This is a genomic window from Streptomyces glaucus (genome assembly GCF_039533365.1).
GTDB classification, from domain to species: Bacteria; Actinomycetota; Actinomycetes; order Streptomycetales; family Streptomycetaceae; genus Streptomyces; species Streptomyces glaucus.
Genome location: NZ_BAAATK010000036.1, coordinates 1 through 55,744 on the forward strand (window position 1 = coordinate 1; position 55,744 = coordinate 55,744).

Here is a 55,744-nt window from a genome sequence, read left to right on the forward strand (position 1 = left end):
CAAAACGACGACGATGCCCCCCCTCCAGCAGCGCGCCGCGGCCGGCCGTCCTCCATGCCCTGCGGAGGGCTTGACCCACTGTGACCCGCGGCACGGGCCGGAGGGGAGGGATGGCCGGTGTTGTCACCCTGATGGGCGAAACCGGCCCGATGCTCCGTCAGATGTGGCCGATGCCCGCGCCGGCCTCGGCGTTCTCCCCGCGCTTGGTGAGGAACGCGACCAGCACCGCGACGACGGCGACCCCGGCGGCGACCAGCGACGCCAGGCTCATGCCGGAGACGAAGGTGTCGTGCGCGACGTCCGTGATCTTCTCGACGACGGCGTCGGGGGTGCCCGGCGCCACCGGCGCCACGCCGACCTGGACCGCCTCCGAGGCCTGCTGCTCCTGGGCCGGGGTGAGCGGCGGGAGCCCCGCCTCGGTCCAGTTGCCGGCCAGGTCGCTGTCGACCTTGGAGGCCATCACGGCGCCCAGGACGGCCGTGCCGAGGCTGCCGCCGATCTGCATGGCGGCCTGCTGCAGACCGCCGGCGACGCCGGAGAGCTCCATCGGCGCGTTGCCGACGATGACCTCGGTGGCGCCGACCATGACCGGCGCGAGGCCGAGGCCCAGCAGGGCGAACCACAGGGACATCGGGCCGCTGCCGGTGTTCACGTCCAGGGTGGACATCCCGTACATGGCGATCGCGGTGAGCGCCATGCCGCCGGCCAGCGGGATCCGCGGGCCGAGCTTGGTGATCATCGCGCCCGCCAGCGGGGAGCCGACGATCATCATGCCGGTGAGCGGCAGCAGGTGCAGGCCGGCGTCGACCGGGCTCATGCCGTGCACGTTCTGCAGGTAGAAGGTCACGAAGAACAGGCCGCCCATGAAGGCGATGGCCATCAGGACCATCAGCACGACACCCGCGGACAGCGGGACGGAACGGAACAGCGCCAGCGGGATCAGCGGCTCCCGCACCCTCTTCTCCCAGAGGGCGAAGGCGGCGAAGAGGACCACCGACGCGGCGATGAACAGCCAGGTCCTGCCGTCCCCCCAGCCCCACTCGGGCGCCTTGATCAGGGCCCAGACGAGGCAGAACATCGCGCCCGACAGCAGCGCGATGCCGACGACGTCGAAGGAGCGCGGCGCGTTCTCCGCACGGTGGTCCAGCAGGATCCACCCGCCGAGGACGACCGCGAGGACACCGACCGGCACGTTGATGAAGAACACCGACTGCCAGTTGACGTGCTCGACGAGGACACCGCCGAGGATCGGGCCGCCCGCGGTGGAGGCGCCGATGACCATGCCCCAGATGCCGATGGCCATGTTGAGCTTCTCGGCCGGGAAGGTGGCCCGCAGCAGGCCCAGCGCGGCCGGCATCAGCAGCGCGCCGAACAGGCCCTGGAAGACGCGGAAGGTGACGACCAGCCCGATGCTGCTGGACAGGCCGATGGCCCCGGAGGCGGCGGCGAAGCCGATCACGCCGATGAGGAAGGTCTGGCGGTGGCCGAAGCGGTCACCGAGCTTGCCCGCGGTGATCAGGGAGACCGCGAGGGCGAGGAAGTAGGCGTTGGTGATCCACTGCAGCTGGGCCAGGCTGGCCTTCAGGTCGTCACCGATGGCCGGGTTGGCGATGGCCACGATGGTGCCGTCGAGGGCCACCATCATGACCCCCACTGCGACGGTTATGAGGGTGAACCAGGGGTGGCCGCGCAGCCCCTTGCCCGGCGTCGCGTCCGACGGGGTTGCCGGTGCCTTGTCCCCCGACCCCGTCGTGTCGATGGTGGTCTGACTAGTCATGCGTTCGAGGCTAGTGACAGCGACTGACACATGACAAACCAGTTCACAAGCCGGTAACTGGCGCGCCACTCCCTTATAGCCTGAACAGGGAGAACAGTTTCGTCGGGAGAGCCCATGGACACGCTGGAGACCGTGCGCACGGCGCCCCGGCCGGGGCTGCGCGAGCGCAAGAAGCAGCGCACGCGGGACGCGCTGCTGCGGGCCGCCCTCGGGTTGTTCACGGCCAAGGGGTACGAGCGGACCACCGTCGACGAGATCGCCGAGGCCGTCGGCGTCTCCCAGCGCACCTTCTTCCGCTACTTCGCCAGCAAGGAGGAGGCGGCGTTCTTCGTGGCGCGGCTCGCGGAGTCGCATTTCCTGGCCGCCCTGCGCGAGCGCCCGCCCGGCGAGCCGCCGCTGCAGGCGCTGCGCCGCGCCGTCCTGGACAGCTGGGACACCATCGGCGAGGCCATCGAGCAGCTGGTGCCGCTGGAACTCCACATGCGCCTGTACCGGGTGATCGAGTCGACGCCCGCGCTGCTCGCCGCCCATCTGCGGCGCGCGACGGAGCTGGAGGAGGAGATCGCGCGCGTCATCGCCCGCCGGGAGGGGCTGGACGTGGACGCCGACCCGCGGCCGCGCCTGGTGGTGGCCGTCTTCGGCGCGGTCATGCGGGTCACGGAACGGATCTGGTCGGCGGGGGACGACGTCAGCCTCGCGGCGATCCGCGAGCTGGCCGCCTCGCACCTCGATCAGGTGGGGCCGGCGCTGGTCGGGAACTGGCGCGGGAAGTGAGCCCGTCCCGGCCGCCTCGGGCCGCACGGGAGAGGACTGAACCCCGGATCACGCGAACGAAACGTGATCCGCGTCACTTGATTCACGCGAGACCCTTCCGTTCTCCTAGTGTGTCCTTCCAGTGACTTCCTTCGACACCTCCCCTCACCTGAACGTCTGGCGCGCCCTGCTCGCACTGGCCGTGGTGTTCGTGATGCTGGCGACCACCGGCTGGACCGCACTGCGCGCCCAGCGCGAGACGACGGCCCTGGGGGCCTCGCTCAGCGCCTGGGAGCACGGCCGGATCGACGGGCACCGGCTGCCGGACCCGCAGGCGGCGCCCGGCCGGCTGGCCCGCTTCTTCGCCTCCCTCACCGAACGGCAGCGGCTCACGCTGGCCCGCCGCTATCCCCTCGCGGTGGGCAACATGAACGGCGCCCCCGTCGAGCTGCGCTACCGCGCCAACCGCATCGCGCTCGGCCAGGCCCGCGCCGCCGAGCGCGCACGCCTGCACGACAGCCGCCTCACCCCGGACGGGCAGCGGGCGGCGGGCCGCCGGATGCACCGCTTCGAGTCGCTGATGGGGACCGGCCGGCACATCCTCGCCTTCGACCCGGAGGGCTCCGGGCGCGTCGCCGAGGTCTTCGGCGATCTGCGCCGGGCCGAGCGCGTCTCCGTCGTCGTCCCCGGCGTCGACACCGACCTGCTCACCTTCCAGCGCACCCGGCGCAGGTACGCGGCCCCCGTCGGCATGGCCGAGGCCCTGTACGCCGCCGAGCGGGCGGCCCGCCCCTCGACCCGCACGGCCGTGATCGCCTGGGCCGACTACACGGCGCCCAGCGGGCTCGGCGTGGACGCGGCCACCGCGACGCGCGCCGGGAGCGGGGCCGCCCGGCTGAACGCGCTGGTGCGGGCGCTGCCCGGGACGGCGCCGGTCGCGCTGTTCTGCCACAGCTACGGCTCCGTGGTGTGCGGGCTCGCCGCGCCCGCGCTGCCGCGCCGGGTGGCCGACATCGCGGTGGCCGGCAGCCCCGGCATGCGCGTCCGGAACGCCGCCCAACTGCGCACCACCGCCCGCGTGTGGGCGACGCGGGACGCCGACGACTGGGTGCAGGACGTGCCGTATCTGGAGGTCGGCGGGCTGGGCCACGGGGCCGATCCGGTGTCGGCCGCGTTCGGGGCGCGGGTGTTGTCCGCGCGGGGCGCGCGGGGACACAGCGGCTATTTCGAACCGGGCACGGAGAGCCTGCTGAACTTCGCCGAGATCGGCGTTGGCGCGTACCGCTCGGTGGACTGCGCCGGAGAAGACGACGTCTGCGCGGCGGGTTTGTCCGACGCGGGCACGGCCGGACGCGCGTAGAGACGACAGGAACCGCGGTCTGCACGGGGAGGGGACGGAAGGCCTCATGCCGCATACGATGAGCCGCATGGGTGACGTACTGGCCGGATTTCATGCCGCCTGGGAGTTCGAGTCCGACTCCGTGCTCATCCGTTACGAACGGGGGATTCGAACACCGAAGCTGCTCCAGGTGCTGGGGGAACGCCGGATCCCCCTGGAGGCCGTCGCCGGCGTGACGCTCACCCCCGGCCGGCGCGGCACCGTCGTCCTGCGCATGGAGCCGCGGCCCGGCGCCGATCCGCTGATGGAGGCCGCCGCGGGACAGTTGAAGGAGAGCGGCGACCCGTACCGGCTGGTGCTGCCGGCCGAGCGGGACGTGCTCGCGGAGTACTACGCCGAGGAGGTGCGGGCGCGGCTGACCGCCTCGGGGCCCGCCGAGCGGTACCTGGTGGCGGCGCCCGAGGTGCCGCTGCAGTTCAAGGCGTACGACGGGAAGGCGTCCTTCGACGGCCGCACGGTGCGCTTCCGGTGGTTCTGGACGGGCGCGTCGACGGCGAAGTGGAAGGCCGGCGACCAGAGTTTCGCGGTCGCCGGCCTGAGCGGGGTGGAGTGGCGCTCACCCGAGCTGTTCGAGGGGTACCTGCGGCTGCTGCGGCGCGACGCCGCCGAGGCGCAGCCGGCGTCGCCGGACCAGGACCCGGCGGCCGTGGTGTTCGGGCTCGGGTACGGGGCGGTGCACGAGTCGCTGCCGTTCGCGGCGGCGGTGCTGGCGGCGGTGCGGCAGGCCCAGCCGGTGCCCGCGGTGCCGGCGGCGGTGCGCCGCGACCCCGCGGACATCGCCGAGCGGATCCGCCATCTCGGGGAACTGCACCGGGCCGGGCTGGTGACCGACGAGGAGTTCTCCGTGAAAAAGGCGGAGTTGCTGGCGGAGCTCTAGCCGCCCGGCGGCGTCCCCGCCCTCCCGGCTACTCCCGGCCCGCCGAGGTGAACGCCATGTCCGGATAGCGGTCGCCCGCCACCTTCGCCGCGACGGGCTCCAGCAGCGCCAGTTCCTCCTCGGTGAGCACGATGCGGGTGGCCGCCGCGTTCTCCGCCACCCGGCCCGGCTTGCGGGTGCCCGGGATCGGGACGACCGGCAGGCCGTGCACCGCCGCCCGCTGCTGGGCCCAGGCCAGGGCGACCTGGCCGAGGGAGACGCCGCGGGCCTCGGCGACCGTGCGGACCGGGGCGAGCAGGGCCGCGTTGGCCCGGGCGTTCTCCCCGGTGAAGCGGGGCTGCTGGCGGCGGAAGTCACCGTCCGTCAGGTCCTTCTCGGCGTTGACGAAGGAGCCCGTGAGGAAGCCCCGGCCGAGCGGGGAGTACGGGACCAGGGCCACGCCCAGGTCGCGGGCGGCGGGCACGACCTTCGCCTCGATGTCCCGGCTGAACAGCGACCACTCCGACTGCACGGCGGCGATGGGGTGGACGGCGGCCGCGGCCCGGAGCTCGTCCGCGGTGACCTCGCTCAGGCCCAGGTGCTTCACCTTGCCCTCGCGCACCAGTTCGGCCATCGTGCCGACGGTCTCCTCGATCGGCACGGCCACATCGCGCCGGTGCATGTAGTAGAGGTCGATCACGTCGACGTCGAGGCGCTTCAGGCTGGCCTCGACGGCCTGGCGGATGTACGGCGGGTCGTTGCGGATGATGCGCTTCGTCGGGTCGTCCGGCGGGATCGACAGGGCGAACTTGGTGGCGACGACGACCTCGTCGCGGTGCGCCTTGAAGAACGGCGACAGGAACCGCTCGTTCTCCCCCGCCCCGTACGCGTCCGCCGTGTCGTACAGGGTGATGCCGAGTTCCAGCGCCCGTTCCAGGGTCGCCCGGGACTCCCCGGCGTCCGCCGGGCCGTAGGCGAAGCTCATGCCCATGCAGCCCAGGCCCTGGACGCCCACCTCGGGGCCGTCCGTGCCCAGCCGTACCTTCTCGATCCTGCCGTCCGTCATCGGGACCTCTCCGACGCCAGGGCGCGCCCGGCGTCCGCGTAGAAATCGATCTTCCGGTCGAGCACGGCGAGCGTGCCCTGGAGTTCGGCGATCCTGGCCAGGACGTCCTCCCGGGTCGCCTTCAGCAGCGCGAAGCGCTCGCCGTAGGTGTGGTCGCCCGCGCGCACCAGCTCCGCGTACCGGACCATGTCCGCGACCGGCATGCCGGTCAGCCGGAGCTTGCCGACGAGGTCGAGCCAGTCCAGGTCGCGGTTGCGGTAGCGGCGCTGCCCGGTGTGGGAGCGGTCGATGTGCGGCATCAGCCCGATCCGCTCGTACCAGCGCAGGGTGTGCGCCGTCAGACCGGTGAGGGCGGCGACCTCGCTGATGGTGTACCGGTCCTCGCCGTCCGGGCGCCGGTCGCGCGGCCGCGGCCCCGCGCAGGTGTCGGTACTGGCGCTCGTGGTCTCCGTCACCGTCATGGCCTCCACGCTAGGACCTTGGAGTGCGCTCCAAGCAAGCGGAATCGATCGGAAATCGACGCGCCGGAGCGCGGGCGCACCGGTCGGCGCGCGGGCCACGGGTGCCGTACGCCGCGCCGCGCCCGGGGAGGCGCAGGCGGTGCTGAGGCCGCGTCAGGTGATGGTCGGCGCGCTCGCCGGCACGCCCGGTCCCGCCGACCGGCACGTCCGGTCCCGGCCGGCCCTGCGGGAGCGGCCGGCCCGGCCGGACGGGGACTTCGCCGCGTCCGTCGCCGACCGCCCGGGGCGACCCGGAGCGGCCCGGGGCGCCGGTGGCCCGGGACGCCGGAGTACCGGACCGGGCGGGCGACCCGCACGGGCTGATCGGCGGCGTCCTCAGCGCCGCGGCCGGCCCGGACGCCCGGCGCCGGGGACGCGCGCGCGTGCATGGAGGAGTCGCTGCGCCGGCTCCGGGAGCGGGGCGCCGGGTACGTCATGCTCACCGCCTCCGCCGGGACCGAGCCGCCGTACGCGTCGCCGGGCTCCACCCGGGACACCGACCCCTCGGTGCGACTGCGCCGGTGAGCCGCTTAGGCTCACGGGCATGTCCTTGAAGAGCCTCGCGTTGATCGAGAACTGGCCGGTTCCCACCGCCGCGGCGGGTGTCGTACGGGCCGACGGCACGGTCCTCGGCACCCACGGACCGGTCGACCGGCGCTTCCCCCTGGCCTCGGTCACCAAGCCGCTCGCCGCCTACGCGGCGCTCGTCGCGTACGAGGAGGGGGCGGTCGAGCTGGACGAGCCCGCCGGCCCCGACGGGTCGACGGTGCGGCACCTGCTCGCGCACACCTCGGGCCTCGCCTTCGACGAGCACCGGGTGACGGCCCCGCCCGGGGAGCGGCGGCTGTACTCCAACGCCGGATTCGAACAGCTCGGGGAGCACATCGCGAAGGCCACGGACATCCCGTTCGCCGAGTACCTGCGGCAGGCGGTGCTCCAGCCGCTGGGGATGACGTCGACGACGCTCGACGGCTCCCCGGCCAAGGACGGCGTCTCCACCGTCGGGGACCTGCTGCGGTTCGCCGCCGAGGTGCAGGCCCCGCGGCTGCTGGACCCCCGCACGGTCGCCGGGGCGATGACGGTGCAGTACCCGGGGAGGAAGGGCGTGCTGCCGGGCTACGGGCACCAGAACCCCAACGACTGGGGCCTCGGCTTCGAGATCCGCGACGGCAAGTCCCCGCACTGGACCGGGTCCTCGTCCTCGCCGCGCACCTTCGGGCACTTCGGGCAGTCGGGGACGTTCCTGTGGATCGACCCGGACGCCGGCGCGGCGTGCGTGGCGCTGACGGACCGGGCGTTCGGGCCCTGGGCGGTCGAGGCGTGGCCGCCTTTCACGGACGCGGTGCTGGCGGAGCTGCGCTAGCGGCCTCGTGCGCAGCCGGCCGCCCCACGGCGCGCCCCGCGGCCCCGCGGTCCCCGTCCGGCCCGGCCGGGCGGGGACCGCGCGAAAACCCCTCGCGCCTCCTTGTCCCGCCCGGTACGGTCTCGGGCGTGTCCGCCGCGGGGAGCCGAAGAGCTCCGCGCGCGGCCGCACCGGCAGTTCCCTCACCGGAAGCGGGGTTCGTCCATGGCCTGTCGTATCAGTGAACTCGTGCTCGGCTGCCGGGACCCGGAGGCGCTGGCGCGGTTCTGGTGCGAGGTCCTGGACTTCGTGGTGCTCGACCGCGGGGAGGAGGGCTACGTCGAGATCGGCCCGCGCGAAGGGTTCGGCGGTCCGCAGCCGACGATCATCCTCAGCCGCAGGGACGAGCCGGAGCCGGGCAAGCTGCGGCTGCACATCGACGTCAACCCCACCGACCGCGACCAGGACGCCGAGCTCGAGCGCCTCCTGAAGCTCGGGGCGCGCCCGGCCGACATCGGCCAGACCGGCGAGGAGCAGTGGCACGTCCTGGCCGACCCCGAGGGCAACGAGTTCTGCCTGCTCAAGGCCCGCCTCAACCCGCTCTGACGGCTCCGTGTCCCCGGCGCGGCCGAGGCCTGCGCCGGAAGGGGCCGCCCGGCCCCCCTGGCCGCGCCCGGGCGGGGAGGCGTCCCTCTCCCCCGCGACGCCCGGCACGCGCGCCCGCTGCCTCGGGGCGCCGAAGGCGCCCCCCGTTCGCCGCGCGGGGGCGGGAGCGCGGACGCTCCGGTCCGCCGGCGGGGCCTTCCGCCCCGCGCGCCGGCAGCGGACGCCGGCGGCTCCGCGGCGGACGCGGGATGCGCCCGCCGGGCGGGAACCGCGCCTTCGGCCCGGTCCCTAGCCGCTCATCTCCCACACCAGCAGCTCGGTCGGCGTCACCCCCGCCGCCGTCACGTCCCCGGCCCCGGTGATGCGCGCCGCGTCGCCGGGGCCCAGTTCCGCGCCGTCCAGCCGTATGCGGCCGCGCACCACGTGGACGTACACGTACGCCCCGTCCGGGACCGCCGTCCGCTCCCCCGCCGCCAGGCGCCGCACGTGCAGCGTCGCACCGGCCGCGGGGACGGCGTACGGGGTGGAGTCGGCGAGGGCGGGGACGATCTCGTACGACGGCTCGCCGCCCGGTTCCCGGGGGGCCAGCCACATCTGCACGAAGGTCAGGGGCGCGGTCCCGTCGTTGCGTTCGACGTGCCGCACGCCGTCGGCCGCGCTCAGCCGCTGCACGTCCCCGGGGCGCACCACCGTCTCGCGGCCGGTGGAGTCCCGGTGGGTCAGCTCGCCCTCGACGACCCAGGTGACGATCTCGGTGTGGCTGTGCGGGTGCTCGTCGAAGCCGGCGCCCGGCGCCAGGCGCTCCTCGTTGCAGGCGATCAGCGCGCCGAAGCGGAGGTTGTCGGGATCGTAGTGCGGGCCGAAGGAGAAGGCGTGGAACGACTCGATCCCTGCCGCCGGGTCGCCTCCGGGGTAGCGCTCCGCCGCGCGCCGTACGTCCATCACGCGTCCCACCGTAGACCCGGCGGCGCACTCGGCCGTCCCGATAAGGCAGTCTTGTCCCCGTGCCCGAACCAGAAACCCGTACCGTCGAAGCCACAGCACACGGCCTCCATCCGCACTCCGCGACCCTGAGGCGGCTGGAGAAGTCGTCCGGAAGCCTCGCCGCGCAGGCCATCGCGCGGATGGACGAGACGCTGCCGTGGTACCGGGCCATGCCCCCGGAGAACCGTTCCTGGATCGGGCTGGTCGCCCAGGCCGGCATCGCCGCCTTCACCGAGTGGTTCCGGCACCCGGAGGCTCCGCAGGCCATCTCCACCGACGTCTTCGGGACCGCGCCGCGCGAGCTGACCCGGGCCATCACCCTGCGGCAGACCGTCGAGATGGTGCGCACCACCATCGAGGTCATGGAGTCCGCGATCGACGAGGTCGCGGCCCCCGGCGACGAGAGCGTGCTGCGCGAGGCGCTGCTCGTGTACGCCCGTGAGATCGCCTTCGCCACCGCCCAGGTGTACGCCCAGGCCGCCGAGGCACGCGGCGCCTGGGACGCCCGTCTGGAGTCCCTGGTGGTGAACGCCGTGCTCAGCGGCGAGGCCGACGAGGGGGCCGTCTCCCGGGCCGCCGCCCTGGGCTGGAACTCCCCGGAGCACGTGTGCGTGGTGCTCGGCACCGCCCCCGACGGGGACTCCGAGCTGACCGTGGAGGCCATCCGGCGGGCCGCCCGGCACGCCAAGCTCCAGGTGCTGACCGGGGTCCTCGGGGACCGGCTCGTCGTCATCGCGGGCGGCAGCGACAACCCGCTCGCCGTGGCGAAGTCGCTGATCGGGCCGTTCGCGCCGGGACCGGTGGTGGCCGGCCCGGTGGTGCCGGACCTGCTGGCCGCGACCCGGTCCGCGCAGGCCGCCGCGGCGGGGCTCAAGGCGTGTTCCGCCTGGCAGGACGCCCCGCGTCCGGTGCTGGCCGACGACCTGCTGCCGGAGCGCGCGATCGCCGGAGACCCCTCCGCACGCGAGCAGTTGGTGGAGGAGATCTACAGACCGCTGGAGGAGGCCGGGGCCGCCCTGTTGGAGACGCTGAGCGTCTATCTCGAACAGGCGAGCAGTCTCGAAGGCGCCGCCCGGATGCTCTTCGTCCATCCCAACACCGTGCGCTACCGGCTCCGACGTGTGACTGATGTCACCGGATGGTCACCCTCCGATGTACGGTCGGCTTTCACCCTCCGTATCGCGCTGATCCTGGGGCGTCTGGTCGACGGCGATCCTCAGCCCTAGGGTTTTGTCGGGGGCCCACAAAACCCCCTGCTGTTCTTCGTCCCTGTCCTCACGGGCGGGCGTACCCGTCCCCAAGAGAGAGTGTGAGAGTGCTCGTACTCGTCGCTCCCGGCCAAGGCGCCCAGACGCCCGGCTTCCTGACTGAATGGCTCGAACTGCCCGGCGCCGCCGACCGCGTCGCCGCCTGGTCGGACGCCATCGGACTCGACCTCGTCCACTACGGCACACAGGCCGACGCGGACGCGATCCGCGACACCGCCGTGGCCCAGCCGCTGCTCGTCGCCGCGGGGATCCTCTCGGCCGAGGCGCTCGGCGGCACCCCGCCGGGGGCCGTCGCGGGCCACAGCGTCGGCGAGATCACCGCCGCCGCCTTCGCCGGCGTCCTGGACGACACCGCCGCGCTGACCCTCGTACGCCGGCGGGGCCTGGCGATGGCCGAGGCCGCCGCGATCACCGAGACCGGCATGTCGGCGCTGCTCGGCGGCGCCCCCGAGACGACCGTGCCGCACCTGGAGAAGCTGGGCCTGACCCCGGCGAACATGAACGGCGCGGGCCAGATCGTGGCGGCGGGCACGCTGGAGCAGCTCGCCGCGCTGAACGACGACAAGCCCGAGGGCGTCCGCAAGGTCGTCCCGCTGAAGGTCGCCGGCGCCTTCCACACCCACCACATGGCCCCCGCCGTCGAGAAGCTGGCCGAGGCCGCCGCGGAACTCACGCCGGCCGACCCGAAGGTCCCCTACGTCTCCAACAAGGACGGGCAGACCGTCGCGAGCGGCACCGAGGTGCTCCAGCGGCTGGTCGGCCAGGTCGCCAACCCGGTCCGCTGGGACCTGTGCATGGAGACCTTCAAGGAGCTCGGTGTCACCGCGCTGATCGAGGTGTGCCCCGGCGGTACGCTCACCGGTCTGGCCAAGCGTGCGCTGCCCGGCGTCAAGACGCTGGCCCTGAAGACCCCCGCCGACCTCGACGCGGCTCGCGAGCTCATCGCCGAGCACGCCGCCGAGCACAGCGCCTAGAAGGAGCCCACATGGCGAAGATCAAGCCCAGCAAGGGTGCCCCGTACGCGCGCATCCTCGGCGTGGGCGGCTACCGCCCGACCCGGGTCGTGCCGAACGAGGTGATCCTGGAGCGGATCGACTCGTCCGACGAGTGGATCCGCTCGCGTTCCGGCATCGAGACCCGGCACTGGGCGTCGCCGGAGGAGACCGTCGCGGCGATGTCGATCGAGGCGTCCGGCAAGGCCCTCGCGAGCGCCGGGATCGACGCCGGGCAGATCGGCGCCGTGGTCGTCTCGACCGTCTCCCACTTCAGCCAGACCCCGGCCATCGCCACCGAGATCGCCGACAAGCTGGGCACGGACAAGGCCGCCGCCTTCGACATCTCGGCGGGCTGCGCGGGCTTCGGCTACGGCCTCACCCTCGCCAAGGGCATGATCGTCGAGGGTTCGGCGGAGTACGTCCTCGTCATCGGCGTGGAGCGGCTGAGCGACCTCACCGACCTGGAGGACCGGGCCACGGCCTTCCTGTTCGGCGACGGCGCCGGCGCGGTCGTCGTCGGCCCCTCCCAGGAGCCGGCCATCGGCCCGACCGTGTGGGGCTCGGAGGGCGACAAGGCGGAGACCATCAAGCAGACGGTGCCGTGGGACCGGTTCAGGACCGGTGACGTCTCCGAGCTGCCCCTCGACTCCGCGGGGAACGTCAAGTTCCCCGCGATCACGCAGGAGGGCCAGGCGGTGTTCCGCTGGGCCGTGTTCGAGATGGCGAAGGTCGCCCAGCAGGCGCTGGACGCGGCCGGCATCGCCCCGGACGACCTGGACGTCTTCATCCCGCACCAGGCCAACGTGCGGATCATCGACTCGATGGTGAAGACCCTGAAACTGCCGGAGCACGTCACGGTCGCCCGCGACATCCGCACCACCGGCAACACCTCGGCCGCCTCGATCCCGCTCGCGATGGAGCGGCTCCTGGCGACCGGCGAGGCCAAGAGCGGCGACACCGCCCTCGTCATCGGCTTCGGGGCGGGTCTCGTCTACGCAGCGACGGTCGTTACCCTCCCTTAGGCACTCGGTGCCGGATCATGTTTCCGGTGCGGAGTACTCCACCACCTGCCGCCGACGCGGCGGGCGCCACACCCTCTGGATATCTACGAAGGAGCGCCAACATGGCCGCCACTCAGGAAGAGATCGTCGCCGGTCTCGCCGAGATCGTGAACGAGATCGCCGGCATCCCGGTTGAGGACGTCCAGCTGGACAAGTCCTTCACCGACGACCTGGACGTCGACTCGCTGTCCATGGTCGAGGTCGTCGTCGCCGCCGAGGAGCGCTTCGAGGTCAAGATCCCGGACGAGGAGGTCAAGAGCCTCAAGACCGTCGGCGACGCGACCGAGTACATCCTCAAGCACCAGGCCTGATCGGCCGATCCCAGGCTGAGGGCTTACTGCCCCGCCACCCGGCGGTGGCGCCGTACGAATCCTCGTATCCGTTGGAGAGAAATTCCGTGAGCTCGACCAATCGCACCGTGGTCGTCACCGGTATCGGCGCAACCACACCGCTGGGTGGCGACGCAGCCTCTACCTGGGAGGGTCTGATCGCCGGTCGTTCCGGCGTCACGCCCCTCGAGCAGGAGTGGGCCGCCGAGCAGGCGGTCCGCATCGCGGCCCAGATCGCCGTGGAGCCGACCGAGGTCATTCCCCGGCCGCAGGCCCGCCGCCTGGACCGCTCGGCGCAGTTCGCGCTGATCGCGGCCAAGGAGGCCTGGGCCGACGCGGGCTTCGAGGCCAAGGCCGGTGAGGGCGCCGACGTCGACCCGGACCGGCTCGGCGCGGTCATCGCCTCCGGCATCGGCGGCGTGACCACCCTCCTCGACCAGTACGACGTGCTCAAGGAGAAGGGCGTCCGCCGCGTCTCCCCGCACACCGTCCCCATGCTGATGCCGAACAGCCCCTCGGCCAACGTGGGCCTGGCCGTCGGCGCCCGGGCGGGCGTGCACACGCCGGTCTCCGCCTGCGCGTCGGGCGCCGAGGCCATCGGCTACGCCATCGAGATGATCCGCACCGGCCGCGCCGACGTCGTCGTCGCCGGCGGCACGGAGGCGGCGATCCACCCGCTGCCGATCGCCGCGTTCGGCAACATGATGGCGATGTCCAAGAACAACGACGACCCGCAGGGCGCCTCGCGTCCGTACGACGTCGCCCGCGACGGGTTCGTCCTCGGCGAGGGCGCCGGCGTGATCGTCCTGGAGTCCGCCGAGCACGCCGCCCGGCGCGGTGCGCGGGTGTACGCCGAGGCGGTCGGGCAGGGCATCTCCGCCGACAGCCACGACATCGTGCAGCCGGAGCCGGAGGGGCGGGGCATCTCGCACGCCCTGCAGAACCTGCTGGACCGCAACGACCTGGACCCGGCGGAGATCGTGCACGTCAACGCGCACGCGACGTCGACGCCGGCCGGTGACATCGCCGAGCTGAAGGCGCTGCGGAAGGTGTTCGGCGACGACGCCGACCACATCGCGGTGTCCGCGACCAAGTCGATGACCGGGCATCTGCTCGGCGGCGCGGGCGGCGTGGAGTCCGTCGCGACCGTGCTGGCGCTGTACCACCGGCTGGCTCCGCCGACCATCAACATCGAGAACATCGACCCCGAGGCCGAGGCCCACGCCGACGTGGTGCGGGACGAGGCGCGCAAGCTGCCGGTCGAGGGGCGGATCGCCGCCCTGAACGACTCGTTCGGCTTCGGCGGGCACAACGTGGTGCTGGCGTTCCGGACCGTCTGACCGGCGTCCGCACGCAGCCGAAGGGCTCCCACCGGCCGGTGGGAGCCCTTCGCGCGTCCCGGGACGGCGCCCGCCGCGGGCCGGGCCGGTCAGACCACCTGGTGCAGCCAGCGGACCGGGGCGCCCTCGCCGGCGTACCGGAACGGCTCCAGTTCGTCGTCCCAGGGCTTGCCCAGCAGCTTCGACAGTTCCGCCGCCAGGTCCGCCTCCCCGCGCTGGGAGCGCAGCAGGGCGGCGCGCAGGCGGTCCTCGGGGATGAGGATGTCGCCGTGGATGCCGGTGACGGCGTGGAAGATGCCGAGGTCGGGGGTGCAGCTGTAGCGCTCGCCCTCGGCGGTGGCGCAGGGCTCGGCGGTGACCTCGAAGCGCAGGAGCTGCCAGCCGCGCAGGGCGGAGGCCAGTTGGGAGGCGGTGCCGGGCCTGCCCTGCCAGGAGAACTCCGAGCGCCAGGTGCCGGGGGCGGCGGGCTGCCGGATCCAGTCCAGGCTGACGCGCGTGCCGAGCACCCCGGCGACGGCCCACTCGACGTGCGGGCACAGCGCGCGCGGAGCGGAGTGCACGTACAGAACTCCACGTGTCGTCACCGGAACCTCCGGGCAGAGCGGGACATCTCGGAACGGGCGGGCGGCCGTGACCGGGAGGGTCACGTCGATGGCGAGGCTACCGTGCGGCGGGGTGGGGAGTGTGACGTACCGTCGGTCCCGGTACCCGGAAACATCCGCCATTCACCCGGCAGGACGCTTGTGCGGGTGTGAGACGTCGCATCGACGGGTCCGGGAACCCTCGCGCGGTGTCATGGGTTGAGAACGTGGAGGACCCGGCGGGAGATCAGCGAGGGAATGGGCCAGGATGCGGAAACGACGCCACCGTTCACGGGCCGTCCTCGCCGTCCTGGCCGCGGCCGTCCTGGGCGTCGCCGGCTGCGATGCCGGCGGCGGCGCCTCCTCCGGCCCCCGGAAGGACGGGCCGTCCGCGCGCCCCACGCCGGTCTGGGACGCGAGCCCGGCCTCGATCGCCGCCGTCGGCGACTCCATCACGACCGGCTTCGACGCCTGCACGGTCCTGTCGGACTGCCCCGAGGCGTCCTGGGCGACCGGCAGCAGCCCCGAGGTGGACAGTCTCGCCGTGCGGCTGCTGGGCGCGAAGGCGGCCGGGCGGAGCTGGAACTACGCGGTGACCGGGGCGCGCATGGCGGACCTGCCCGGTCAGCTGGCGCGGGCCGCGGCGCACCGGCCGGAGCTGGTGACGGTGCTGGTGGGGGCGAACGACGCCTGCCGGGACACGGTGTCCGCGATGACCCCGGTGGCCGACTTCCGCGCCGACTTCCAGCGGGCGATGAGCACCCTGCGCAAGACCCTGCCCGAGGCCCAGGTGTACGTGGCGAGCGTGCCGAACCTGAAGCGGCTGTGGGCCCAGGGGCGCACCAGCCCGCTGGGCCGGCAGGTGTGGAAGCTGGGCGTCTGCCCGTCGATGCTGGGTGACGCGCAGGCGACGGACGCGGCGGCGACCCTGCGGCGGAACGCGGTGCAGCAGCGGGTGGAGGACTACAACAGGGTCCTGCGGGAGGTCTGCGAGCGGGACCGGCGGTGCCGGTCCGACGGGGGCGCGGTGCACGCGTACCGGTTCGGGCCGAAGCAGCTGAGCCCGTGGGACTGGTTCCACCCCAGCGTGGACGGGCAGGCCCGGCTGGCGGAGATCGCCTACCGGACCGTCACGGCCCGCACGGCGTGACCCGGCGCCCCGGCGGGCGCGTCCCCCGGCGCCGCGCCCGGCGGGCTCCCCACCGCCGCACGGGTGTGCGGCGGGCGCCGCTCCTCGGCGGGCGGCCGGTGCCTGCCGGGCACTAGAGTTTTCGAACATGAGCGAACTCTTCGGCACATTGTCCGACGGCACCCCTGTCCACCGCTGGACGCTGGAGCGGGCGGGCGTCCGGGTGCGCGTCCTGTCGTACGGCGGGATCGTGCAGTCGGTCGAGGTCCCGGACCGGGACGGGCGGCGGGCGGACGTGGTGCTGGGGTTCACGGACCTCGCCGGCTATCTGACCCACCCGGAGCCCTACTTCGGCGCCCTGGTCGGGCGGTACGCCAACCGGATCGCCCGGGGCCGCTTCGCGCTGGACGGGCGGACGTACGCGCTGGCGCGCAACAACGGGCCCAACTCCCTGCACGGCGGCGAGCGCGGCTTCGACAAGCGCGTGTGGGACGTGGCCGAGGTCGAGCACGGCGTGCGCCTCACCCGGGTCAGCCCGGACGGCGAGGAGGGCTTCCCGGGCCGGCTGGAGGTCGCGGCGACGTACACGCTGGACGAGGCGGGGGCGCTGCGGATCGCCTACGAGGCGGTCACCGACGCGCCGACCGTGGTGAACCTCACCAACCACAGCTACTTCGACCTGGGCGGCTCCGGGCACGCCGGCGGGCACGAGCTGCGGCTGGCCGCCTCGCGCCTCACCCCCGTCGACGCGGACCTGATCCCCACGGGGGCGCTCCAGGACGTGTCCGGCACCCGCTTCGACTTCCGCCGGGCCCGCGCGGTCGGCACGGGCTACGACCACAACTTCGTGCTCGACAAGGGCGTGACGGACACGCCCGTGGAGGTCGCCGAGCTGTACGACCCTGCGTCCGGGCGGGTCCTGACCGTGGCGACCACCGAACCCGGCCTCCAGCTCTACACCGCGGACCACGTCGGTGCGCCCTTCGCGCCCGGCGCCGGCGTCGCGCTGGAGACCCAGCACTTCCCCGACTCCCCGAACCGGCCGGAGTTCCCGAGCACGGTGCTGCGGCCGGGCGAGGTGTTCCGGTCCGAGACGGTGTACGGGTTCGGGACCCGCTAGCCCCGTCGCCGCCTTCCCGCCGTCCGCCCGGGTCCCGGGGACGTCCGAGCCCCGGCCCGGGTGTCAGGTCCCGGGCCGGGGCTGCTCGGTGGGAGGGTCGTCCCGGATCAGACGTTAGTCGTCGCGGTGATCCTGCGGCCCGCGATCGAGCGGCCGGCCCGGAGTTCGTACGAACCCTTCACAGAAGGCCACGAGCCGGTCGATTCGTCCCCACTTCGAAGGCGCGGCGCGCCGGCTCGGCGACGGCCGCGGCGATCGGCTCGCCGGGGTCGCGCCGCGGCCCGCAGCGGGCGAGGGCCTCGCCGCCGACGGGCGCGGGCGGCCGGGCGACGACCGGTCCGGCGCCCCGGCCCGGAGACCTTCCGGCCGCGTCGCGAAAGGCCGCCGCGGCCGCCTCCGGGGCCACGCGCCATGGCGTACGGCACTTCCGTCACCGATACTGCGGCACATGCTTCCCGCCGCAACGGAAGGACCCGAACTCCCTTGACATCTCGACGCGTCGGCCCCTGCGTGCTCGGCCTGGCCCTGCTGGCGGCGCTCGCCGCCCCCACGACGGCCGGCGCCGCGCCGGCGGTCCCCTCCCCCACCGTCGAGGAGCAGCGCCTCGACCGGTCCGTGCCCCAGGAGATCCTGCGCCGCTCCGGGTTCGGCACCGCGACCGGGCGGTTCGCCCGCGCCCTCGGCGCGGCCCGCTCCTACGGCGAGGCCCGCCGGGTCGTGGCCCGGGAGGGCTCGGCGCTGTGGCGGCGGGCCGTGGACCGGGCGCAGGGGCGCGGGCCGGCGGGCGGCGACCTGAGCCGGGACGACGACCGGCCGCTGTACTGGGCGCGGCTCGCGATGACCCGTCAGGTGCGCACCTGGCAGCCGGATTTCGGGCTCACCGACGCGCGACGCGCGCGCCTGCTGGACGAGTTGGAGCGGACCTCGCGCGGCCAGACCTCCCTCCGCCACCCGCGCGGCGGGGGCGTCAAGCGGGTCCTGGTCACCGGCTTCGACCCGTTCACGCTGGACCGGGACATCCGCACCTCCAACCCGTCCGGCGCGGCCGCCCTCGCCCTCGACGGCACGGTGGTCGAGACCCCGGACGGCCCGGCGCGGATCGAGGCCGCCGTGTTCCCGGTGCGCTGGCGGGACTTCACCCCGGGCGCCTCCCGGGCGTTCGGCGCCGGGGAGGGGACGGTGGAGCGCACGCTGCGGCCGCACCTGCCGGAGGTGGACCTGTTCACCACCGTCAGCCAGGGGCGGGTCGGCCGCTTCGACGTCGAGCGGACCAACGGGGCCTGGCGGGGCGGCTTCCCCGACAACGAGAACGTCTCCCGCACCGGGGCGATCCCGGTCGCCGGCCCGGCCACGCGGCCGCAGTGGACGACGACCACCCTGCCGTACGCCGCGATCACGGCCGCGGACACCGGGCGGTTCCCCGTGTACGACAACACCGCCGTGACCGAGATACCGGCGGGCGGCACCGAGCCCGTCGTGCGGCCCGACGGCCCCACCCCCGGGTCGACGGCCCGGGCGGGCGGCGGCGGGGACTACCTCTCCAACGAGATCGCCTACCGGGCGACCCTGCTGCGGGACCGGCTCGGCCTGCGCGGGACGCTGCCGGGCGGGCATGTGCACACGCCGGTGCTCCGGTTCGGCGCCGGGAACACCACCGAGGTCACCGACCCGGAGTTCGTCCGCGACCGGCTGGACATCATCGCGCAGGTGCGGGCGATCGTGGCCGTGGCGCTCGGCGCGGCGGAGCGGCCCCGGCGCTGACCGCCGGGGCCGGCCGGGACGGCGGCCCCGGCGGCCGGCCCGCTCACGGCTTGGCGTCCTCGCCCTCCGGCTCGTCGGCGGTGTCCCCGACGCCGTCCTCGCCCAGCAGCTCACGGGCGAGCAGCGTGGCGCCCGCGACCGCGCCCGGCATCAGGAACACCGCGACGAACGGGACCAGGAAGGCCAGGCCCAGCGGTGTGCCGAAGCCCCAGACCAGGGTCTTGCGGGAGCGCAGCAGGGCGAGGCGGTCGCGCAGCTCCACGCCGCGGCGCTGGAGGGCGACGGCGGTGAGCTCCTCGGTGAGGAAGAACCCGGTGACGAAGAAGCCGATCACCGGGACGACCGTCTGGCCGACGACGGGGATGAAACCGCAGGCGAACAGCAGCACGCCCCAGACGGCGGCGCGCAGCACGATCCGCAGGCTGTCGCGGCCCGAGACCCACAGCTCGCGCCAGAGCGGCAGGCCCGACCGGGGTGCGGTGCCGTCCGGGGAGACGTCCTGGTCGACCCGCTCGGAGAGGCCCTCGTAGAAGGGCTGGCCGATCAGCAGGGTGACCGCGGTGAAGGTGAGGACGGCGAGGAGCAGGCCGAGGGCGAACAGGACGGCGGTGAGCAGGCCGCGGAAGAGACCGAGCCAGGGGCTCGGCCAGCCGTCGGCGAACGGGGTCGCCCAGGCGACCAGGTCCTCGCCCCACAGCGCCAGCGCGACCAGCGCCGCCGCGTAGAGAACGAGGGTGATCAGGCCCGGGAGGAGCCCGAAACCGTAGCTCCTGCCGTGCTGGGCCACCCAGCGCTGGCCCTTCAGAAGGTGGCCGAATCCCGCCCCAAGATCGCGCATGGGGGAACTCTAGCGGGGGCGGCGCGGCGCCGTGGACGCCAGGCCCCGTCGCTCCTTCCCGCCACCCGCCCGGGGGGGGCGGGCCCGACGGCGTGCCGGGCTCCGGGCCTCGTACGGGACGCCCCGGGCCCGGGGCCCGGCACGGCGGGGCTAGCCGTCGGCGCCGACCATCCGCCGCAGCGCGTCCCGCAGCGCCACCCGCTCCCCCTCGGACAGCCCGGCCAGCGGCTCGCGCGCGAACCGCAGGGACTCCCGCAGGCTGCGGGCCACCCGGCGGCCCTCCTGGGTCGCCGCCGCGAGTTTCACCCGGCGGTCGGCGGGGTCCGGCCGGCGCTCCACCAGCCCGCGCGCCTCCAGCCGGTCCACGAGGCCGGTGACGTTGGACGGCTCGCACTTCAGCCGCCGCGCCAGCTTCCGCATCGGCAGCGGCTCCAGCGACAGCAGGCTCAGCAGCCGCGCCTGCGCCCCGGTCAGCGCGTGCTCCGCCGCGGCCTTCTCGTAGTCGGCGTGGAAGCGGGCCACGACCTCCCCGACGAGCTCGACGACCTCCAGGGTGAGGGCGTCGGGCCGGCGGGCGGTCTCGTGCGGGGCGGTCATGGGGTCAGGATACCCGGATGTTTGACAAGCTGAAATGTTCAGCGCATGGTTGTTTCAGTAACTTAAGCAACCTGTGGTAATCGCCCCGGCAGCCGGGCGATCGGCTCAGCGGACCCCGAGGAAAGGCGCCCCCATGACCGACTCCCCCTCCCTTCCCGCCGTCAGCCGCGAATGGCACCTGCTCAGCCGCCCGGTCGGCTGGCCGAAGCCGGAGGACTTCGCCCTGGTCGAGGCCCCGGTCCCGGCGCCCGGCGAGGGACAGGTGCTGGTGCGCAACGAGTACCTCTCCGTCGACCCGTACATGCGCGGCCGGATGAGCGCCGCCAGGTCCTACGTCGCCCCCTTCGAGCTGGGCAAGGTCATGCAGGGCGGCGCCGTCGGCGAGGTCGTCGCCTCCAACGCCGAGGGCATCGCCGTCGGCGACCACGTCCTGCACTTCTTCGGCTGGCGCGAGTACGCCGTCGTGGACGCGGAGAACGCCGTGCGGGTCGACCCCGGAGCCGCGCCGCTGTCGGCGTACCTCGGCGTGCTGGGCATGACCGGGCTGACCGCCTACGCCGGGCTGCTGCGCACCGCCGCCTTCAAGGAGGGCGACGCGGTGTTCGTCTCCGGCGCGGCCGGGGCGGTGGGCAGCCAGGTCGGGCAGATCGCCAAGCTGAAGGGCGCCTCGCGGGTCATCGGGTCGGCCGGGTCCGCCGAGAAGGTCCGGCTGCTGCTGGACGAGTACGGCTTCGACGCCGCCTTCAACTACAAGGACGGGCCGGTGGGCGAGCAGCTGCGCGCCGCCGCGCCGGACGGGATCGACGTCTACTTCGACAACGTCGGCGGCGACCACCTGGAGGCCGCGATCGGCTCCCTCAACCGCGGCGGCCGGATCGCCGTCTGCGGCATGATCTCCGTCTACAACGACACCGAGCCCGCCCCCGGCCCGAAGAACCTGGCCCGGCTCATCCAGACCCGCGGCCGCATCGAGGGCTTCCTCGTCGGCGACCACTACGACCTCCAGCCGCGGTTCGTCGAGGAGGTCGGCCCCTGGGTGCGGTCCGGCCGGCTCAAGTACCGCGAGACGGTCGTCGAGGGCATCGAGAACAACCTGGAGGCCTTCCTCGGCGTCCTGCGCGGCGACAACACCGGGAAGATGATCGTCAAGCTCTGACGCCCTTCCGGCGGCCCGCCGGAGGCGGACGCCGCCGCGGCCCGCGCCCCCGCCGGGTCCGCCCCGCTCCGGAGGGCGGAGCCCGCGGGGGTGTGACCGTGACGCCCGCCCGGGCGTGCTCGTTGCGTACGGCGAAGGCCGCGCCCTTGGACGTGGGGCGCGGCCTTCGCCGTACGCGCGGGGCGGCGGCGGTCCATGGCGCGGGAGGCCGCGTTCCGGCCGGGCCGCGCCCCCGGATCCGGCCGTGCGGGCCCCGTGGGAACCCCCGCTCCGGCACGGGTGGCCGGGCCCTTCCCCGCGAGATCCCGCCGGCCCCGCGGCGGGCGCGTCGAAACCGGTTCCCGAAACTCTCGAAACCGTTGTGCGTTCGACCCATTGACACTCCCCGCGCCCCGTCCTTACTGTCACGCCAGCATTTCGAACGTGTGACGAAATTTCGAACGCTGGGATTTCGCACACACGCCGCAGAGCCGACGAAGTCGAAGAAGCCAACGAAGCCGACGAAGCAGCAAGGGGCAACTGCCGTGCGCATCACCGGAATCAGCACACACGTGGTCGGGACGCCGTGGCGCAACCTGACGTACGTCCAGGTGCACACCGACGAGGGAGTCACCGGAGTCGGCGAGACCCGGATGCTGGGGCACACCGACGCCCTCCTGGGCTATCTGAAGGAGGCCGAGGTCAACCACATTCTCGGCTCCGACCCGTTCGCCGTCGAGGACCTCGTGCGCCGCATGAAGTACGGCGACTACGGCCGGGCCGGCGAGATCGTGATGTCCGGCATCGCCGTGATCGAGATGGCCTGCTGGGACATCAAGGGCAAGGCCCTCGGCGTGCCCGTCTGGCAGCTGCTGGGCGGCAAGGTCACCGACAAGGTCAAGGCCTACGCCAACGGCTGGTACACCACCGAGCGCACCCCGGAGGCCTACCACAAGGCCGCCCAGCAGGTCGTGGCGCGCGGGTACCGGGCGCTGAAGATCGACCCCTTCGGCACCGGGCACTTCGAGTTCGACCACGAGCAGACCTGCTACGCCGTCTCCCTCATCGAGGCGGTCCGGGACGCCATCGGCCCCGAGGCCGAGCTGATGCTGGAGATGCACGGCCGGTTCTCGCCCGCGACCGCGGTGCGGCTGGCCAAGGAGATGGCGCCCTTCAAGCCGGCCTGGCTGGAGGAGCCGGTGCCGCCGGAGAACCTGAAGGCGCTGAAGAAGGTCGCCGAGAAGGTGGACCTGCCGGTCGCCACCGGCGAGCGCATCCACGACCGGATCGAGTTCCGCGAGCTGTTCGAGGACCAGTCCGTCGACATCATCCAGCCGGACGTCGGCCACATCGGCGGCATCTGGGAGACCCGGAAGCTGGCCGCGACCGCCGAGACCCACTACATGCTGGTCGCCCCGCACAACGTGGGCGGGTCGGTGCTCACCGCCGCCTCCCTCCAGGTCGGCTTCACCTCCCCCAACTTCAAGATCCTGGAGCACTTCAACGACTTCGCGGACGCGGAGATCAAGAAGGTCGTCAAGGGCGCCCCGCAGGTCGACCCCGAGGACGGCTGCTTCCACCTCTCCGACGCCCCCGGCCTCGGCGTCGAGCTGGACACCGACGCCGCCGCCGAGTTCCCGCAGCAGCAGGCCCGCTTCGACCTGTGGGCCGAGGGCTGGGAGCAGCGCAAGCCGAAGGCCACGAAGTGAGCCGGCCGCAGGGCCCGTCCCCCCGCGGGAGGAGACCGTGAGCACCGCCGTCGTCATCGAGGCGCCGGGCGCGCACCGGCTCGTGGCGCACGAGCCCCGCGAGCCCGGTCCCGGCGAGGCCCTGGTCCGGGTGCACGCCGCCGGGATCTGCGGCAGCGACCGCGAGGTGTACCAGGGCAACCGGCCCCCGGGGTACGTCCGCTACCCGCTCACGCCCGGCCACGAGTGGTCCGGGACCGTCGAGCGGGTCGGCGCCGGCGTCCCCGGGTCCCTGGTCGGCCGCAAGGTCGTCGGCGAGGGCTTCCGCAACTGCCAGGTCTGCGACCGCTGCCACGCGGGCGAGACGACCCTGTGCCGGGCCGGCTACGAGGAGACCGGGTTCACCCAGCCGGGCGCCATGGCCGCCACGCTCACCCTCCCGGCCCGTCTGCTGCACGTGCTGCGGGACGACTGCGACCTGACGGCGGCGGCCCTGCTGGAGCCCGCCGCCTGCGTCGCCGCCGCCGCGCTCAAGGCGAACGCGCTGCCCGGCGAGAAGGTGGCCGTCGTCGGCACCGGCACGCTGGGGATGTTCGCCGTGCAGTTCCTCAGGGCGAACTCGCCGGCCGAGCTGCTGGTCGTCGGCACCCGGCGGGACCGCGAGGCGCTGTCCCGCGCCTACGGCGCCACCGACTTCCGCACCAAGGACCAGGAGCTCCCCGACGACGTCGACGTGGTGATCGAGACCGCCGGGTCGGCCGACGCCGCGCGGGTCTCCGCGGGGCTGCTGCGGCGCGGCGGGCGCCTGGTGCTGACGGGCATCCCCGCGCCGGGCGCCGACGGGCTCGACCCGACCGACCTCGTCGTACGGCAGCTGGAGGTGCACACCGTCTTCGGGGCGCCGCCGGACGCCTGGGCGCACACGGCGCGGGCCTTCGGGGCCGGGCTGCTCGACCCGCTGCCGCTGGTGACGCACGAGCTGCCGCTCGCCGAGTTCCCGCACGCCATCGAGCTGGTGGGGTCCGGCGACCCGAAGGTCGGCAAGGTGCTGCTCCGCCCCTAGCCGTACGCCGGTACGGGGGCGACCTGACGGCCCCCGTACCGGCGTGCCTCCAGGGCCCCACGGCCCCTTCCCACCCAGAGCCGCGAACTCCGTCCGACATACCGAACACGAAGGACACCTTGTGACCGACGCATCCGCCCCGGCAGCCCGCAGGCCCGGTGAGCACGTGCTCACCCCGCTCGGTCTGGGCGCGCCCGCCCTCGACCCCGCCGACGCCTCGCCGCACTCCTTCCCCGGCGGCGGCCGCTGGCGCACCGAGATCCCCTCGTGCGAGGGTCCCGAGGCGCTGGCGGTGGTCCTGAAGGAGGCCTCGCGGCTGGACGTGCCGATCCACCGGATCAGCCAGGGCAGCGGCGTGTGGATGCTGACCGACGCCGAGATCACCGAGATGGTCGAGGCCACCGGCGAGCGCGACATCGAGCTGTGCCTGTTCACCGGCCCGCGCGGCACCTGGGACATCGGCGGCTCGACCCGGACCGACTCGCGCGGGGCGGGCCTGCGGGCGCGCGGCCACGACGCCGTCGCCGGGTGCGTCGAGGACGCCGTCCGGGCGACGGAGCTGGGCGTCAAGTGCCTGCTCGTGGCCGACGAGGGCGTGCTGTGGACGCTGCACCGGGCGCGCGCGGCCGGCCTCCTGCCGGCCGACACCACGCTGAAGGTCTCGGCGCTCGTCGGGCCCGTCAACCCGGCCTCGTTCGCGGTCTACGAGAACCTCGGTGCCGACTCCATCAACGTGCCCAGCGACCTGACGCTGGATCACCTCACCGAGATCCGGCGGGTGTCGGCCGCCCCCATGGACATGTACATCGAGGCCCCCGACGACCTCGGCGGCTATGTGCGGATGTACGAGGTCGCCGAGCTCATCCGGCGCGGCGCCCCGCTCTACCTGAAGTTCGGCCTGTCCAAGGCGCCCGGGATCTACCCCTACGGCCACCACCTGCGGGAGCTGACCCTGGCCACCGCCCGGGAGCGGGTGCGGCGCGGCCGGCTCGCCCTGGACCTGCTGGCGCGGCACGGGGCGGACGGCGACATGGCGCCGCTCGGCTCCCGACTGCCGGGTGAACTGCGCCGGTTCGAAACGTCGTCATAACGTTCCGGAAACTCGGCTTCACAGAAGCAGACACAGCCGCGCACAATCCCACACACCTGCTCTCGGCCTCTCCCTGCCCCTGCCCCTCCCCCGCAGCGCCGTCGCAGCACCAGCAGCAGCAGCACCAGCACCACGCCGCACCAAGCCGCACCACAGGCCGAGCCCTGCACACACATCAAGGATGATGATCATGCGTAACCGCAGAGCCGCACTCGCCGCCCTGGCCGCAACCGCCTCTCTCGCCCTCACCCTGTCCGCCTGCGGCCAGAACAGCGAGGGCGGCAGCGAGGAGGACTCGGGCGGCGCCAAGGGCGCCACCATCGGCATCGCGATGCCGACCAAGTCCTCCGAGCGCTGGATCGCGGACGGCAACAACGTCAAGAAGGACCTGGAGTCCAAGGGCTACAAGACCAAGCTGGTCTACGGCGAGGACGACCCCGACCAGCAGGTCTCGCAGATCGAGAACCTGATCACGCAGGGCGTGAAGGCGCTGATCGTCGCGGCGATCGACAACAAGTCGCTGAACAACGTGCTCCAGCAGGCCAAGGACGCCGACATCCCGGTGATCTCCTACGACCGGCTGATCCTCGGCACCCAGAACGTCGACTACTACGCCTCCTTCGACAACGAGAAGGTCGGCGAGCTGCAGGGCACGTACATCGTCGAGAAGCTCGGCCTGAAGGACGGCTCGAAGAAGGGCCCGTTCAACATCGAGCTGTTCGCCGGCTCCAACGACGACAACAACACCCACTACTTCTTCCAGGGCGCGATGAACGTCCTGCAGCCGTACATCGACAAGAAGCAGCTCGTCGTCAAGTCCGGGCAGACCCAGCTCAACCAGGTCACCACCCTGCGCTGGGACGGCGGCACCGCGCAGAAGCGCATGGACGACATCCTGACCTCCACCTACAAGACCGACCGGGTCGACGCGGTGCTCTCGCCCTACGACGGCATCTCCATCGGCATCCTGTCGGCGCTGAAGTCGGACGACTACGGCTCCAAGGCCAAGCCGCTGCCGATCGTCACCGGCCAGGACGCCGAGGTCGCCTCGGTGAAGTCGATCGTCGCGGACGAGCAGTCGATGACCGTCTACAAGGACACCCGCGAACTCGCCAAGGTGGCCTCCAACATGGTCGACGCGCTGCTGAACGACAAGAAGCCCGAGGTCAACGACACCAAGACCTACGACAACGGCGCGAAGGTCGTCCCGGCCTACCTGCTGGAGCCGGTGGCCGTCGACAAGTCCAACTACCAGAAGACCGTCGTCGACTCCGGTTACATCAAGGAAAGCGACCTCAAGTAACCGCCGCACCCTAGGGATTGGAAGGCACGACCATGGCGGGACCCGTCCTGGAAATGCGCTCGATCGTCAAGACCTTTCCCGGCGTCAAGGCGCTGTCGGACGTCAACCTGACCGTCCGTCAGGGCGAGGTCCACGCCATCTGCGGGGAGAACGGCGCCGGCAAGTCGACCCTGATGAAGGTCCTCTCCGGCGTCCACCCGTACGGCAGCTACGAGGGCGAGATCCTCTTCGAAGGGGAGGTCTGCCGCTTCAAGGACATCCGGGCCAGCGAGGAGCGCGGCATCGTCATCATCCACCAGGAGCTGGCCCTGGTGCCGTACCTGTCCATCGCGGAGAACATCTTCCTCGGCAACGAACACGCCAGGCGCGGCGTCATCAGCTGGCGGGAGACGCTCCGGCACGCCACCGAGCTGCTGCGGCGGGTCGGCCTGAGCGACCACCCCGACACCCGGGTCGCCGACATCGGCGTGGGCAAGCAGCAGCTCGTGGAGATCGCCAAGGCCCTGGCGAAGAAGGTGAAGCTGCTCATCCTCGACGAGCCGACCGCCGCGCTGAACGACGAGGACAGCGGCAAGCTGCTGGACCTGATCCTGGAGCTGAAGAAGCAGGGCATCACCTCGATCATCATCTCCCACAAGCTCAACGAGATCCGCCGGGTCGCCGACTCGGTGACGATCATCCGCGACGGGCGCACCATCGAGACGCTGGACGTGAAGGACCCGGGGACCACCGAGGACCGGATCATCAGCGGGATGGTCGGCCGCGACCTGGAGCACCGCTTCCCGGAGCGCACCCCGCACGAGCCCGAGGAGGGCGCGGCGCCCGCCCTGGAGATCCGGGGCTGGACCGTGCACCACCCGATCGACCAGCAGCGCAAGGTCGTCGACGACGTCTCCCTGCACGTCCGGCGCGGCGAGATCGTCGGCATCGCGGGCCTGATGGGCGCCGGCCGCACCGAACTGGCGATGAGCGTCTTCGGCCGCACCTACGGCCGGTACGCGGGCGGCACGGTCCTGAAGGACGGCCGGGAGATCCGTACCAGGACCGTCCCGGAGGCGGTCGGGCACGGCATCGCCTACGTCACCGAGGACCGCAAGCACTACGGCCTCAACCTCATCGACACCATCAACCGGAACATCTCGCTGACCGCCCTGCGGAAGGTCGCCCGGCGCGGTGTGGTCGACGAGCACGAGGAGCGGCAGGTCGCCGAGGGCTTCCGCCGGTCCATGAACATCAAGGCGCCGACCGTCTTCGAGCCGGTGGGCAAGCTGTCCGGCGGCAACCAGCAGAAGGTCGTCCTCAGCAAGTGGATCTTCTCGGGTCCGGACGTGCTGATCCTGGACGAGCCGACGCGCGGCATCGACGTCGGCGCCAAGTACGAGATCTACACGGTCATCGACCAGCTGGCCGCCCAGGGCAAGGCGGTCGTCTTCATCTCCTCCGAGCTGCCCGAGCTGCTCGGCATGTGCGACCGCATCTACACGATGGCCGCGGGGCGGCTGACCGGTGAGTTCTCACGGGCCGAGGCCTCACAGGAATCGCTGATGCGTCAGATGACGAAGGACAAAGAGGTAACCCGATGAGCACGGATGTGACCGCCAAGACGCCGGCTCCCGCGCCGGCCGGCAAGGGAGGGGCGGCCACGGGTGACGGCGGCCTGCTCCGGCTGGTGCTGGACGGCATGCGCCGCAACATGCGCCAGTACGGCATGCTGATCGCCCTCGGCCTGATCGTGGCGCTGTTCGCCGTGTGGACCGACGGCGACCTGCTGCTGCCGCGCAACGTCTCCAACCTGGTGCTGCAGAACAGCTACATCCTGATCCTCGCGATCGGCATGATGCTGGTGATCATCGCGGGCCACATCGACCTGTCGGTCGGCTCGCTCACGGCGTTCGTCGGGTCGATGGCCGCCGTGTTCATGGTCAAGAACGACATGCCGTGGCCGCTCGCGGTGGTGCTGTGCCTGGCGGTGGGCGCGCTCGCGGGCGCGGTGCAGGGCTTCTTCATCGCCTACGGCGGCATACCGTCGTTCATCGTGACCCTGGCGGGCATGCTGGTCTTCCGCGGGCTGACCGAGATCTTCCTGGAGGGGCAGACGCTCGGCCCGTTCCCGGAGGGGCTGCAGAAGGTCGCCAACGGCTTCCTGCCGGAGGTCGGCCCGGAGACCAACTACCACAACCTCACGCTGCTGCTCGGCTTCGCGCTGATCGCGTTCGTGGTCCTGCAGGAGATCCGCGACCGCCGCCGCCAGCAGGAGTTCTCCCTGGAGGTCCTGCCGGCCAAGCTGTTCCTGCTGAAGCTGGTCGCGCTCGGCTCCGCCGTCCTCGTCCTCACGCTGCTGCTGGCCAGCTACAAGGGCACCCCGATCGTGCTGCTGGTCCTCGGCGTGCTGCTGGTCGGCTTCGGCTACGTCATGCGCAACGCGATCATCGGCCGCCACATCTACGCCATCGGCGGCAACCTGCCCGCGGCCAAGCTGTCGGGTGTGAAGGACAAGAAGGTCACCTTCCTGGTCTTCCTGAACATGGGCATGCTCGCGGCCCTGGCGGGCCTGGTCTTCGCCGCCCGCTTCAACGCGGCCTCGCCCAAGGCCGGCCTCAACTTCGAGCTGGAGGCGATCGCGGCCTCGTTCATCGGCGGGGCGTCGATGAGCGGCGGTGTCGGCACCGTGCTCGGCGCGATCATCGGCGGTCTGGTCCTGGGCGTGCTGAACAACGGCATGAACCTCGTCGGCATCGGCACCGACTGGCAGCAGGTCATCAAGGGCCTGGTGCTGCTGGCGGCGGTCGGCTTCGACGTGTGGAACAAGCGCAAGGTCGGTTCGTAGGTCCGTCGGGCCCCGCCGGAAGGCGGGGCCCTTCCCCTTCCTGAAGCAGGAGCCGCACATGGACATGAGCAGACGCACGGTCATCGCGGGAGCCGCGGCGGCGGGCATCGCCGCCACCGCCCTCGGCAGCGCCGCGCACGCCACGGGAGGCAGGAAGCCGGTGAGGACGCTCTTCGGCACGCTCGCCGACGGCACGGAGGTCCACCGCTGGTCGCTGGAGAACGGCGGCACCCGCCTGAAGGTCCTCTCCTACGGCGGCATCGTGCAGTCCCTGGAGATCCCCGACCGCCGCGGCCGGTACGCCAACGTCTCCGCGGGCTTCGACGATCTGGCGGACTACGTCGCGAAGTCCCCCTACTTCGGCGCCCTGATCGGCCGCTACGGCAACCGCATCGGCAAGGGCCGCTTCACCCTGGACGGCACGGCGTACCAGCTCTCCGTCAACGACGGCGAGAACAGCCTGCACGGCGGCGCGCAGGGCTTCGACAAGCGGGTGTGGGACGTCGAGCCGTTCACCGCGGGCACGGACGTCGGCCTGCGCCTGTCCTACACCAGCGCCGACGGCGAGCAGGGCTACCCCGGCACGCTGAAGGTGAAGGTCACCTACACCCTCACCCGGCACGGCGACTGGCGCATCGACTACGCGGCCACCACCGACAAGGCCACCGTCGTCAACCTCACCAGTCACGTCTACTGGAACCTGGCCGGCGAGGGCAGCGGCAGCATCGAGGACCACGAGCTGACCATCGCCGCCTCCCGCTACACCCCCACCGACGCGGGCCTGATCCCCACCGGCGAACTGGCGAAGGTCGCCGGCACCCCCTTCGACTTCCGCCGCGCCAAGCCGGTCGGCCGGGACCTGCGCGCCGCCCACCCGCAGCTGATCGCCGCCCAGGGCTTCGACCACAACTGGGTGCTGGACAAGGGCGTCACCGCCCGGCCCGAGCACGCGGCCACCCTGCGCGACCCCGCCTCCGGCCGCACCCTGCGGATCGCCACGAACGAGCCCGGCCTGCAGTTCTACTCCGGCAACTTCCTGGACGGCACGCTGACGGGCACCTCCGGCCGCACCTACCGCCAGGGCGACGCGCTCTGCCTGGAGACCCAGCACTTCCCGGACTCGCCGAACCAGCCGTCGTTCCCGTCGACCGTGCTGCGGCCGGGGCAGACCTGGCGGACGACGACGATCCACTCCTTCGGGAACTGAACCCGCCTCCCGCGCGCGCCGGTTGAACGACACCTCCGCCGTCCCCGTACGAAGGGGCGGCCCGTGCTTCCCCGCGGGCCGCCCGGGCCGGGCGGGTCCGGCCGGCCCTGTCGGCGGGCGTCGTCCCGCCGGGCCCGCCGCCGTGCGTCGGCGCCGTCGGCGGCCGGCCGGGTCAGCAGGCGACGGGCCATCCGCTGCTCCGGTTCAGGAGGTTGATGCCGAGCTTGGGCGTGCCGTTGTCGTTGCCGTCGTAGTAGTGGTGGACGATCAGGTCCCCGTCGGCGTCGCTCATGATCGACTGGCCGCCGGGGCCGATGACGCCGCCGTGCGACTCCAGCACGGGCGTGCCGCCGTTGTCCGTCAGCGCGACGCCGTTCCTGTCGCGGTACGGGCCGGTGGCGCTGGTGGCGCGGCCCGCCTTCACCTTGTACGTGGAGCCGGTGCCCGCGCAGCGGGTGTCGTACGAGGCGAAGAGGCAGACGTCGTTTCTGATGGCGGCATCGTTCGTCGAGCCGCGCATGACGGATCTGATCGAGCGGTTGGTGCCGGACGAGTCGTGGGCGCTGTTTCGACGGGTGGTCCCGCCGACGGAGGTCATACGCCCGCAGGGCGGCGGCCGGCGGTGGGCCGGGGACCGTGAATGCCTGGCGGCGATCGTCTTTGTGGCCACCTCGGGCCGCACCTGGCGGCAGCCGCCGCCGGTGTCCGGGCCGGCCCACGGTCCACCGGCGCTTCGCCCGGTGGAGCCGGGACCGGGTCTGGGCCCGGCTGCACCGGGTCGTCCTCGGCGAACTCGGCGTGCGGGGTGAGCGGGACCGGTCGCGGTGCGCGATCGACTCCGTCAGCGTGCGGGCGGCAAAAGGGGGCCGCTGACCGGACCGGATCCGACCGACCGTGGCAAGCCGGGATCGAAGATCCACCTGATCACCGACCGCAACGGTGTGCCGCTGTCGCTGGGCATCTCCGGCGCCAACCTGCACGGCAGCCTCGGCCTGGAGCCGCTCGTGCGCGGGATCCCGCCCGTTTGCTCCCGCCGCGGGCCCCGCCGCCGGCGTCCGGCCAAGCTCCACGCCGACAAGGGCTACGACAACGACCACCTGCGGACACGGCTTCGCGAGCGTCGCATCCGCCACCGCATCGCCCGCAAGGGCATCGAGTCCTCGACGCGGCTGGGCCGACACCGCCGGGTCGTCGAAAGAACGGTCTCCCGTCCGGCCGGCTGCCGAAGGCTGCACCGCCGCTACGAGCGCAGGGCCGAACACTTCCTGGCCTTCGCCGGCATAGCCGCAGCCCTCATCGGCTACCGCCGACTCACCGACTGAAACGACGTCTTGGCCGCACTCGGGGAAGCGTCGCCGCCACCGGCGGACCTGAGGGACAGAAAGAGCCCCGGTGCAGCGAGGTGACTGCCCGGGGCTGTCGTCGTCTTCCAGGATCACGGCAAGGCAGTCGTACGGCGGACGACGCTTGCGAGCACTCCCGAATTGGAACCATGTGAGCATTCTGCCGGATATCACCTCGCAAAACTGACTACACAGCGACCTCCAAGATCAGCTAGTCTGATCTTGGAGGCCGAAAAGCGGCCTCGGTGGGGGTTTGATTTCATTCCTTTCGCGGATTGAATAAAAATGACACTTCCCCTGCCCGAAAACCGACAAAAGGAAGGTCTGACATGCGCATTCGTTCGGCACTGGTCGCCCTGACTGTGGCCGGCGCGGGAGTCGTCGGCCTCGCCGCCCCGGCAAATGCCGCGACCAACACCTGCAACCCGTCGCACTTCTGCTTGTTCTACAACTCAAACATCCAGAATGCGTACTACCCCTTCTGGGACAACGTCGCAGATTTCTCGGGCTACACGTTCAAGGGTGCCGGGGACGGGGCCGGCCAGGCGGTGAAGAACAACGCCGCCTCCGCGCAGAACCTGCAGACAGGGCTCGTCGCCCGCGTCTACTACAACTCCAACTACGGCGGTGTCTACGACAACGTCCAGCCGACGTCGTGGCGGAATCTCAGCAACACCTACAACAACAACGCGTCGTTCAAGTGGCTCTGGGCCTGAGCAAATCAGCCTCTGACCGAATAGCGAGCTGAGAACCCGGCGCCCTGCCCATCGCAGTTGGGCAGGACGCCGGGTCTTCCTATTGTACACGCGACAGAAGGGACACCCATGTCTCGCGCCCGTCCGCGCGCCCTTTGCAGGAGAACAACGGCCGCGCTCTTCGTCGTGGCGCTGGCTTCCACAGCCATGACCGGATGTTCGGCGGCATCCGGGGAAAAAGCCGGGCCGGAGGATCGAATACCGGTGCCATCGGTCACCGGCATACGCGACATCGACACAGTTGCAGGGCTGAAGCTGCCGCTGGAGCCATATCTCTTCACCGACGGGGAAATGTCGTCGCTCATGCGGGCGCGGGACGCGCTGATCCAGAAGTGCATGCGGGGACTGGGGCTCGATTACACCCCACCGAAACCGCAGAAACATGTCGGCCCAAAAACCATGACGGAGCGCCGATACGGTCTGGCGGACGCGGACCTGGCGGCAGACAGCGGCTACCACATGCCGGGCGCGGAAGTGCGGCCGGAGCCGCCACTGCCGGCCGAGCAGTACCGCGCGCTGACCGGAGAGGGGGCCGGGAAGGACGTGCCGGAAGGAGGCTGCGCGGGACAGGCCGAGCAGACCCTCGCCGGAGAGTCGCCCTTCGGAGTCTCGGACATATCGCAGGATCTCAATTCCAAGTCCTACGAACTGTCCATGCAGGACAAGCGCGTACAGTCGGTTTTCCAATCCTGGTCCTCCTGTATGGACAAGGCTGGATACAAGTACCCGGACCCCATGGCGGCCATGTCCGCTCCCGAGTTCTCCCGGCCCGAGGTCGGCAAGGGAGAAGTAGAGACCGCTGTTGCCGATGTCCGGTGCAAGAAAAATACGAATCTGATCGGTGTCTGGTACGCTGTCGAGTCGGCCTATCAGCAGAAGTTGATCGAGAAGAACTCGAAGAAACTCGACACGATTCACGCAGCGAAGCGTGAACAATTGAAGGCCGCCCAGAAAGTTACAGGCGACACAGAATGAAATCCGCTCACCCTGAGCTTCCCGCCACGCCGCCCGACAGCTCTTCACGATTCTTCGACATCCAGCGTGTGGCACGTTCCGCGCGCACTCCCCATTTCCTGCTGGGCATCCTACTCTTCGGCGCCTACGCGACCCACTCCGTTGCGCGGTACAGCCGTTTCGAGTCCGTGTCGTGGGACCTGGCGATATTCGAACAGGTGGTACGGTCCTACGCCCATCTCCAGCCCCCGATCGCACCCATCAAAGGGCCGGACTTCAATATTCTGGGCGACCATTTCAGTCCTGTTCTGACTCTGCTGGCTCCGCTGTACAGGATTTTCCCGAGCCCGGTGACGCTTCTGCTGGTGCAGGCGGCACTCTTCTCCGTGTCGGCCGTCGTCGTGTCCGAGACGGCCACGCACTTCCTGGGGCAGGCTCGGGGGCTGCTTCTCGGAGCTTCCTACGGCCTTTCATGGGGTGTCCAGCGAGCCGTCGACTTCGACTTCCATGAAATATGCTTCGCGGTCCCTCTGCTGGCCGTCGCCCTGCGCCAGTTCCTGCTGAAGAAATGGCATCACGCCGCCTATTGGTGCATACCTCTGGTATTGGTGAAAGAGGACCTGGGGCTGACCGTGGCAGCCATGGGGGTCTGCCTCTTCATCGCACGTCAGCGAATGCTGGGAATCCGGCTGGCCATCTTCGGCACGGCGGCCGCTGCCACCGTCCTGTTCGTCGTCATCCCGATGTTCAATCCGAGCAGCGGCTACGACTACTGGCAGAAGATCGCGGGCGGCGGAGCGGACTCTCCCGGCTGGCCCGCCGGAGTCCTCGACGAACTCGGCACCAAGGGCGAAACCCTGCTGTGGGTCATCGGGGTGACGGCCTTCCTCGCGCTGCGCTCCCCCCTCGTTCTGGTCGCCGTGCCGACGCTGGGCTGGCGGTTCCTGTCCCACGAGCCGAACTACTGGGGCACGGACTGGCACTACAGCGCCGTACTCATGCCCATCGCCTTCATGGCGCTCATCGACGCCGTGCGTGACGCCCCGCACTCCTCCCGCGTCTGGATCCGCCGCTACGCACGCAATGCGGTGCCGGCCGTCGCGGCCATCGCCGCCACACTCTGCTTCCAATTGCCGCTGCGGGATCTCCTCCAGCCGCGCACCTACGACGGAGGCACGCGGGCCGCGGCGGCACGTACCGCGGTGTCGCACATCCCGGACGGCACGACCGTGGAGGCCAACACCGGCCTGATGAGCCACTTGACCGGCCGAACCACGGTGTACTGGGTAGGCAACACGGGCACGCTGACACCCCAGTACGTCGCCCTCGACCTGGTCTCGGGCTGGTCGACTCCGCTCACTGATCCCGTCGGATACGTGAAGCAACTGCACCCTTCAGCCCAGTACGACCTGGTCTTCCAAGATCAGCAGTACGCCGTGCTGGCTCTCCAGGACTGAGCAAAGTCCGGCCGCTCGAGCCCCGGTGCAGCGCGGCGACTGCCCGGGGCTCTGGCCCGTCACACCCGCCGCAGGGTCGCCGCCGACGAAGAAGTCCAGGTCGGCAAGTAACTGACCTGGGCTCCGTCTGAGCCGCCTTCGGGATTCGGACCCGAGACCCACGCATTACGAGTCAGCACCTGGCCATCCCGCTCCTGATCAACATTGCCTGAATCCAAGACGTCGTTTCAGTTGGTGAGTCGGCGGTAGCCGATGAGGGCTGCGGCGATGCCGACGAGGGCCAGGAAGTGTTCGGCCCTGCGCTCGTAGCGGCGGTGCAGCCTTCGGCAGCCGGCCGGCCGGGAGACCGTTCTTTCGACGACCCGGCGGCGCCGGCCCAGCCGCGTTCCAGGCGGTCGTTCCAGGCGGTCGTTCCAGGCGACCGGTGTCCGTGCTGTTCAGCGGGCGTTTCCGCGTTCCAGCGTCCCGTGCTGCCGGTGGCTGGTGGCGGGCGGGACAGATCACCGCACAGGCTGAGGCCGTCCCGGCAGCCCGCCGGGCGATCCCGATTCCCGTACGGAGATTCCGATGCGTCCACGTCCCGCCTCCCGCTCCGCCCGCCTGGCCCTGACCGTCGCCGCCGCCGCGACCCTGGCCACCACGACCGCCGCGACCGCCCTCGCCGACAGCGGCGCCACCCCGCGCGGGAGCGACGTGGGGCAGGCCTGCGGCACCAACGACCTGTCGTTCACGCTCAGCACGCGGACGCAGGCCGGCGGCTACTTCCTCGTCACCGCCAAGGCCCTGCCCGGCATCACCTGCTACCTGGAGGGCACCTTCCCGTCCGCCGCCTTCGGCTCCGCCGCCGACACCCACGTGACCCCCGTCGAGCAGAGCGTGGGCGAGACCATCAAGCTCTCCGGCTCCACCGCCGCCTACGCCGGGATCAGCCCCAAGAGCACCGACTCCGACGGCGGCAGGGAGTTCGGCCAGCTCTTCGTCGCCGTCGCCGGCTACGAGGCCGACGCCGTCACCTTCCGGCTCGCCGAGCCCGTCCTGGTCGACCGGCCGGTGGCCACCAACTGGCACGCCGACCCCGCCGACGCCGTGCCCTACACCGGCTGACCCCCAGCCCGGCCCCGCCGCGCGGGGCAGGGCCCGGCGTGCGGGGCCGGGCCCTGCCCCGCGGGACCCGCCGGCCGGTCCGGGGCCCGGCCGTACGCGGTTCCGGCCGGACCGGTCAGCCGCCGGCCCGGTCAGCCGCCGGCCCGGGTGCGCCGGTGCCCGGGGCGCGGGTGAGCAGGTCGGCGACCCGGGCGATCATCTGGCTCTCCCGGCCGTCGCGGGCGGTCGTCGGGTGGTACGCGAGGACGAAGCGGAGTCGCCGGTCCCGGGTGGCGAACGCGGCGTTCTTGTAGCCGTACTTCTCCCCGGTCTTGCCCCAGAGGGTGATGCCGTTGACGGTGGCCCGCTGCAACCCGGCGCTGTAGCGGGCCGGGGAGCCGTCCAGCATCCGCACGTCGCCCGGGGGCAGGGTGAACATCAGCCGGAGCAGTCCCGGCGGGAGCAGTTCGCCGGCGAACAGCGCGGCGAGCATCCGGTCGAGATCGCCCGTGGTGGAGATCATGTCGCCCTCGCCCCGGCTGGCGGACTGGTCGTACGCGGTGATGTCCCGCAGGCTGCCGTCGGCCATCGCCAGGTAGCCGTGCACGTGCCGGCCGTGGACGCGCGGGTCGTCGCCCGGCACGACGGTGCGCGCCAGGCCCAGCGGGCGCAGGATGCGGGCCGCGACGGCCTCCCCGTACGGGCGGCCGGTCGCCTTCTCGACGATCAGCGCGGCCAGCGCGTAGTTGATGCCGCGGTACTCCTGCCGGGTGCCCGGGGCGAACTTCAGCGGTCCGTGGGTCGCGGTGGCCACCCACTCCCGCGGCGTCCAGTGGTCGAAGCGGTGGCGGAACACCTCCTCCGCGGTCCGCGGGTCCGGGATGCCGACGTGGTCGGGCAGTCCGCTGGTGTGGTTCAGCAGGTGCGCCACGGTGACGGCCGCGAACCGGCCCGGCAGCAGCCCCGGCAGGTACCGCCGCACCGGCGCGTCCAGGGCGATCCGCCGTTCCGCCACCAGTTGCAGCACCACCGTGGCGACGAAGACCTTGGTGATGCTGCCGATCCGGACCCTGTCGTGTGCCGTCACCGGACGCCGCGTCCACAGGTCGGCCACCCCCGAGGTGCCGCGCCAGCGGCCGCCCGCGCCGCTCACCCGCAGCTGGGCCGCGGTCGACGGCGGGTGTTCCAGGTCGTCGATCGCCGCCTGCAGGGCGGCGGGGTCCAGCGGCGGGAGCGGCGCGGGGGAGGCGGTGGGGTCCAGCGGCACGGGCGAGGCGGTGGCGCGGTGCGCGGGCAGCGCCGCGGTGGCGGCCAGCGCGGCCGTCCCCGCCAGGGCGGCGCCCACAAGGGACCTGCGTGACATGGGTGTCGGGGTCATGCCCCTCACCCTGTCGGCGGGCACGTCCCGCGGGCATCGGGGTTCACCCCGGAAACGGCCCCGGTCGCACCCCGACGCCTCCCGCACCCGGACGACCTCGCCGGCACGGGGTTCTCCCGGGGCCCCGGTGGACGAACGCAGCTCGCCGTCCCGCCACGGGCCCCGGTGACGTCGGGGCGGGCCGGGCATCGCGCCCCGGCCGCACGGTGGCCCCCGCGGCGGCTTCGAAGCGGTTCCCGACGTCACGTACGGAGCCGTCCGTGAGCATCCGCCGGCCACGCCAGGTCGACCTCGGCCCGGACGGTCTTGCCGGGCGGCTCGCGGTCCACCACCGCCCAGCGGTCGGCGAGCGCGTCGACCAGCGGCAGGCCGCGGCCGTGTTCGTCCAGCGGGCGCGGGGGCCGTACGGCGCCGGGGACCGGGGGACGCAGCTCGGTGCGGGTGTCGGTGACCTCGGCGCGGACGCGGGCGCACGTGCCCGCGCCGGCGGCGAGGAGCGTGAGCGTCAGCTCGAAGTCGCGGCCGGGGACGCGGCCGTGGGTCACGGCGTTGGCGGCGAGTTCGGCGACGATCACGGCGATCCGGTCCGAGGCGTCGGTGCCGTGGGGGACGCCCCAGGTGTGCAGTTCGCGCACGGCGAGGTGCCGGGCGAGGCGGGCGCCGCGCGGGGTGGCGCCGAGACGCCGGGTGAACACACGTACGGTGACCGGGCCCGGGTCGGCGGGAGGTGCTGTCATGCGCCCAATCTGACGGGCCGGCAGGGCACTTCTCCAGGTCGGCGGCGCGTACGCCGCCGCGGCGTACACGGTCACGCGCTGGACGGTACCGGTCACCGAACGCGACCATGCCTGCGGGAGGTGACCGACAGTGGTCGATGGCGCGGTGGGAACGGGTGGCGAGCCGGAGCCGTCCGACAGTCTGCGGACGTTCGGGGCGGTGGTCCAGGGCCTGCGCGAACACGCCGGGCTGAGCAGGGAGGAGTTCGGCGAACTGGTCCGTTTCTCCAAGCACACGGTGGCGTCCGTGGAGCTGGGGCGGCGGATGCCGGACCCGGTGTTCGTGGAGCGCGCCGAGGAGGCGCTGGGGATGGCCGGCGTCCTGCGGAAGGCGGCGGGGCGCCTGGAGCGGCAGCCCGGGCTGGCGGCCTGGTTCCGGCGGTGGGCGCGGCTGGAGGCGCTGGCGATCACGCTGTACACGTACGAATGCCGCCTGGTTCCGGGGTTGTTGCAGACGGAGGCGTACGCGCGCCAGTTGTTCGTCGATGAGTTGCCACCGCTGGGCGACGAGCAGATCGAGGCTCAGTGGGCGGCGCGTTCCGAACGGCAGCGGCTGTTACGGGAACGGCCCAACACCACCTTCAGTTTCATCCTCGAGGAGCACCTGTTTCTCAGGCATACCGGTGGTGTGGAAGTCACCCGGGAACTCATCGACCACATACTGGCGATCACGGAGCTGCGGAACATCGAAATCCAGGTCATGCCGCTGGTACGGGAGTCGCATGCCGGGTTGCATGGCCCGCTGCAGTTGCTGGAGACGCCGGAAAACCAGTGGTTCGCCTACCTCGAAGGCCAGCAGAGTGGTCAGTTGATCAATGACCGCAAAGTAGTCAGCGTGCTCCAAAGGAGGTATGCCAGGATGCGTGCACAGGCTCTTTCCCCTGAATGCTCCGTGAGCCTGTTGCGACGGATGCGAGGAGACTTATGAGCACCAGCGGTCTGGCCTGGTTCAAGTCCACCTACAGCAGCAGCGGCTCCGGCGACTGCGTGGAGGTCGCCCTCGCCCCCGCCACCGTCCACGTTCGCGACTCCAAGGACGAGCAGGGCCCCCGCCTCGCCCTCTCCCCCTCCGCCTGGGCCGACTTCCTCACCCACGTCGCCAAGTGACGGCCGGGGCCGGCCGGTGCGGGCCCGGTCTACCGGTTCGCGGCTTCGCGAGAGGCGATCCGGTACGTGCGACCGACCGCGCGGCCCACCGCGTTGCGCACCGCGAGGCCCGGCCGGGTGCGGGGCACCAGGAGCCTGGAGAGCAGACCGACACGTCGCTGCCGCGGACCCACCTCGCGGCGGAGCCGCGACTCGTAGGCGGCGAAGGCGCGGACGTGATCACCGGGATGGGCGGCGAGCTCTTCCGCGAGGGCGTACGCGCCCGCCATCGCCATGCTGGACCCGTCGCCCAGCAGGGCTGTCGCCGCCGCCGCGTCCCCGAGCAGTACGACCCGTCCACGGGACCACGAGGGCACCCGGACGGTGGTCAGGGGGTCGAAGAACGGAGCCGGGTGGTCGAGGAACGCCGCCACGAGTTCCGGTGCCCGCCACGGCACGTCGGCGTAGGCGTCGGCCACGGTCTTCTTGTGAAGGGCGATGTTCCTGCGGTCGTGGGGCGCCGGCTGTGCGGCCCGGAAGGTGAAGATCGCCAGCGGAGTGGTCCGCGAGGGGTGGACGACCAGCATCCGGTTCGGCACGGTCAGCATCGTCATCTCACTCGGGTCCTCGACGGCGTCGGGTTCCAGCGGCACGGTCGCGCCGTACAGGCCCAGGTCGCTCGCGAACTGCCGCTCGGGTCCGAACACCAGGCGCCGTACGGTGGAGTGCACCCCGTCGGCACCGACCACCAGGTCGAAGCGCCGTGGCGCGGACCGCCGGAAGGTGACGTCGACCCCACCTGCGTCCTGGTCGAGAGCGGTGACCGTGTCGTCGAACAAGAACTCGGCCTCGGCCTGCGCCGACCGGTGGAGCACCTCGGACAGGTCGGCTCGGGTCACCTCGACCACCGGCGCCTTGTCGGAGGTGAGCGGCAGTTGCAGGATTCGCCTGCCGCCGGGGTCGAGCAGGGTCAGCGACCGATTGCGGGTGGCGAGCCCGCGAAGCTGCGGGAGGATGCCCATGCGGTCGGCGACCGGGATCGCGGGCCCCTTCACGACGATCGCGCTGCCGCCGGAGCGCAGCTGCCGGGCATGTTCGACGACCGTCGGCCGGTATCCCTTCCGGGAGAGCCAGTACGCGAGTGCGGGCCCTGCAATTCCGGCACCGACTATCAGCACCTCGGGCTTCTTCATGACGATGACCTCTCGGAGTGTCGATGACCAGGTCCCGGCAAGCGCCGGGCCGGGTCCCGGGGAGCGGCGGCACGGGGCAGCGCAACCGGAACAGAGGTACGAGAAATTTCGTACCTCAGTGGAGCACATCCTTCAGGTACGATTCAAGTCGTACCTGAAGGGAGTGCCGCGTGGCCGGGAAGAACCTGGTCGGCCCGGAGGCCGACGCGCTCGATCTGGGTGCGGTGTTCCGCGCCCTCGCCGACGAGCACCGTCGTTCGGTGGTGACGCAGTTGGCCGCCGACCGCAGCGACAACGAGCGGGGCTGCAACTCGTTCGATCTTCCGATCTCCAAGCAGACCCAGACCCACCACTTCCGCGTCCTGCGCGAGGCAGGTCTCATCGACGAGATCGACTACGGCAACCGCAAGGGCATCCGTCTACGACGCGCGGACATCGAGAAGAGATTTCCCGGGCTGCTCGCCCTCCTGGGAGCAGAGCCCCCGGGCGGTGCCGCTCCTCACTGAGCACAGCTGAGCACACCGGAGGACAGTGCGGGTCAGCCCTGGGCCGCGAGCTCGACCGCATCCAGCTCGCGCCCGGCTCGCAGGTGGCCGAGCACGACGCGGGCACGGAGGGGACCGGTGTCGCTTCGGCCACCGTCGCGGCGCCGGACATCGGCGTGGTGCCGATGTCCGGCGAGGCGGACCGCGGCGGACGCGGCGGACGGGCCGGCGCCCACGGTCGGCACCGGCGTGGTGGAGGTCACGCCGCGCAGGCCGCGCCGAGGCCGCGGTCCACGAGCTGGTCCCGAAGCCGCGAGGGCGAGCGGAACCGGCGTGCGCACGGGCAGGTCCCGTCCTTCCCGGGCTTCTCCACCGGTTCGGTGGGGCGGGCGACGGGACGGCACGCCAGGGCATCACCCGGTGGACGGCACGAGGACGCTTCCGGGCACCCGGGCCGCTACGGGTTCTCCCACGCCGCCGGCTCCGCCGCCAGGCGCCGTACCGGCTCGGGCAGGGCGTCCGCCGCGAGGTCGGCGACGGTGACGCCCTCCAGGACGCGGCGGACGCTGGCGCGCAGGGCGATCCACAGCGGCAGCAGCGGCTGCGCGGTGCCGGTGTAGGACAGGCCGGTGGGCCGCTCGCCGCGCACCGACACGATCGGGCCGTCGACGGCGCGGATCACGTCCGCGACGGTGATGTCCGCGGCGGCGCGCGCCAGCCGGTAGCCGCCGTTGCCGCCGCGCCGGCTGTCGACGATCCCGCCCCGCCGCAGATCGCCGAGGATGCCCTCCAGAAACTTGTGCGGGATGTCCTGCGCGGTGGCGACGGCCTCCGCCTTCACGGGGCCCTGGTCCTGCCGTACGGCCAGCTCCAGCACCGCCCGCACCGCGTAGTCCGCCCGCGCCGAGATCCTCATACGACCATTCTGGGGTGCCGGGCCGTACACAATGGCCGGGCACGGGATTCGGCACCCGAGCCGACACGGGGACCCGGCGCATCACCCGGCACATCGCGCGGCACGCGCGGCAGCCGCGAGAGGACAGGCAACAGGAGGCGCTCCCTTGGGGCTCAGCAGACGTACATTCGGCGCCCTCGCCGGCACCACGGTCCTCGGTCTCGCCCTGGGCGGCAGCGGCGGGACGGCGACCGGGCCGGCCGGCGACGGGCGGGTGCGCATCGGCCGCGACCGGTACGCGCTGCTGGTCGACGGCGAGCGGCTGGTGCTGCGGGCGGGCGAGGCGCACCCCTTCCGGCTGCCCAGCCCGTCCCTGTGGCGGGACGTGCTGCAGAAGATGCGCGCCCACGGCTACAACACGGTCCGCGTGCCCGTCCCGTGGCTGCACCACTCCCCCGCGCCCGGCCGCCACGACTTCACCGGCGTGCGTGACCTGGACCTGTTCCTGCGGACGGCCGCCGAGACCGGCCTGTACGTGATCCTGCGGCCGGGCCCCTACCTCGGCGCCGACCTCGACGGCGGCGGCCTGCCCGGCTGGCTGACCGCGTCCGGGGTCCGGGCGCGGACCGCCGACCCGGCGTATCTGCGGCACGCCGACGCGTGGCTGACGGCGGTGAACGACATCGCCGTCCGGCACCTGCGCACCAACGGCGCCGGCCCGGTCCTGCTCTACCAGATAGAGAACCCGGGCGGCCCGGACCCGGCCGCCCGCGCCTACCGGGAGCACCTGCGCCGCAAGGTGCGCGCCGACGGCATCGACGTGCCCCTGTTGCACGACCCGGCCGGCGACGGCCCCGACGGGCGGCCCGACCCGTGGGGCGGGGCGGGCTACGGGCAGGTGCGCCGGGAGCGGGGCGCGGCGCACCGGCGGCGCCTGCTGCTGACCGGCCTGGCCGACGGGGACGCCCTGCCCGAGGCGGACCTGGCGTTCGGCGGCACCTCCTGGGGGTGGCTGCCGGCGCCGTCGACCTACACGTCGTACGACCGGGCCGCGCCGATCGACGAGGCGCGCAGGCCGACCGCCGCGCTGGCCCCGGCGCACCAGCTCGGGCACCTGCTGCGCTCCGTGCCCGGCTTCGCCCGCCTGGAGCGGGCGGCGGACGCGCCGGCCTCGGACGGCCGGATCACGGTGCGCCACCTGGCCGATCCGGACACCGGCGCCCACGCCTACGTGCTGCGCAACGACTCCGCGGAGCGGGTCACCGCCACGCTGCCGGGCACCGGGATCGAGACGCCGGTGACCGTCGCCGCCCGGGACACCCGGCTGCTCGTCGCCGGGCTGCGGCTGGGCGGGCGGAAGCTGCTGTACAGCACCGCGCAGCCCATGCTGTTCCTGAGCGCGGGGCGGCAGGACGTCGCGGTGTTCGCGGGGCGGCGCGGCGAGTCGGCGCAGGTGGCGCTGGAGTGCCCGAGCGAGCCGACGCCGATGCGGCTGGACGTGGAGCCCGCCTGGTCCTACGGCGACGGGCGGCTGCACGTGACGGTGCCGCTGGGGGTCGGCGGGCTGGCCCGGGTGCGGGTCGAGGGCGGCGGGTCCGACCGGCCGCTGCTGCTGCTCTTCGCCGACGACGCGACCTCGCTGCGGCTGTGGCCGTACGACACCCCGTCCGGCCCGGTCCTCGTCTACGGCCCGGCGCTGCTGCGCGGGGTCCGACTGGACGGCGCCACCGCGCACCTCACCGGCGACACGACCGGGCCGACCGGCCTGGAGGTGTGGGGGCCGCGCGGCCTGACCCGCGTCACCTGGAACGGGACCGCGGTGCGCACCCGGATCAGCGCCTCCCAGAGCCTGCTGGCCGAGCGGATGCTGCCCGGGGTGGGCGAGGTGGCGCTGCCCGCGCTGGACGGCTGGCGGCGGCGGACGGAGAACCCCGAGGCGGCGCCGGACTTCGACGACTCGGCGTGGCCGGCCGCCGACCGGACCGCCGCCTCCGGCGGCACGCCGGCGCCGGACGGGCAGCCGGTGCTCCTCGCGGACGAGTACGGCTTCCACCACGGCGACGTCTGGTACCGGGCCCGCCTCACGGACGCGTCCGGCCTGACGAAGGTGTCCCTCGCCTACCGCACCGGCACGCTGGGGCTGCTGATGGCCTGGCTGGACGGCGTACCGCTGGGCACGCACCGGATGCCGGCGCCGGACGACGGCACGGCGGACCGGGGCAGCTGGACGGCGACGGCCGCCTTCCGGGTGCCGAAGAGGCTGCGCGGGCGCGCCGGGCACGTCCTGTCCGTGCTCGTGCGGCCCATGCAGCGCGACGGGGAGGGCACGGCCCGCGGCCTGACCGCCGTCGCCTTCGAAGGCGCTTCCCCGCGGGCGAGCTGGCGGATCCAGGGGCGGGCCGCGCCCGACCCGGTGCGCGGGCCGCTGAACAACGGCGGCCTGTACGGGGAGCGCGCGGGCTGGCACCTGCCCGGGCACGACGACGGCGACTGGGAGCCCGCCGAGCTGCCGCGCGCCGACCGGCGGCAGGGGGTGACCTGGTACCGGACCGCGTTCCGGCTGTCCGTGGACCCGGGCGTCGACGCCTCCGTCGGGCTGGTCCTGGACGACGACCCGGAGCGCGCCTACCGCGTGCAGGTCTTCCTCAACGGCTGGAACCTGGGGCAGTACGTCAACGACGTGGGTCCGCAGCACACCTTCGTCCTGCCCGGCGGCGTCCTGCGCACCCGCGGCGCCAACACCCTGGCCCTGGCGGTCCTGTCCGACGGGACCACCCCCGCGGGGCCCGGGCGGGTCCGGCTGGCGCTGCTGGGGGCGGCGGCCGGCGGGGTGCCGGTGCGGGCGGTGTGACCGGCCCGCCCCGGGCGGCGGGTACGGCGGCGGCGCCGTGCCCGCCGCCCGGGGGCGCGCCGGGGGGCGGGGTCACGCCAGCCGGATCACGTTCCAGGACAGCGGCTCCAGGACGGCGGTCAGCCGGCCGCCGTCCAGGGCGGTGCCCTCGACCGTGTGCGGGGTGACCCGCTCGGGGTCGTCGAGGGTGTTGCGCGCGTCGGGGTCGGCGTCCGCGAGCGCGCTGTGCTCGACGACCGACGTCAGGTCGAGGCCGTGGAGGGCGACGTCGAGCGGCAGCGGCTCGGTGCGGGAGCGGTTGACGGCGAAGACGGTGACCGTGCCGTCCTCGGCGCGCACGGCGGTGGCGTGCAGCAGGTCGGCCTCGCCGTACTTGTCCGTCCGGTACGTCGGCGAGTCCACGCGCACGTCGAGGACCTCGCCGCGGCCGTACCGGGAGGCCTGGGCGAACGGGAAGAACGTCGTCTGCCGCCAGGCGGGGCCGCCGGGCTCGGTCATGATCGGGGCGATGACGTTGACGAGCTGGGCGAGGCAGGCGACGGTGACGCGGTCGGCGTGCCGCAGCAGGGCGATGAGCAGGGAGCCGAAGACGACGGCGTCGGTGACGCTGTAGCTGTCCTCCAGCAGGCGGGGCGCCTCGGGCCAGTCGTCCTGCGCGAACGTCGGCGCCTGCTCCTGCCAGCGGGACAGGTACCAGACGTTCCACTCGTCGAAGGACAGGTTGATCTTCTTCTCGGACTTCAGCCGGGCGCCCACGTGGTCGCAGGTGGCGATCACGTTCTCGATGAAGGACTCCATGTCGACGGCGGAGGCGAGGAAGGAGTCGACGTCGCCGTCGAGCGGCTCGTAGTAGGCGTGCAGCGAGATGTAGTCGACGAGGTCGTACGTCTCCTGGAGGACCGTCGCCTCCCACGCGGCGAAGGTGGGCATCGACTGCCCGGAGCTGCCGCAGGCGACCAGTTCGACGGACGGGTCGGCCTGGCGCATGGCGCGGGCGGTCTCGGCGGCGATGCGGCCGTACTCCTCGGCGGTCTTGTGGCCGGTCTGCCAGGGGCCGTCCATCTCGTTGCCCAGGCACCACAGCCGGATGCCGAAGGGGTCCTTGTCGCCGTGGGAGACGCGCAGGTCGGACAGGGCCGTGCCGGCGGGGTGGTTGGCGTACTCCTGGAGTTCGAGGGCCTCGGCGACGCCGCGGGTGCCGAGGTTGACGGCCAGCATGGGCTCGGCCTGCGGGCCGATCTTCCGCAGGAAGGCGATGTACTCGGACAGGCCGAAGCGGTTGGTCTCGGTGGAGTGCCAGGCGAGGTCGAGGCGGCGCGGGCGGTCCTCGACGGGGCCGACGGAGTCCTCCCACCTGTAGCCGGAGACGAAGTTGCCGCCGGGGTAGCGGACGGCGGTGACGCCGAGTTCGCGGACCAGTTCCAGGACGTCCCGGCGGATGCCCGCCTCGTCCGCGGCGGGGTGGTCCGGTTCGAAGATGCCGGTGTAGACGCAGCGGCCGAGGTGCTCGACGAAGGAGCCGAACAGGCGGGGGTCGACCGTGCCGACGGTGAAGGCGGGGTCGAGGGTGAAGCGGGCGGTTCGCATGGGCGCCTTTCGGGGTGCGTGACGGGTGATGCGCGGGCGGATGCGGGTGCGGGTCGTGCGGGGTCCCCGCGCCCCGGGCGGTGACCGGCCGGGCGTGGGGCGGGCGGCGCCGGCCGGGGGGACCGGCGCGGCGGGCCCGGGGCGCCTCCCGCGGGGTCCGCTCGGGGGCGTCACTGGCCGGCCAGGCCCGTGTGGGCGACGCCCGCCACGATCTGGCGCTGGAAGAAGACGAAGACGACGATCAGCGGCAGGCCCGCCAGGAGACCGCCGGCCATGAGCTGGGCCCACTGGATGCCGTAGGAGTTCATGACGGTCGCGATGCCGTTCGGCATGGTCATCAGGTCGGGGTTGTTGGTCACCATGTAGGGCCACAGGAAGTTGTTCCACGAGGCGATGAAGGTGAAGATGCCGACCGCGGCGAGCGAGGGGCGCGACAGCGGCAGCACGACGGTCAGGAAGACCCGCCAGCGGCCCGCGCCGTCGAGGAAGGCGGCCTCCTCCAGCTCGCGGGGGACGCCCTGGAAGAACTTGTAGAGGATGTAGACCATCGCGGCGGGCGCGCACTGCGGCAGGATCATGCCCCAGTAGGTGTCGACCATGCCCATCTGCTGGACCGTGGTGAACAGCGGGACGCCGAGGACCGCGGGCGACACCATCAGGCCGGCCATGACCAGGCCCAGCAGGGCGCCCTTGCCGCGGAACTCGGTGCGGGCGAAGCCGTATCCGGCCAGGGCGCTGACCGCCAGCACGACGGTGGTGACGCAGACGGAGACGACGAGGGAGTTCACGAACCAGTTGGTGATGTTGCCGCTCTCCAGGAGCGCGGTCCAGGCCTGGCCGGTCCAGTCCTCGGGCAGCCAGTGCGGGGGCGCCTCGACGGCCTCGGTCTCCGACTTCAGGGAGGTGAACAGGGCCCAGGCCAGCGGCGACAGGATCACCGCGGCGACGGCCGCGCCGATCAGGGTGAGCACGGCCTGGCCGGGCGACCAGGCCGCCCGGCGGGGCCTGGTCCGGGTCCGCGGTGCGGCGGCGGTCATCGGGCGTCCTCCTCACGGGTGCGCAGCAGCCACATCCGTGCCAGGGCGACGGCCGCGATGAGCACGAAGAAGATGATGGAGATCGCGGAGGCGTAGCCCACGCGGTAGCTGGTGAAGCCCTCTTCGAGGGTGTACTGCACGAAGGTGCGGGTGGATTCCTCGGGGCCGGGGGTGAAGTCCGTCATCACGACGGCCTGGTCGAAGACCTGGAGCGAGGCGAGGATCTGCAGGGTGACGACGAGGCCGGTGATGGTGCGCAGCATCGGCAGGGTGATGTGCGCCGTGCGGTGCCAGGCGTTGGCGCCGTCCAGCTTGGCGGCCTCGTACAGGTGCGCGGGGATGCCCTGGAGCGCGGCGAGGTAGAGCAGGAAGCTGAAGCCGACCGTCCACCACAGGGTGCAGACGACGACGGCGAGCAGGGCGTAGGACTTGTCGGTCAGCCAGGGCGTCTGCAGGCCGAAGACGTGGTTGATCATGCCGGTGCCGGGGTTGAACAGCCACTGCCACAGGTTGGCGGCGACGGTGGACGGCAGCAGGAACGGCAGGAAGAAGCACAGCCGCCACAGCCACTTCCCGCGCTCGATGTGGTGGGCCAGCATCGCGAGCAGGAAGGCGAGCACGGTGATGCCCGGCACGACGAGCAGGGTGAAGAAGGCGCTGTGGCCGAGCGCGTCCCACATCAGCGGATCGCCCAGGGCCTCGCGGTAGTTGTCCAGGCCGACGAAGCCCGCGCCCTCGCCGGAGATGTTGGCGTCGGTGAAGCTGAGGTAGAGGCCGCGCAGCAGCGGCCAGATCACGAAGAGCGCGAACAGCGCGAGGAACGGGGCGACGAACCAGCCGCCGTGCTGGAACCCCTGGCGGCGGCGGACGGCGGCGCCCGGCGCGGCGGCCTTGGCGCGTGCCGGGCGGACGACGGTCCCGGCGCCGGTCGTCGTCATGCGGCCGCACCTCCCTGCGCGGCGGTCCTGCCGTCCATGGGGTTCTTCGCGGCGAGCAGCTCGGTGAGCACGCGCCTCATGCGGCGGGCGGCGGCGTCCGGCCGGGCGGAGCCCGTCGTCGAGGAGACGACGACGGGGCCGACGCGCTGGGCGAGGATGCCGGTGGACCCGGCGAACCACACCTTCGGCTCGGTGGCCTGGTGCTCCATGGCCGAGACGTACTCGTTCTGCGGCTGGAGCCTTCGGTACGCGGCCGTGGCCAGGGTCGGCGTGTGCGCCGGGATGTGCCCGCCGGCCGACCACTGCCGGGCGTGGGTGACGACGTAGGCGGCGAGCCGGTGCGCGGCCTCGTTGGCGGCGCCGCCGCGGCCCGCCTGGTGTGGCAGGACGAAGGCGTGCGACTCGGCGTGGGTGGCCGGCCGGCCGAAGACGGGGGGCAGCGGGATCGCGCCGTAGTCGACCTCCGCGCTGTCGAAGACCGGCACCGACCAGTTGCCCTCCCAGACGAACGGGGAGCCGTTGACGAACTGTTCGGCGCCCGCGCCGCCCCCGAAGGCCGGGTCGGCGTATCCGTCGGCGAGGTGCCGGCGCAGGAACTCCAGCACCCGGGTGGCCTTGTCGGTGTCGAAGGTGACCTCGGCGCGGGCGTCGTCGAACCAGGTGCCGCCGAGCTGGGTGTAGAAGGCGACGAAGAACCACCACTGGAAGTTCAGGTCGTTGTGCCACAGGCCGATGGTCTGCAGCCCCTTCCGCGTGGCCTTCCTGGCCTCCTTCAGCACGTCGAACCACTCCTCGGCGGAGGTGACCGGCACGATCCGGCCGTCGGCGCCGAGCAGGCCCGCCTTCCTCAGCACGTCCTTGCGGTAGAAGCAGAGCTGGACGTGGATGTCGAGCGGGAGGGCGTAGAGCTCGCCGTCGACGACGGCCCGCCGCCACAGCGCGGGGCTGAAGTCCTCCTCCCGCACGCCGTACTCGGCGAGCAGGCCGACGTCCCAGGGGTCCAGGAGGCGGCCGGGCGAGAAGCCGGTGACCCGGCCCAGGTGCATGACGCCGAGGTCCGGCGCGCGGTTGCCCGCCGCGGCCATGGCGAGCTTGGTGTAGAAGGGGCTGCCCCACTGGAGGGTGGAGTCCTTCACCTCGATGCCGGGGTGGTCCGCGCGGAAGGCGTCCAGCATCGCGATCATGTTGTAGCCGTCGCCGCCGCTGAAGAGGTTCCAGAACCGCACGCGCGTGTCGGCGTCGGAGGCCAGTGCGTCCGCGCCGGTCCCGAGGGCGGCGAAGCCGAAGCTGCCGGCGACGAACAGTCCCCCGATCCCGCCCAGAAGCTGCCTGCGATCCAGGCCAGGTCGTCCCATGCCCTGCCCTTACTGTTCGAGAGTCGGCGTCCGAAAGATCCTTGTTCGAGATATCGGATATTGCCCGTAACTTCGAACGGGACCGTAGGGTTGAAGCGCTTTCCCGTCAATGGGGCGCGCACAAGTTTCCCGCCGCCCCCGCGGCCGCCCCGGGCGGAAGGAACCGCTCCCGTCGCCCCCCGGCCGGCGGACCGCATGACGCGGGCCGAGGCGGGCACGTACCCTCGAACAGGCGTCGAACGACGGCGAGAAGGGGGAGCGATGGGCGACGCGCCCGTGCGGCGGCGAGCGGCCCGGGCCCGCACGGCGCTCCGGCGCCCGCACGGCGGCCCCGCGGGAGCGGCGCGGTGACGCACGCCCCGGCCCCGGAACACCTCCCTCCCCCGGAGCACGTGCCGCACCTGGCGTTCGGCCCGGCGGGGTTCCTCGGCGAGTTCTACCCCTCCTTCTGGTGGATCCCGGCCGGGGTGCTGGCCGCCGCCCTGGCGATCAAGCTGCCGACGATCGTCCGGTTCCGGGGCGACCCGCTGCTGCGCGCGGTCGGCGGCCTGCTGCTGCTCGCCTGCGCGGTGTTCGTGTTCGTCGCGCCGTCGACCATCGCCTGGGTCAACCGGGTCACGGGCGTGCCGAACATCTCGGCGCCGTGGGTGTACTCCCTGCTGACCGCCTTCTGCGGCTCCTGCCTGCTGCTGATCATCGCCTGGCGCAACGGCCTGTCCGACCGCTCGGCCGCCACCCGCCGCGCCACGCGCTGGGTGGTCTCCGTCTACTCGGGCGTGATCGTGGCGCTGTGGGTGCTGTTCGCCCTCGCGGACGTGCCCGTGGAGCGGCTGCGGGACCTGGACACCTACTACGCCACCACCCCGTTCATGCGCGAGGAGATCCTGCTCTACCTGCTCGCGCACACCACGGCCGTGCTGATCACCTCGAAGCTGATCTGGAACTGGGTCCGCACCGACGGACTGGACGCCTGGCTGCGCTGGGGGCTGACGTTCCTCGGTGTCGGCTACGCGATGAACCTGCTCTTCGACGCCGCCAAGCTCACCGCGGTCGTGGCCCGCTGGACGGGCCACGACCTGGACTGGCTCAGCATGACCGTGGCGCCGGCCGTGGCCTGCCTGTCCGCCGTCCTGATCGCGGTCGGCTTCATCCTGCCGCACGCCGGCCAGTACCTGTCCGACCGCCGGCGCGTCCGCCGCGCCCACCGCGAACTGCGCCCCCTGTACCTGCTGATGCGGTCCGTCGGCGGCGGCGGCATCCCGTTCGTGCTGCGCGCCGGGCCCGAGCTGCGCCTGACCCGCCGCGAGACGTTCATCCGCGACGTGCTGCTGCCGCTGGCCCGGCACATCGACGAGGACCTGCGCCGGCGGTCGTACGCCGCCGCCTTGGCCCTCGGGCACCCCCCGGACCGGGCGAAGGCGCTCGCGGCGGCGGTGGCGGTGGCGGACGCCGTGGACGCCCGCCTCGCCGGGCGCGAGCGCGCGGACGGGGACGGCCCGGACACCGCGGAGCTGCTGCGGGAGATCGGCGCGGTCTCCCGGGCCCTGCGCCGCCCCGACGACCTGCGGCGGGTGCGGGCCCGCGCGGGCGTCCCGGACGGCAGTGCGGCGGTCGCCGAGTGACCGCCCGGCTGGCCCGGCCGTCTCGGCCTTGGCATAGTGCACGGGTGTCCGAACGGCACCCGGGCGAACAGGGGGGAGAACGGTGCGCAGGAGCAGGGAGATGCGTCGCCTCGCCGACGCCCTCGTCGACCCGATCCGCATCCCGGTGCCCGCCGATCCGGAGACCCTGTTCGAGGCGCTCGTCGACTCGGTCGGCGCGTGGCGGGGCCGTGAGGTCGTCGTCCACCGCAGGGCCTTCCCGCCGCACACCGCCAGCGGGCTGTGGCTGGAGCACGACACGCACGACGACGTCGTGGTCGACCAGCGGGCCGCCGTGTGGCACCAGATCGTGATCCTCTGTCACGAGGTGTGGCACATGCACCGGCGGCCGGCCGCCCCCGGCGGCCCCCGGCCGGCCGCCGCCCGCACCGACTTCAGCCTGGCCGAGGAGCAGGAGGCCGAACGGTTCGGCATGCTGATGGGCCGTCGGCTGCGCGCCTGGCTGGAGGGCTCGGCGGACCCGGCGCCCCCGGCCCGCCCGGGCGACGCCCAGGACCTCGCCGGACGCATCGGGGCCGCGCTCGGCTACCGCGGGACGCGCCGATGAGCGGCCTGGTCAACTACGTCAGCTGTGCCGTGCTGTGGCTCGGCCTGCTGGTGAAGGCGCCGGACCTGATCCGCCACCGGCACGACCCCTACCTGCGCGCCATCTGCGCGGTGCTGGGCCTGGCCGGTCTGTGCTTCCTCCTCGGGGCGCCGCCGACGGTCGGGGCCGTCAACCACGTGAGCGGCGTCCCCAACCTCGCCGCGCCGCTGACGTACGCCTCGATCACCGCGTACGGCGCCGCCTCCCAGGTGCTGGTCGTCCACTGGCGCGGCGGGCCGCGGGTGCGCCGCGCCGCCCGCCGCTGGATCTGCGCCTACGCGAGCATCGTGCTCGGCATCGCCGTCGCCTTCGTCCTCGGCGACGCCCCGGTGGAGCGCCGCACCGACCTGGACACCTACTACGCGAGCACGCCCTACCTGCGCGAGATGATCGTGCTCTACCTGGCCGGGCACCTCACCGCCGCCGCCGTCACCACCGTGTCCTCGCTGCGCTGGGCCCGGCAGGTGCGGGGCTGGCTGCGGGCGGGGCTGACGCTCCTCGGCGTGGGCACCCTGTGCAACGCCGGGTACAGCGTGAGCAAGCTGGTCGCCGTGGCGGCCCGCTGGTGCGGCCGGGACTGGTCGGCGCTGAGCACGCACCTCTCCCCGGCGGCAGCCGCGCTGGGCGCCCTGATGACGGCCGCCGGGGTGCTGCTGCCGCTGCTGGGGCCCCGGCTGACGGAGAGCCGGCGGGCCTGGCGGGCGTACGTGCGGCTCGAACCGCTGGAGCGGGAGCTGGACGGCGTCCTCACCCGCCGCTCGCTCCGGCTGCCCCGGCCGCGCCCGGCCGCGCCCGCCACCCTGCTGGTGTGGCGCCAGACCAGCATCCACAACGCGCTCAGCCACCTGCACGCCGCCTTCGACCGGGACCTGTACGACCGGGTCCGAAGGACCGTGCTCGAGGAGACGGGCGACGCGGAGCGGGCCGAGGCGACCGCGTGGGCCGCTGTCGTCGTCACGGCCGCGCGGAGGGAGACGGGCGGCCCCGGAGCGCTCCCCGGCGGCGCCGGCCGTTTCCCGGACCGGGTGCCCGGCCCCGCCGCCCTGGTGCGGATCGCCGACGCGCTGGGCCCGGCGGCCCGCGTCGCCGCCCGCCCGTCCGGCGGCCGGGCCACGACGGGCACCGCGTGAACCGGCCGCCGAGCGAACGGAGCCGCGGGACGTGAACCTCGTCGTGTACCTGGCCGCCGGCGTCTTCGGGCTGTCGTCGGTCCTGCTGCTGCGCCGGCCGCGCACCGCCGTGCTCGACCCGCTGACCCTGTCCACCTGCGCGGCGATCGTCCTCGGCGCGCTGGTCTTCGTCTGCTCGGCGCCGCTGACGCTGGCCGCCGTGAACGACCTCACCGGCATCCCCAACTTCGGCGCCCCGCTGACCTACAGCATGATCTCCGCGTACAGCTGCGCGCTGATCGTCCTGCTGATCAACTGGCGGGGCGGCCCCCGCGCGCGGGTCCGGCGCATGGTGCTGCGCAGCGTCGCCGCCTACGGTCTGCTGATCGCCGCCGTCGTCGCGCTGTTCGCCCGCGCGGACGCGGACACCGAGCGGCTCACCGACCTCGACACCTACTACGCGAACACGCCGTACATGCGGGAGATGATCCTGCTGTACCTGCTGGGGCACAGCGCCGCGACGCTGGTGATGTGCGCCGTGTGCGTCAAGTGGGGCCGCGAGGTCACCGGCCCGCTGCGCGCCGGGCTGCGGCTGATCCTGGCCGGTCTGCTGCTGGACGTGGTGGGTTTCCAGCTCGCCAAGTACACGGCGGTCGCGGCCCGTTGGGCGGGCGGCGACCTCGACGCGCTGTCCACCTCCGTCGCCCCGCCGCTGGCCTCGCTGGGCGCGCTGCTGTGCTCCGCCGGTTTCGTGGTGCCGCGGCTGTGGCCGGCCGCCGCCGCCCACTGGCACGGGCTGCGCGACCACCGGCGGCTGGAGCCGCTGTGGTCGCTGGTGCGGTCCGCGTCCACCGCGCCCAGGCCGCCCGCCGCCTGGTGGCAGCCGCCCCGGACGCGGCTGCACTGGCGCGAGGTGTCCATCCACGACGCCCTGCTGGCGCTCGCCCCCTACTTCGACGACCGGGTCCGCGCGCGGGCCCGGGACGCCGCCCTGCGCGGCGGACGCCCGCCCCACCAGGCCCGCCTCGCCGCGGAGGCGGCCATGCTCGCCGACGCCGCCCGCCGCGCCGCCGCCGGCGAGGAGCCCCTGGACGCGCCGAGCGCCCACCGGCTGCACGCCACGGAGGTGTCCGGTACGAGCGCACTGGTCGAACTGGCCCAGGAGCTGGCGCGTTCACCCGGCGCCGGCGCCGTACCCGCACGTGCGGTGCGGGCCGTCCAGGGCCGAGCCCATGGCTGAATCGGAGGAGCCCCATGTCGCGTAGAGCTGTCGTCATCGGTGCCGGGCTGGCCGGCATGCTGGCCGCGGCGGCCCTGTCCACCGCCGTCGACGAGGTGATCGTGCTGGACCGGGACGACCTGCCCGACGGCCCGGAGCACCGCCGCGGCCTGCCGCAGGGCCGCCACGCCCATCTGCTGATGGCGGGGGGCCTGGCCGCCATGGAGGACCTGGTGCCGGGGGGGAGCGTGCGGGAGCGCCTGCTCGCCGTCGGCGCCCGCGAGGTCTCCCTCAGCTCGGGCATGCTGGCCCTCACCCCCGACGGCTGGCTGCGGCGCTGGCGGCGCCCGGGACCGAGCATGATCGCGTGCAGTCGGGCGCTGCTGGACTGGGCGGTCCGGTCCGCGGTGCTGGCCGGCACCCGGACCGAGATCCGCAAGGCCCGGGCGCTGGAGCTGCTGGGCACCGCCCGGCGCGTCCACGGCGTGCGGGCCGCCACGGCCGCCGGGGACACGGACGTCGAGGCGGACCTCGTCGTCGACGCCAGCGGACGCGGATCGCGGGTGGTGACCTGGCTGGCCGGGATCGGGGTGTCCGGCCTGCGGGAGCGGACCGTGGACGCCGGACTCGTCAACGCGACCCGCGTCTACCGGATGCCGAAGGGCGCCGAACGCTTCCCGCTGACGGTCGTGCAGGCCGATCCGTACACCTCCCGGCCGGGCCGGAGCGGGATGGTGCTGCCCATCGAGGGGGGCCGCTGGATGGTCAGCCTGGCCGGCACGCGGGGCGGGGAGCCGCCGGCCGACCCGGACGGCTTCCTGCGCTACACCCTCGACCTGCCCGACCCGCTGGTGGGCCGGCTGATCTCCGGCGCCGAGCCCCTCACCGACGTGCACATCAGCCGCAGCACCCGCAACGTGCGGCGCTATCCGGAGAAGGCCCCGCACTGGCCGGAGGGGTTCGTGGTCCTCGGCGACGCCCTGGCCGCCTTCAACCCCGCCTACGGGCAGGGCATGTCGGTGGCGGCCCTCGGCGCCCGGGTCCTCGCCCGCGAGCTGCGCCGCAGCGGCCCCGACGCCCCCGGGCTCGCCCGGCGCGTGCAGCGCGGGGCGGCGCGGTCGGTCGACATGGCGTGGGCCGTGGCGGTCGGCCAGGACGTCCGCTACCCGGGGGCGGTCGGCGGGGCGCCCGGCCCCGCCGACCGCCTCGTCACGGCGTACACCCGGCGCATGATGAAGGCGGCCACCGGCTCCTACGACGCGGCCCGCGCGGTGTGGGACCTGATGAGCCTGCGGGCGGGCCCGGCCCGCCTGCTGCACCCGGCCACGGTCCTGGCCACCCTCGCCGGCTCGCCCCTGCCGCCGTCCGCCCGGCCGCCGTT

The 55,744-nt window shown here is 72.9% G+C and carries 51 protein-coding genes and 3 pseudogenes (1 of these 54 cut by a window edge); 36 read left to right on the forward strand and 18 right to left on the reverse strand.

The genetic code is table 11. The features are described from left to right. Positions 1 to 157 precede the first annotated feature (157 nt). Positions 158 to 1,777, reverse strand: a complete 1,620-nt coding sequence (locus ABD363_RS23370) for an MFS transporter (RefSeq protein WP_344606754.1) — start codon at positions 1,775 to 1,777, stop codon at positions 158 to 160. A gap of 114 nt (positions 1,778 to 1,891) precedes the next feature. Between ABD363_RS23370 and ABD363_RS23375 the strand changes: the two genes are divergently transcribed. From ABD363_RS23375 to ABD363_RS23385, 3 genes are all read left to right on the forward strand, one after another. Then, the gene (locus ABD363_RS23375; RefSeq protein ID WP_344606756.1) at positions 1,892 to 2,551 is read left to right on the forward strand and encodes a TetR family transcriptional regulator; all 660 of its coding nucleotides are present in this window, start codon (positions 1,892 to 1,894) and stop codon (positions 2,549 to 2,551) included. 121 nt (positions 2,552 to 2,672) lie between these two features. Then, entirely contained in the window at positions 2,673 to 3,890 is a 1,218-nt protein-coding gene (locus tag ABD363_RS23380; protein ID WP_344606758.1) for an alpha/beta hydrolase, read from the forward strand. Positions 3,891 to 3,957: 67 nt separating this feature from the next. Then, positions 3,958 to 4,806 (forward strand): DUF4429 domain-containing protein, encoded by an 849-nt coding sequence (locus ABD363_RS23385; RefSeq protein ID WP_344606760.1) that lies wholly within the window; start codon positions 3,958 to 3,960, stop codon positions 4,804 to 4,806. A gap of 28 nt (positions 4,807 to 4,834) precedes the next feature. On the opposite strand, the gene ABD363_RS23390 is transcribed toward ABD363_RS23385, so the two are convergent. Together ABD363_RS23390 and ABD363_RS23395 are read right to left on the reverse strand one after the other, a co-directional pair. Further along, the gene (locus ABD363_RS23390; protein ID WP_344606762.1) at positions 4,835 to 5,851 is read right to left on the reverse strand and encodes an aldo/keto reductase; all 1,017 of its coding nucleotides are present in this window, start codon (positions 5,849 to 5,851) and stop codon (positions 4,835 to 4,837) included. Then, a complete protein-coding gene (locus tag ABD363_RS23395; protein ID WP_344606764.1) occupies positions 5,848 to 6,312 on the reverse strand; it encodes a MerR family transcriptional regulator in 465 nt (154 codons plus the stop codon). Before ABD363_RS23395 ends, ABD363_RS23390 begins: the two co-directional genes overlap by 4 nt. 426 nt (positions 6,313 to 6,738) lie before the next feature. Here ABD363_RS23395 and ABD363_RS23400 point away from each other — a divergent pair, with 426 nt between their 5' ends. From ABD363_RS23400 to ABD363_RS23410, 3 genes are all read left to right on the forward strand, one after another. Next, positions 6,739 to 6,876 (forward strand): hypothetical protein, encoded by a 138-nt coding sequence (locus tag ABD363_RS23400; RefSeq protein WP_344606766.1) that lies wholly within the window; start codon positions 6,739 to 6,741, stop codon positions 6,874 to 6,876. 19 nt (positions 6,877 to 6,895) lie between these two features. Continuing rightward, complete coding sequence (locus ABD363_RS23405; protein ID WP_344606768.1) at positions 6,896 to 7,714, forward strand: serine hydrolase domain-containing protein; 819 nt, start codon at positions 6,896 to 6,898, stop codon at positions 7,712 to 7,714. A gap of 204 nt (positions 7,715 to 7,918) precedes the next feature. Next, positions 7,919 to 8,299: a VOC family protein gene (locus ABD363_RS23410; RefSeq protein ID WP_344606770.1), complete on the forward strand. Its 381-nt coding sequence runs from the start codon at positions 7,919 to 7,921 to the stop codon at positions 8,297 to 8,299. Between the two features lie 288 nt (positions 8,300 to 8,587). Here the strand turns inward: ABD363_RS23410 and ABD363_RS23415 are convergent, their stop codons facing one another. Continuing rightward, positions 8,588 to 9,241, reverse strand: a complete 654-nt coding sequence (locus ABD363_RS23415) for a pirin family protein (RefSeq protein WP_344606869.1) — start codon at positions 9,239 to 9,241, stop codon at positions 8,588 to 8,590. Positions 9,242 to 9,303: 62 nt separating this feature from the next. Between ABD363_RS23415 and fasR the strand changes: the two genes are divergently transcribed. From fasR to fabF, 5 genes are all read left to right on the forward strand, one after another. Next, positions 9,304 to 10,509 carry a fatty acid biosynthesis transcriptional regulator FasR gene (gene fasR / locus ABD363_RS23420; protein ID WP_344606772.1) on the forward strand — a complete coding sequence of 402 codons (1,206 nt, stop codon included), beginning with the start codon at positions 9,304 to 9,306 and terminating at the stop codon, positions 10,507 to 10,509. 89 nt (positions 10,510 to 10,598) lie between these two features. Beyond that, positions 10,599 to 11,525: an ACP S-malonyltransferase gene (locus ABD363_RS23425; RefSeq protein WP_344606773.1), complete on the forward strand. Its 927-nt coding sequence runs from the start codon at positions 10,599 to 10,601 to the stop codon at positions 11,523 to 11,525. An 11-nt stretch (positions 11,526 to 11,536) separates the two neighbouring features. Continuing rightward, complete coding sequence (locus tag ABD363_RS23430) at positions 11,537 to 12,568, forward strand: ketoacyl-ACP synthase III (protein ID WP_344606774.1); 1,032 nt, start codon at positions 11,537 to 11,539, stop codon at positions 12,566 to 12,568. A gap of 101 nt (positions 12,569 to 12,669) precedes the next feature. After that, positions 12,670 to 12,918 carry an acyl carrier protein gene (locus ABD363_RS23435; protein WP_344606776.1) on the forward strand — a complete coding sequence of 83 codons (249 nt, stop codon included), beginning with the start codon at positions 12,670 to 12,672 and terminating at the stop codon, positions 12,916 to 12,918. 86 nt (positions 12,919 to 13,004) lie between these two features. After that, the gene (gene fabF, locus ABD363_RS23440; protein WP_344606778.1) at positions 13,005 to 14,276 is read left to right on the forward strand and encodes a beta-ketoacyl-ACP synthase II; all 1,272 of its coding nucleotides are present in this window, start codon (positions 13,005 to 13,007) and stop codon (positions 14,274 to 14,276) included. Between the two features lie 89 nt (positions 14,277 to 14,365). Here the strand turns inward: fabF and ABD363_RS23445 are convergent, their stop codons facing one another. After that, entirely contained in the window at positions 14,366 to 14,860 is a 495-nt protein-coding gene (locus ABD363_RS23445) for a DUF3145 domain-containing protein (RefSeq protein ID WP_344606780.1), read from the reverse strand. A gap of 265 nt (positions 14,861 to 15,125) precedes the next feature. Here ABD363_RS23445 and ABD363_RS23450 point away from each other — a divergent pair, with 265 nt between their 5' ends. The 3 genes from ABD363_RS23450 to ABD363_RS23460 all read left to right on the forward strand — a co-directional run bounded on the left by ABD363_RS23450 (position 15,126) and on the right by ABD363_RS23460 (position 18,867). Then, positions 15,126 to 16,007 (forward strand): SGNH/GDSL hydrolase family protein, encoded by an 882-nt coding sequence (locus ABD363_RS23450; protein ID WP_344606782.1) that lies wholly within the window; start codon positions 15,126 to 15,128, stop codon positions 16,005 to 16,007. A 127-nt stretch (positions 16,008 to 16,134) separates the two neighbouring features. Continuing rightward, complete coding sequence (locus tag ABD363_RS23455) at positions 16,135 to 17,106, forward strand: aldose epimerase family protein (protein WP_344606784.1); 972 nt, start codon at positions 16,135 to 16,137, stop codon at positions 17,104 to 17,106. A gap of 483 nt (positions 17,107 to 17,589) precedes the next feature. Beyond that, positions 17,590 to 18,867 (forward strand): pyroglutamyl-peptidase I, encoded by a 1,278-nt coding sequence (locus tag ABD363_RS23460; RefSeq protein WP_344606785.1) that lies wholly within the window; start codon positions 17,590 to 17,592, stop codon positions 18,865 to 18,867. 43 nt (positions 18,868 to 18,910) lie between these two features. On the opposite strand, the gene ABD363_RS23465 is transcribed toward ABD363_RS23460, so the two are convergent. Further along, complete coding sequence (locus ABD363_RS23465; RefSeq protein WP_344606787.1) at positions 18,911 to 19,705, reverse strand: EI24 domain-containing protein; 795 nt, start codon at positions 19,703 to 19,705, stop codon at positions 18,911 to 18,913. 150 nt (positions 19,706 to 19,855) lie between these two features. After that, entirely contained in the window at positions 19,856 to 20,302 is a 447-nt protein-coding gene (locus tag ABD363_RS23470; protein WP_344606789.1) for a MarR family winged helix-turn-helix transcriptional regulator, read from the reverse strand. Between the two features lie 133 nt (positions 20,303 to 20,435). On the opposite strand from ABD363_RS23470, the gene ABD363_RS23475 reads away from it, so the two are divergent. The 8 genes from ABD363_RS23475 to ABD363_RS23510 all read left to right on the forward strand — a co-directional run bounded on the left by ABD363_RS23475 (position 20,436) and on the right by ABD363_RS23510 (position 30,615). After that, the gene (locus ABD363_RS23475; RefSeq protein WP_344606791.1) at positions 20,436 to 21,458 is read left to right on the forward strand and encodes an NADP-dependent oxidoreductase; all 1,023 of its coding nucleotides are present in this window, start codon (positions 20,436 to 20,438) and stop codon (positions 21,456 to 21,458) included. 524 nt (positions 21,459 to 21,982) lie between these two features. After that, entirely contained in the window at positions 21,983 to 23,146 is a 1,164-nt protein-coding gene (locus tag ABD363_RS23480) for a mandelate racemase/muconate lactonizing enzyme family protein (protein ID WP_344606793.1), read from the forward strand. 37 nt (positions 23,147 to 23,183) lie between these two features. Then, a complete protein-coding gene (locus ABD363_RS23485; RefSeq protein WP_344606795.1) occupies positions 23,184 to 24,188 on the forward strand; it encodes a zinc-dependent alcohol dehydrogenase in 1,005 nt (334 codons plus the stop codon). A gap of 121 nt (positions 24,189 to 24,309) precedes the next feature. Further along, positions 24,310 to 25,278, forward strand: coding sequence for a hypothetical protein (locus ABD363_RS23490; protein WP_344606797.1), 969 nt, complete (start codon positions 24,310 to 24,312; stop codon positions 25,276 to 25,278). 190 nt (positions 25,279 to 25,468) lie between these two features. Continuing rightward, entirely contained in the window at positions 25,469 to 26,581 is a 1,113-nt protein-coding gene (gene chvE, locus ABD363_RS23495) for a multiple monosaccharide ABC transporter substrate-binding protein (RefSeq protein WP_425578018.1), read from the forward strand. Positions 26,582 to 26,613: 32 nt separating this feature from the next. After that, positions 26,614 to 28,164, forward strand: coding sequence for a multiple monosaccharide ABC transporter ATP-binding protein (mmsA, locus tag ABD363_RS23500; protein WP_344606800.1), 1,551 nt, complete (start codon positions 26,614 to 26,616; stop codon positions 28,162 to 28,164). Further along, positions 28,161 to 29,408 (forward strand): multiple monosaccharide ABC transporter permease, encoded by a 1,248-nt coding sequence (gene mmsB / locus ABD363_RS23505; protein WP_344606802.1) that lies wholly within the window; start codon positions 28,161 to 28,163, stop codon positions 29,406 to 29,408. The genes mmsA and mmsB overlap by 4 nt, the downstream gene beginning before the upstream one ends. Positions 29,409 to 29,466: 58 nt before the next feature. After that, the gene (locus tag ABD363_RS23510) at positions 29,467 to 30,615 is read left to right on the forward strand and encodes an aldose epimerase family protein (protein ID WP_344606804.1); all 1,149 of its coding nucleotides are present in this window, start codon (positions 29,467 to 29,469) and stop codon (positions 30,613 to 30,615) included. Positions 30,616 to 30,787: 172 nt separating this feature from the next. Here the strand turns inward: ABD363_RS23510 and ABD363_RS23515 are convergent. Next, a pseudogene (locus ABD363_RS23515) lies at positions 30,788 to 31,090 on the reverse strand (family 43 glycosylhydrolase); the annotation flags it as partial. A 55-nt stretch (positions 31,091 to 31,145) separates the two neighbouring features. Here ABD363_RS23515 and ABD363_RS23520 point away from each other — a divergent pair. The 4 genes and pseudogenes from ABD363_RS23520 to ABD363_RS23535 all read left to right on the forward strand — a co-directional run bounded on the left by ABD363_RS23520 (position 31,146) and on the right by ABD363_RS23535 (position 35,124). Further along, positions 31,146 to 31,937, forward strand: a pseudogene (locus ABD363_RS23520) (IS5 family transposase). A gap of 350 nt (positions 31,938 to 32,287) precedes the next feature. Next, a complete protein-coding gene (locus ABD363_RS23525; RefSeq protein WP_344606806.1) occupies positions 32,288 to 32,674 on the forward strand; it encodes a peptidase inhibitor family I36 protein in 387 nt (128 codons plus the stop codon). A gap of 108 nt (positions 32,675 to 32,782) precedes the next feature. Further along, positions 32,783 to 33,688 carry a hypothetical protein gene (locus tag ABD363_RS23530; protein WP_344606808.1) on the forward strand — a complete coding sequence of 302 codons (906 nt, stop codon included), beginning with the start codon at positions 32,783 to 32,785 and terminating at the stop codon, positions 33,686 to 33,688. Continuing rightward, positions 33,685 to 35,124 carry a DUF2079 domain-containing protein gene (locus ABD363_RS23535; protein WP_344606810.1) on the forward strand — a complete coding sequence of 480 codons (1,440 nt, stop codon included), beginning with the start codon at positions 33,685 to 33,687 and terminating at the stop codon, positions 35,122 to 35,124. Before ABD363_RS23530 ends, ABD363_RS23535 begins: the two co-directional genes overlap by 4 nt. A 227-nt stretch (positions 35,125 to 35,351) precedes the next feature. Here ABD363_RS23535 and ABD363_RS23540 read toward each other — a convergent pair. After that, positions 35,352 to 35,504: pseudogene (locus ABD363_RS23540) on the reverse strand (IS5/IS1182 family transposase); the annotation flags it as partial. A gap of 187 nt (positions 35,505 to 35,691) precedes the next feature. Between ABD363_RS23540 and ABD363_RS23545 the strand changes: the two are divergent. Further along, positions 35,692 to 36,228: a DUF4232 domain-containing protein gene (locus ABD363_RS23545; RefSeq protein ID WP_344606812.1), complete on the forward strand. Its 537-nt coding sequence runs from the start codon at positions 35,692 to 35,694 to the stop codon at positions 36,226 to 36,228. Positions 36,229 to 36,343: 115 nt separating this feature from the next. Here the strand turns inward: ABD363_RS23545 and ABD363_RS23550 are convergent, their stop codons facing one another. Together ABD363_RS23550 and ABD363_RS23555 are read right to left on the reverse strand one after the other, a co-directional pair. Beyond that, on the reverse strand, positions 36,344 to 37,585 hold the full coding sequence (locus ABD363_RS23550; protein ID WP_344606814.1) for a serine hydrolase domain-containing protein: 1,242 nt from the start codon (positions 37,583 to 37,585) through the stop codon (positions 36,344 to 36,346). A gap of 242 nt (positions 37,586 to 37,827) precedes the next feature. Next, positions 37,828 to 38,322: an ATP-binding protein gene (locus ABD363_RS23555; RefSeq protein ID WP_344606816.1), complete on the reverse strand. Its 495-nt coding sequence runs from the start codon at positions 38,320 to 38,322 to the stop codon at positions 37,828 to 37,830. Between the two features lie 130 nt (positions 38,323 to 38,452). Here ABD363_RS23555 and ABD363_RS23560 point away from each other — a divergent pair, with 130 nt between their 5' ends. Together ABD363_RS23560 and ABD363_RS23565 are read left to right on the forward strand one after the other, a co-directional pair. Next, positions 38,453 to 39,289, forward strand: a complete 837-nt coding sequence (locus ABD363_RS23560) for a helix-turn-helix domain-containing protein (RefSeq protein ID WP_344606818.1) — start codon at positions 38,453 to 38,455, stop codon at positions 39,287 to 39,289. After that, a complete protein-coding gene (locus ABD363_RS23565; RefSeq protein WP_344606820.1) occupies positions 39,286 to 39,468 on the forward strand; it encodes a DUF397 domain-containing protein in 183 nt (60 codons plus the stop codon). The genes ABD363_RS23560 and ABD363_RS23565 overlap by 4 nt, the downstream gene beginning before the upstream one ends. 29 nt (positions 39,469 to 39,497) lie before the next feature. Here the strand turns inward: ABD363_RS23565 and ABD363_RS23570 are convergent, their stop codons facing one another. Next, positions 39,498 to 40,640: an FAD-dependent monooxygenase gene (locus ABD363_RS23570; protein WP_344606822.1), complete on the reverse strand. Its 1,143-nt coding sequence runs from the start codon at positions 40,638 to 40,640 to the stop codon at positions 39,498 to 39,500. A 170-nt stretch (positions 40,641 to 40,810) separates the two neighbouring features. Here ABD363_RS23570 and ABD363_RS23575 point away from each other — a divergent pair, with 170 nt between their 5' ends. Further along, positions 40,811 to 41,146, forward strand: a complete 336-nt coding sequence (locus ABD363_RS23575) for an ArsR/SmtB family transcription factor (protein ID WP_344606824.1) — start codon at positions 40,811 to 40,813, stop codon at positions 41,144 to 41,146. 32 nt (positions 41,147 to 41,178) lie between these two features. Here the strand turns inward: ABD363_RS23575 and ABD363_RS23580 are convergent, their stop codons facing one another. After that, on the reverse strand, positions 41,179 to 41,388 hold the full coding sequence (locus ABD363_RS23580) for a hypothetical protein (protein WP_344606826.1): 210 nt from the start codon (positions 41,386 to 41,388) through the stop codon (positions 41,179 to 41,181). Between the two features lie 194 nt (positions 41,389 to 41,582). Continuing rightward, on the reverse strand, positions 41,583 to 42,041 hold the full coding sequence (locus tag ABD363_RS23585; protein ID WP_344606828.1) for an RrF2 family transcriptional regulator: 459 nt from the start codon (positions 42,039 to 42,041) through the stop codon (positions 41,583 to 41,585). 145 nt (positions 42,042 to 42,186) lie between these two features. Between ABD363_RS23585 and ABD363_RS23590 the strand changes: the two genes are divergently transcribed. Further along, entirely contained in the window at positions 42,187 to 44,871 is a 2,685-nt protein-coding gene (locus ABD363_RS23590; RefSeq protein ID WP_344606830.1) for a beta-galactosidase, read from the forward strand. Between the two features lie 72 nt (positions 44,872 to 44,943). Here ABD363_RS23590 and arfA read toward each other — a convergent pair whose 3' ends face one another. The 4 genes from arfA to ABD363_RS23610 all read right to left on the reverse strand — a co-directional run bounded on the left by arfA (position 44,944) and on the right by ABD363_RS23610 (position 49,788). Further along, positions 44,944 to 46,458 (reverse strand): arabinosylfuranosidase ArfA, encoded by a 1,515-nt coding sequence (gene arfA / locus ABD363_RS23595; RefSeq protein WP_344606832.1) that lies wholly within the window; start codon positions 46,456 to 46,458, stop codon positions 44,944 to 44,946. Between the two features lie 170 nt (positions 46,459 to 46,628). Beyond that, a complete protein-coding gene (locus tag ABD363_RS23600; RefSeq protein WP_344606834.1) occupies positions 46,629 to 47,495 on the reverse strand; it encodes a carbohydrate ABC transporter permease in 867 nt (288 codons plus the stop codon). After that, positions 47,492 to 48,433 carry a carbohydrate ABC transporter permease gene (locus tag ABD363_RS23605; RefSeq protein WP_344606836.1) on the reverse strand — a complete coding sequence of 314 codons (942 nt, stop codon included), beginning with the start codon at positions 48,431 to 48,433 and terminating at the stop codon, positions 47,492 to 47,494. The genes ABD363_RS23600 and ABD363_RS23605 overlap by 4 nt, the downstream gene beginning before the upstream one ends. Beyond that, positions 48,430 to 49,788 (reverse strand): extracellular solute-binding protein, encoded by a 1,359-nt coding sequence (locus ABD363_RS23610; protein WP_344606838.1) that lies wholly within the window; start codon positions 49,786 to 49,788, stop codon positions 48,430 to 48,432. The genes ABD363_RS23605 and ABD363_RS23610 overlap by 4 nt, the downstream gene beginning before the upstream one ends. 392 nt (positions 49,789 to 50,180) lie before the next feature. Here ABD363_RS23610 and ABD363_RS23615 point away from each other — a divergent pair, with 392 nt between their 5' ends. The 5 genes from ABD363_RS23615 to ABD363_RS23635 form a co-directional block, all read left to right on the forward strand. Next, entirely contained in the window at positions 50,181 to 51,410 is a 1,230-nt protein-coding gene (locus ABD363_RS23615) for an MAB_1171c family putative transporter (RefSeq protein WP_344606871.1), read from the forward strand. 100 nt (positions 51,411 to 51,510) lie between these two features. Beyond that, a complete protein-coding gene (locus ABD363_RS23620; RefSeq protein WP_344606840.1) occupies positions 51,511 to 51,996 on the forward strand; it encodes a toxin in 486 nt (161 codons plus the stop codon). Continuing rightward, on the forward strand, positions 51,993 to 53,165 hold the full coding sequence (locus tag ABD363_RS23625) for an MAB_1171c family putative transporter (protein ID WP_344606842.1): 1,173 nt from the start codon (positions 51,993 to 51,995) through the stop codon (positions 53,163 to 53,165). Before ABD363_RS23620 ends, ABD363_RS23625 begins: the two co-directional genes overlap by 4 nt. Before the next feature lie 31 nt (positions 53,166 to 53,196). After that, complete coding sequence (locus ABD363_RS23630) at positions 53,197 to 54,384, forward strand: MAB_1171c family putative transporter (protein ID WP_344606845.1); 1,188 nt, start codon at positions 53,197 to 53,199, stop codon at positions 54,382 to 54,384. A 14-nt stretch (positions 54,385 to 54,398) separates the two neighbouring features. After that, positions 54,399 to 55,744, forward strand: the 5' portion of a protein-coding gene (locus tag ABD363_RS23635) for a pyridine nucleotide-disulfide oxidoreductase (protein ID WP_344606847.1). It continues 52 nt past the right edge of the window; 1,346 of the gene's 1,398 nt are visible here — the first part of the coding sequence; it begins with the start codon at positions 54,399 to 54,401; its stop codon lies off the right edge, out of view.

Coding starts and splice junctions, on each gene's coding strand:
- ABD363_RS23435 (WP_344606776.1), top strand. CDS start 12,670: ATGGCCGCCACTCAGGAAGAGATCGTCGCCGGTCTCGCCGAGATCGTG.
- ABD363_RS23475 (WP_344606791.1), top strand. CDS start 20,436: ATGACCGACTCCCCCTCCCTTCCCGCCGTCAGCCGCGAATGGCACCTG.
- ABD363_RS23470 (WP_344606789.1), bottom strand. CDS start 20,302: ATGACCGCCCCGCACGAGACCGCCCGCCGGCCCGACGCCCTCACCCTG.
- ABD363_RS23570 (WP_344606822.1), bottom strand. CDS start 40,640: ATGAAGAAGCCCGAGGTGCTGATAGTCGGTGCCGGAATTGCAGGGCCC.
- ABD363_RS23585 (WP_344606828.1), bottom strand. CDS start 42,041: ATGAGGATCTCGGCGCGGGCGGACTACGCGGTGCGGGCGGTGCTGGAG.
- ABD363_RS23405 (WP_344606768.1), top strand. CDS start 6,896: ATGTCCTTGAAGAGCCTCGCGTTGATCGAGAACTGGCCGGTTCCCACC.
- ABD363_RS23535 (WP_344606810.1), top strand. CDS start 33,685: ATGAAATCCGCTCACCCTGAGCTTCCCGCCACGCCGCCCGACAGCTCT.
- ABD363_RS23510 (WP_344606804.1), top strand. CDS start 29,467: ATGGACATGAGCAGACGCACGGTCATCGCGGGAGCCGCGGCGGCGGGC.
- ABD363_RS23620 (WP_344606840.1), top strand. CDS start 51,511: ATGCGTCGCCTCGCCGACGCCCTCGTCGACCCGATCCGCATCCCGGTG.
- ABD363_RS23465 (WP_344606787.1), bottom strand. CDS start 19,705: ATGCGCGATCTTGGGGCGGGATTCGGCCACCTTCTGAAGGGCCAGCGC.
- ABD363_RS23410 (WP_344606770.1), top strand. CDS start 7,919: ATGGCCTGTCGTATCAGTGAACTCGTGCTCGGCTGCCGGGACCCGGAG.
- mmsB (WP_344606802.1), top strand. CDS start 28,161: ATGAGCACGGATGTGACCGCCAAGACGCCGGCTCCCGCGCCGGCCGGC.
- ABD363_RS23625 (WP_344606842.1), top strand. CDS start 51,993: ATGAGCGGCCTGGTCAACTACGTCAGCTGTGCCGTGCTGTGGCTCGGC.
- ABD363_RS23455 (WP_344606784.1), top strand. CDS start 16,135: ATGAGCGAACTCTTCGGCACATTGTCCGACGGCACCCCTGTCCACCGC.
- ABD363_RS23550 (WP_344606814.1), bottom strand. CDS start 37,585: ATGACCCCGACACCCATGTCACGCAGGTCCCTTGTGGGCGCCGCCCTG.
- ABD363_RS23525 (WP_344606806.1), top strand. CDS start 32,288: ATGCGCATTCGTTCGGCACTGGTCGCCCTGACTGTGGCCGGCGCGGGA.
- ABD363_RS23400 (WP_344606766.1), top strand. CDS start 6,739: ATGGAGGAGTCGCTGCGCCGGCTCCGGGAGCGGGGCGCCGGGTACGTC.
- ABD363_RS23390 (WP_344606762.1), bottom strand. CDS start 5,851: ATGACGGACGGCAGGATCGAGAAGGTACGGCTGGGCACGGACGGCCCC.
- ABD363_RS23375 (WP_344606756.1), top strand. CDS start 1,892: ATGGACACGCTGGAGACCGTGCGCACGGCGCCCCGGCCGGGGCTGCGC.
- ABD363_RS23430 (WP_344606774.1), top strand. CDS start 11,537: ATGGCGAAGATCAAGCCCAGCAAGGGTGCCCCGTACGCGCGCATCCTC.
- ABD363_RS23450 (WP_344606782.1), top strand. CDS start 15,126: ATGCGGAAACGACGCCACCGTTCACGGGCCGTCCTCGCCGTCCTGGCC.
- ABD363_RS23545 (WP_344606812.1), top strand. CDS start 35,692: ATGCGTCCACGTCCCGCCTCCCGCTCCGCCCGCCTGGCCCTGACCGTC.
- arfA (WP_344606832.1), bottom strand. CDS start 46,458: ATGCGAACCGCCCGCTTCACCCTCGACCCCGCCTTCACCGTCGGCACG.
- ABD363_RS23385 (WP_344606760.1), top strand. CDS start 3,958: ATGGGTGACGTACTGGCCGGATTTCATGCCGCCTGGGAGTTCGAGTCC.
- chvE (WP_425578018.1), top strand. CDS start 25,469: ATGCGTAACCGCAGAGCCGCACTCGCCGCCCTGGCCGCAACCGCCTCT.
- ABD363_RS23610 (WP_344606838.1), bottom strand. CDS start 49,788: ATGGGACGACCTGGCCTGGATCGCAGGCAGCTTCTGGGCGGGATCGGG.
- ABD363_RS23415 (WP_344606869.1), bottom strand. CDS start 9,241: ATGGACGTACGGCGCGCGGCGGAGCGCTACCCCGGAGGCGACCCGGCG.
- ABD363_RS23555 (WP_344606816.1), bottom strand. CDS start 38,322: ATGACAGCACCTCCCGCCGACCCGGGCCCGGTCACCGTACGTGTGTTC.
- ABD363_RS23530 (WP_344606808.1), top strand. CDS start 32,783: ATGTCTCGCGCCCGTCCGCGCGCCCTTTGCAGGAGAACAACGGCCGCG.
- ABD363_RS23565 (WP_344606820.1), top strand. CDS start 39,286: ATGAGCACCAGCGGTCTGGCCTGGTTCAAGTCCACCTACAGCAGCAGC.
- ABD363_RS23395 (WP_344606764.1), bottom strand. CDS start 6,312: ATGACGGTGACGGAGACCACGAGCGCCAGTACCGACACCTGCGCGGGG.
- ABD363_RS23370 (WP_344606754.1), bottom strand. CDS start 1,777: ATGACTAGTCAGACCACCATCGACACGACGGGGTCGGGGGACAAGGCA.
- ABD363_RS23600 (WP_344606834.1), bottom strand. CDS start 47,495: ATGACCGCCGCCGCACCGCGGACCCGGACCAGGCCCCGCCGGGCGGCC.
- mmsA (WP_344606800.1), top strand. CDS start 26,614: ATGGCGGGACCCGTCCTGGAAATGCGCTCGATCGTCAAGACCTTTCCC.
- ABD363_RS23605 (WP_344606836.1), bottom strand. CDS start 48,433: ATGACGACGACCGGCGCCGGGACCGTCGTCCGCCCGGCACGCGCCAAG.